The organism is Alkalihalobacillus trypoxylicola (assembly GCF_001590785.1).
Taxonomy (GTDB): domain Bacteria; phylum Bacillota; class Bacilli; order Bacillales; family Bacillaceae_D; genus Alkalihalobacillus; species Alkalihalobacillus trypoxylicola.
Genome location: NZ_LTAO01000023.1, coordinates 115343 through 173013 on the forward strand (window position 1 = coordinate 115343; position 57671 = coordinate 173013).

A 57671-nucleotide genomic window follows, 5' to 3' on the forward strand; every position below is an offset into this window, starting at 1 on the left:
AAATGCTTTATCTTTTCCGACGACTTCACCATCTACTCCAATTAAATGAATACTTGCCGTTAATTGATGACAATCTATTTTGATTTCAATCAAATCTCCGTCTCTAAGCTTTCCAATAGGACCACCTGCTAAAGCTTCGGGACCAATATGACCGATGCAAGCCCCTGTTGAAACACCTGAAAATCGTCCGTCTGTAATTAGGGTGACATATTTCCCATAAGATAAATGCTTTAATGCAGAAGTAATTTGGTAGGTTTCCTCCATGCCTGTACCTGAAGGCCCACAGCCAATTAATGCGATAATATCGTACTTTTTTATTTGTTGGCTCTTAATTGCCTCAATGGCCTTTTTCTCACTAGAGAAAACTCTCACTGAACCGGTATGCTCAAACACACCATCAGCATTAAGTCTTGAACGATCAATAGAAGTCGACTTCACAACAGCCCCATCTGGAGCGATATTACCTGTTGGAAATGTAATGGTTGAAGTCATTCCCATTGATTGTGCTTTCTTCGGTGACATGATTACATCATCAGGATTAACACCATCTTGTCTTAAGCGCTCTCTCACTTTATGCCTTCTTTCAGAGCTTTCCCACCAATCTAAGTTCGTTCCTAAGCTTTGTCCTGTTATCGTTAGAGCATTCTCGTTTAATAAGTCCAATTTTCTTAAGTGGAGCATAACCTCTGGAACTCCACCTGCTAAAAAGACGGCGACAGTTGGATGGTCTATCGGGCCATTTGGTAATGCACTAACTAGCCTAGGTACATGTTGATTTACTTGCTTCCAGTCTTCAATAGTTGGAATGGAACAGCCCGCCGCATAGGCAATAGCTGGAATATGGAGTAGCAAATTGGTTGAACCACCGAATGCAGCATGAACCATCATCGCATTACGAATCGAATCATCTGTGATTACATCTCTAGTAAGGATCTTTTTTTCAACAGCTTGTATAGCTACTCTCGCTGACTGATTAGCCATTTCCTTCCAAATGGACTGACCAGAAGGAGCTAAAGCAGAGTGAGTAATGGCCATCCCTAATGCTTCAGCCACAACCTGAGCACTTGCAGCAGTCCCTAGAAACTGGCATCCACCTCCTGGAGTAGCACATGCCCGGCAGCCTAGCTCAGCTGCTTCCTTTAAGCTAATCTCACCATTTGTGTATCTAGCTCCAATACTTTGAATTTTCCCAGCATCCTCTCCATGTGTAGGTGGAAGGGTAACACCACCAGGAATGATAACCGTTGCTAAATCGTGCATAGCAGCTAAAGCCATCGTCATTGCTGGTAGTCCTTTATCACAAGTTGCTACTCCTATTACCGCACTTCTCCTTGGAAGAGAGCGAATTAATCTTCTCATGACCATTGAAGCATCATTTCTATAAGGCAAAGAATCAAACATACCCTTTGTCCCTTGAGCTCTTCCATCACAAGGATCACTAACAAAGCCCGCAAAAGGAATATTACCCAATCTCGATATTTCCTTTGCCGCTGTTTTCATGAGCACATCTACTTCCCAATGACCTGAATGATATCCTAAAGCAAGCGGAGAACCATCTTCATTTTTTATGCCACCCTGAGTTCCTAATATTAATACCTCATGTCCTTTTAAATTTTCTGGCTTCCAACCCATTCCTACATTTTGCGTTAAGCCAAATAAGTCTCCACTTGGCCAGCTTTTTAACATATGAGATGTGAGTGGTAACTCACCCTCTGGTCCATTGGCACTTGTTTTTAAATCTTCATAAACACTCTGAGAAATTTCCAGTAATTCATTTAAGTTACTCATTGAAACCTCCTCTTCCTAAATGGTCCATTCGTTTGTTTGATAATATCAAACTATGTTCTTATAATAATCTTTAAAAATAGTGTTTGTTTATAACCCAAACACTTCTTTAACTATTTGTATTAGTTAGAACATACTATATCATTCGCATTTTGTAAACGGTTTAATTAGAGATCATTACAGACTATAACCCAACTTTTTAGAAATAATAGCTGCTTCACTTTTTAGATAAAAAACGATTTCTTCCATTTTAGGTTTATTCAATCTAGCTGTCGGTCCAGAAATACTAATGGCTGCATTCACTTGGTTTTTATTGTTATAAATTGGAACTGCTATACACGTTAAACCTACTTCTAGCTCTTCATGATCGACCGCGTATCCGTTTTCTGCTGCTGTTTGAATAGCAGTTAGAAATTCTTTTTCATTTTTAATCGTACGCTCTGTATATATGTGATACGTTTGGGTCTTCGATAAAGACGTTAAATAGTTATCATCTTTTTGAGAAACTAATACTTTTCCAATAGCCGTGCAGTAGATAGGTGCTCTTTTACCAATTCTCGAATACATAACTATGGCCGACTGACCTTCTATTTTATCTATATAAACAGCTTCTCCTTCTTCTAATAGCGCTAAATGAGTGGTCTCCCCAAATTGATTAGCAATTTTTTCGATGTGTGGCCTAGCAATTCTTCGTACATCCAAATGATTGAGAACGTTCGTTCCTTTTTCCAAAAATCGAAGACCTAGCCTATATTTTTCTGATTCTTTATCCTGCTCAATATAACCATGATAAGCCAATGTTTTTAACAAGCCATGAACCGTGCTTTTATGAAGATTGAGAGCCTGGCTAATTTCTGTTAATTTTAGTTCCTGCGTACTCTCGGTAAATAAATCAACAATTCGCAGGGCTCTATCTACTGAGTTAATCAGTTTACTCATCTTACCTCTCCTTTTTTGTACTATCTTAACATCAATTTTTTAAGAAAGATAGAATTCCCATTATCACCCGTGATTAAGTAGCATAAAAAAAGCCTGCTAGCAAAGCCTTCGAAAAAGACTTTAGCCAACAGACTTAACATTATTATACTTGGTTATTAAAACTTAGATTGATAAGCTTCAACTTCCCAACCAGTTACAGTTGTGCGGAAGTCATCCCACTCGCCACGCTTTAAAGCGATATACTCAGAAAATGCATGCTCACCAAATGTCTTCAGGCCAATTTCTCCTGTTTCAAAACGGTCCACCGCTTGCTCTAAGTTCGTAGGTAGATTTTCGATTCCACGAGCTTCTATCTCATCTAAAGACATATGGAAGATATCTGCATCAACTGAAGGTGGTGCAGATAATTCACGCTCCACTCCATCTAAACCAGCAGAAGCCACTACAGCAAAAGCTAAATATGGATTTGCAGAAGGATCTGGACAACGAATTTCTACTCGAGTACCAGCTCCACGAGTAGCCGGGATACGAATTAAAGCCGAACGGTTAGAAGCAGACCATGCAATATAACAAGGCGCTTCATATCCAGGAACTAAACGTTTATAAGAATTTACTAACGGATTCGTTACAGCTACAAAGTCCTTTACATTCTCAATAAGACCGGCAATGAATTGGTAAGCTGATTCTGATAATCCTAATTTATCTGACTCATCATAAAAAGCATTTTCTTGCTTCTCATTATTGAATAAAGAAATATTTGTATGCATTCCACTTCCATTAGCACCTGCTAATGGTTTTGGCATAAAGGTTGCATGCAATCCGAATTGCTTTGCAACTGTCTTAACCACCCATTTATAAGTGGTAGCAGCATCTGCTGAAGCTAGTGCATCTGCATACTTAAAATTAATTTCGTGCTGACCAATCGCTACTTCATGGTGAGAAGCTTCAATAGTAAAGCCCATCATTTTCAGCGCTTTATAAATAGCTAAACGAACTTTTTCCCCTTCATCCTTTGGTGAAGGCTCAAAATATCCCCCCACATCTTGCGTGCGGATAGTCGGCTGACCATATTCATCTGTTTCAAATAAGAAGAATTCAAGCTCGGGACCTACACTAATTGAATAACCTTTGTCAGCAGCTCTCTTTACGGTCTTTTTTAACACATTACGAGGGTCGCCCTCGAAGTCGTTTCCGTCTGGAGTCGTGACACTACATAAAAATCTAGCTTCAGAATAGCCTTCCTCTTCAGTCCAAGGTAATACAGCAAATGTAGATAAATCAGGATTTAAGTATAAATCAGACTGATTAATAGGAGTAAAACCAGTAATAGATGAACCATCAAACATAACTTTTCCGTCTACAGCTTGCTGTAATTGCTCTGCTGTAATAGTTACATGCTTCAATGTCCCTTCAATATCAACAAACTGCATATGAAGTAATTCAACACTCTTTTTTTCGATGGTCTCCTTAATTTCTTGCAATAAGCTCTCTCTCGTTGGCGTTTTTACCGTCATCCCCACACACTTCCTTTTCATGTAAACTTTTATTACATCTTCTTGTTATATACTACTCTATGATTTTCAGACTATTTTCGCAATCGATATGTAAGATTATCTAACATAGAATTATTTGGCTCCTTTTCGTCTCTCGTCAATATTAATATTTTAATAAAATAAACACCTTTTTCGCCTAAATCCTTTAAAAACAGCTATAATTTTAATTCACAAAGGAACGTACTCCATCATTTGCGTACTAGTCGTACATTTTATTAGTTAGTGCATAGGTAGATTTATCGTTCATATTTCTATCCATATAAATAAAGAGCGCTATCATTGGTCAGAAAACTTTACCAATATGATATATACATTTTATGTATAGAGATTGAGTCCATATTGATTTATAAACAAAAAAGGTCTGAGAAACATTCTCTCAGACCTTTAGTATACTTATTTTCTTACGCTTGCTTTTTACGTCTTTGCTGTGTTTTTCCACCACGCTGTTGTTGTGATTGATTACTTCTGCCACCTCGACGATTACGTTCACGAGAATCGTTACGACGTCTGTCATCACCACTTCTTCTAGAACGGTAAGGCTTCCCACCATCTGCGCGACGTTTTTTTGTTCTTAAAGGAGCTTCTCCAGTTAATTTTACATCATCTGTATTCGGCTCTTTCGTTAACAATTTTAACGCTGCTGCTAATGCAGTAGTAGCGTCTGTTTCCTGTAATAAATCTTTTGCCATCATACGGTAATGCTGGATGGTCTCATCATCTAGTTTTGCTTTTAATTGTTCAAGAACTAATTTTTGTTGACCTTGCATAGCTTCTTCGAAAGTTGGCATAGAACGCTTCGTAATTTTTTTCTTAGAAAGCTTCTCAATGGCAAGTACATGCTCTTTTTCAGAAGGTGTTGCAAAAGTAACCGCAACTCCTGATTTTCCAGCACGCCCTGTACGACCAATACGGTGGACATAGCTTTCTGGATCCTGTGGAAGGTCAAAATTATATACATGCGTAACTCCGCTTATATCTAGACCTCTTGCTGCAACATCTGTCGCAACTAAAATATCAATTAAGCCATTTTTAAACTTTCGAAGTACACTATCACGCTTAGCTTGATTTAGGTCTCCATGAAGTCCTTCTGCACGATATCCTCTTTTAATGAGTGCTTCCGATAATTCATCCACACGTCTTTTTGTACGACCGAACACAATCGCTAACTCAGGAGTATGAATATCAATAAAGCGACATAAAGAATCGAATTTTTGTCTTTCATGTATTTCAATATAAAATTGTTCAATATTCTCCATCGTTACTTCTTTAGCTTTCACGGCAATTTTTTCTGGGTTATGCATAAATTGCTGAGCTAATTTTTCAATACGCTTTGGCATAGTTGCTGAAAACAACAAAGTTTGTCTTTCCTTAGGTGTTTCTTTTAAAATCGTTTCAATATCTTCAATGAAGCCCATATTTAACATTTCATCTGCTTCATCTAATACAACCATATCTACATTTGCAAGCTTAATCGTTTTTCTATTCATATGGTCCATTAAACGACCTGGTGTTGCCACAACAATATGAGGCTTGCGTTTTAGATCGCGGATTTGTTTTCTCATATCCTGCCCGCCATAAACGACAACCGTACGAACGCCTTTATATTTTCCAAATTTCACAAGTGATTCAGATACTTGGTTGGCGAGTTCTCGAGTCGGAGCTAAGATAAGCGCTTGAACAACATCGCTTTCTATATCAATTTTTTCAATTAAAGGTACACCAAAAGCTCCCGTTTTTCCAGTTCCTGTTTGAGCTTGACCAATAACATCTCTTCCTTCTAAAGTTGTAGGAATGGTCGCATTTTGAATAGGCGTTGCCTCTGCAAAGCCCATTTCCTCTAAAGCTCTAACGACATTGTGATTCAAATTAAATTCATAAAAAGTTGGCAAATTAAATTTCTCCTTTTTTTCTATTTTTTTTACGCCTTTATGCTGCTGCGACACATAAAGATAGGAGTTTTCTTTAGCCATAACTTGATGACACTACATCAAGCTTGTATCTTTTGATTAGCATCTACATTTATTTAACTATATTTAAGCTACGAAAGCCTGTATCTTTATAATTAAGAATACTCCACATTAAAAGGTTACCCTAAAAATGAGAATGACAACTGTTCATTTTTTAACATTTATTATTTCAACGAACTTTATTTACTCTAATAAGGATGTTTTGAGCAAAGAAAAACCATACCCCACAACGATCTTGGAATATGGTCGTCATTCTGATAATATGTGTCACCCAATCAAAAGGGTGCGCAAATTTATTTAACCGTTCTTTATCTTAACACGGAGCATGATAAAAATCAATGTACGGTTTAAATCAATAGTTCATTATTTAACTAATTTTATACACTCTTGCCTCAAACGGAGATAAAGTAGTTAAATGGTTGACCGTATCAACGTTGGATAAAAGCAATTTCGCATCTGCTCCAATAGGGAAGCTAAAGTTAGCTGCTCTTCCAAACATGTTGACTAAAATTAAGTAGCATTCACCCTTCCACTTTCTTGTATAACCGAATACTTGCTGATGATCATTTAAAATGAGGTTGTACTCTCCATAAATAAGACCTTCATTTTCTTTTCTTATCGCAATCATTTTTTTGTAATAGGACAAAATCGAATGAGGATCAGATAATTGCTGGTCAACATTAATTTCTTTATAATTTGGATTTACTTTCATCCAACTCTTACTTGCGTCTGTGAATCCTGCTAACGATTTCGAATTCCACTGCATCGGCGTTCTTGAGTTATCTCTTCCCTTTTGCCAAATAACCTCCATTACTTCCTGATGCGATTTCCCCTTAGCTATTTCTATTTCATAATAATTTAGCATTCCAACATCATTATAATCCTCAATATGAGGAAATTTAACATTAGTCATTCCTATTTCTTGACCTTGATAAATAAATGGTGTTCCCTGCATAAAGAAATACATAGTAGCTAGCGCTTTAGCACTCTCTTGCCAATACTCCTGGTCGTCTCCCCATGCAGATACACTTCTCGTTTGATCATGATTCTCTAAAAAAAGAGCATTCCATCCAAAACCCTGCAATCCATTTTGCCATTTCGATAATATTTTCTTTAGCTGTATAAGATTAAAGTCTTCACCTGTTTCTTTTTCCCATAAGCCCAAGTGCTCAAATTGGAAAATCATATTAAAAGCGCCTTTATCTTGGTCTACCCATAAATCGCTTTGTTCTACTGAAACACCGTTGGCTTCTCCAACCGTCATAATATCGTAATGATCGAAGGTTTCTTTTTTTAATTCTTGTAAAAAAAGATGGATTCCCTCTTGATTCATATGGCCTTCAAATGAAGGAACATAATCAAGTTGTTTTGGATTTGGCAAATCTGGAAAGCCCTTCACTTTTTTTATATGAGAAATGGCATCGACTCTAAAACCATCTATCCCTTTATCTAACCACCAATTCATCATTTTATATAGTGCACTTCTTACCTCAGAATTTTCCCAATTCAGATCAGGTTGTTTTTTTGAAAAAACATGCATGAAGTATTGTTTTGTATTCGGATCATACTGCCAAGCCGATCCATTAAAAATAGACTCCCAATTGTTAGGCTCAGAACCATCAGCAGCTGGGTCTGCCCAAATATACCAGTCTCTTTTCGGGTTATCTTTTGATGATTTTGATTCTACAAACCAAGAATGTTCATCTGAGGTATGATTAATGACTAAATCAATAATTAATTTCATCCCACGAGCATGGACTTCATTTAATAACTGATCAAAATCCGCCATCGTTCCAAAATCCTCCATAATTTCTTGATAATCACTAATATCATAGCCATTATCATCATTTGGAGAACGATACATCGGACAAATCCAAATCACCTCAACACCCAAATCTTGAATGTATTCTAATTTTTCAATAATTCCTTGTAAGTCGCCAATCCCATCACCATTAGAATCTTTAAAGCTTCTCGGGTAAATTTGATAGGCAACCGCTTCCTTCCACCAATTTTTCAACATTTCATTCTCACTCCCGTCCCATTCAACTAACAAACCATAAATTAGGCAAACGTTTGTCCTTGCATTCATTATAAAAGACAAATTCATTTTATACAAGTTGACATTCATAGAACGAAATTACTTGCATTTTTTTATATAACTCTTTAAAATAATTTGTGCAAACGATTGCTCATATCATTCTAAAAGGTGGTTTAATTTCTTATGAAACAACTATTTTCCTTTGATTTCTGGCAAAAGCTTGGGAAGGCACTACTTGTTGTGGTAGCCGTTATGCCAGCAGCCGGAATCATGATTTCTCTTGGAAAGCTCATCATGATGGCCGAGGTTAATTTAACCTTTATCACAACAACAGGAATCGTCATGGAGGATATCGGCTGGGCGATTATTGGCAATTTGCATATTCTTTTTGCAGTAGCCATCGGGGGCTCTTGGGCAAAAGAACGAGCTGGAGGGGCTTTCGCATCGTTACTTGCTTTTATACTAATTAACCGAATTACTGGGGCATTGTTCGGAATTACTGATGAAATGCTCCTTAACCCTGATTCCACCATTTCATTCTTTGGAAGAGACTTAATTGTAAGCGATTATTTTACTTCAATATTAGGCGCTCCTGCACTAAATATGGGTGTATTTATCGGTATTATTTCTGGTTTTCTCGGAGCTAGTATCTTTAATCGCTTTTACAACTTTAATAAGCTTCCTCAATCTCTTTCCTTTTTCAACGGAAAGCGCTTTGTCCCATTTGTCGTGATTGGGGGCTCTGTTTTAACAGCATTAGCACTATCTTCTTTTTGGCCATTTATCCAAACTTGGCTAAATGATTTCGGGCGTTGGATTGCGACTTCTAGAGATACGGCACCTATTATTGCCCCTTTTATCTTCGGTACTCTAGAAAGGTTGTTACTTCCGTTTGGATTGCATCATATGTTGACTGTTCCTATCAATTATACAGAGCTTGGAGGAACCTACACAATATTAACTGGACCTAACGCCGGAAGTGTTGTAGCAGGACAAGATCCTTTATGGCTAGCTTGGATTACTGACTTAAACAATATGTTAGCGTCAGGTAATACCTTAGGTTATACACAATTATTAAATGATGTTACACCGGCCCGTTTTAAAGTTGGACAAATGATTCTATCTTCAGCTGCATTAATTGGTGCTGCTTTAGCCATGTATAAAAATGTTGATATAGACAAAAGAAAAAAATATAAACCTATGTATTTATCTGCTGGTTTAGCTGTATTTTTAACAGGTGTAACAGAACCGATTGAATTTTTATTTATGTTTGCTGCTCCTGTTCTATTTATTGTCTATGCTATTTTGACCGGCTTAGCTTTTGCTATTGTTGATATTATCGATATAAGAGTTCATTCATTTGGAATCATTGAATTTTTGACTCGTACACCGATGACCCTTTATGCTGGTTTATGGGCTGATATTGTCAATTTTGTATTGGCTTGTCTTATTTTCTTTGGATTAAACTTCTTCACCTTCCATTTCTTAATTAAAAAATTAAATTTACCTACTCCAGGTCGACGTGGAAATTATATCGAGAACGAAGAAGGAAAAGAACCTGTTGATACTAAAAATGGTACTAATACAGAATCGTCTACCGAGAAAACAAACCAAGCAACAGCTATTATTGCTCTTCTAGGTGGAAGAGAAAATATTGTAGAGGTCGATGCTTGCATGACTAGACTTCGTGTTACGGTAAAAGATTCTAAAAAAGTATCCGATGAAAAAGCTTGGAAGGAAAACGGTGCTTTAGGGTTGATTTTAAAAAACGAAGGAGTACAAGCGATTTACGGACCAAAAGCTGATATTTTAAAATCTGATATTCACGATCAATTAGGTGAAGACTAATGAAGCTACTCACACTAAACACACATTCTTGGCAGGAGGAGCATCAGGACGATAAAATCGATATCCTTGCCCGCCAAATAGCCGAGGAGAAGTTTGATGTAATTGCTTTGCAAGAAGTAAATCAGTCGATACATTCTCCTATTAAAAAAGGAAATGTAAAAGAAAATCTTTTTGTAGAAGTTTTATTGGAAAGATTAAAACAATATTCTCCAAAAGATTATCAATATATATGGGACATCTCTCATTATAGTTATGGCGAATATGAAGAAGGTGTAGCTTTATTAACTCACCACCCTATTATTTCCTCCCGCTCTTTTTTCGTTTCAAAAAGCGAAGAACTGACGAACTGGAAAACTAGAAAAATCATATGTGCTACCATTAAAATAGGGAAAGAAAAATTAGACTTTTATAGTTGTCATCTCGGATGGTGGTCAGATTCGGACGAGCCAGCTCTTCACCAAATGGAGCGCTTGTTACATTCTTTATCCAAGAAACGAACGAGCTACCTGTTAGGAGATTTCAACAGTCCTTCTAACGTTCGTAATCAAAGCTATGATTACTTGATTAACCATGGATTATTTGATACTTATTCTATGGCACTTGAAAAAGATTCAGGTATTACAGTAAAAGGAGACATTGCCGGCTGGAGTAAGAATACTAATGATTTAAGGATAGACTTTGTATTTACAACTGAAAAAAAACCTATCAGAAAATCTACTGTCATCTTTAACGGCACTAACGCTCCTATTGTATCTGATCATTTTGGAGTTATGGTAGACATCTAACAAAAGATAATGAAAAAAATCTATTATCAAATCATTTCATATAGCGAAACTTGAAATGGTGTAATGGATGCATACACAAATAGCGAACAGAACCCTCCTTCATGTTAAAAGAAGGAGGGTTCTGATTGCCATTACGAAACCGCAGAGTGAGCAAGCCGCTAAGATTTCAAGAGACATTTTTTCCAGCCTCGTTTTTTTGTTAATAATTCATCACTAATACTTCTTCGATTTTGCCACGCTTACTACCAATAGAATTTATATTTCTAGAAGCACCTACGATTTTCATTTTGTATCCATCATAAGAAGATTTAATAAAATCTGTTGCAGAGTTACTTAATAGAATAAAACATCCTCTTTTATCTAACTCGTGAAAAAGATCTCTTAATCTTAGCTGTTCTTTTTTACCAAATCCCTCGAGGCTATAATTCGTAAATGAAGCCGTCATACTAACCGGATCATAGGGTGGGTCAAGATAAATAAAATCACCTTTTTTTGCCCCCTCTATAACCTGAGCAAAATCTTCATTTTTAATCGTAACATTTGCTTCTTTTAAATAATCATGTACTTGACGTATAACCTGTTCATTCACAATATTAGGACTCTTGTATTTGCCGTAAGGAACATTATATTGTCCTTTTTTATTAACACGGTATAATCCATTGAAGCACGTTTTATTTAAATAAATTAACCTCGATGCTTTTTGAACCGGTGTAAGCTGTGCATAACTCTCTCGATTACGATCCCATTCTCTAATACTATAATAGTAATCCGCAGTATTTTCATGTCGCTTTAAATCTTCTATTAATTCTTCCATTTGATAACGAATGACATGATATGTATTAACTAGCTCACTATTGATATCATTAATAATTGCTTTAGCAGGTTTCAATTGAAACAAAACGGCCCCAGCTCCAATAAAAGGCTCGTAATAGGTTCCATAATCTTCTGGTATGTATTTCATTATTTCCGGTATAAGCTGCCTTTTACCTCCAGCCCACTTTAAAAAGGGTTGTGCTTGTTTATTCAAAGCCTACATCTTCCTTTCCTATTGCCACATTATTATGCTATCGCGAAAGACTCCGAATATCAATGATTATAATGAAGGAATTTATTCACACTCATTCAATAGTAAATCAGATTATTATTACTCTCGAGTTTGTTGTATTTCATCTCAAAATCTAACTTCCACTACTTCTAATTTACAAAACTTTAAAATAAGCTTTATATAGAGAAAAAAGGATATTTCCCTTTTTATTCGAATTACTATTTATACATTTGAATCCATTTCATCATTCCTATCTTATAATGAAAAACGAACGATTAGGTTTTTGATTTTCACTATAGGTAGATGCTTTCCCAAGGGCTTGTCTTCAGCTAACTCTGACTACGCAGAGCTCCGTCAGAGTGGATCTTCACACGGCGCTGATCCTTTGGGAGTCACTACCTACCGTTTCAATCAAAGAGTTAATTCGAAAATATTCGTCTTTTAATGAAAACCGACGATTAGGCTTTTGATTTCCACTTTAGGTAGATGCTTTCCCAAGGGCTTGTCTTCAGCTAACTCCGACTACGCCAAGCTTCGTCAGAGTGGATCTTCACACGGCGCTCATCCTTTGGGAGTCACTACCTACCGTTTCAATCAAAGAGTGAATTCTCAAACATTCAATAACATATTTTATAAGAAACGTTCGGTTTCATTCACTTATAGAGCAATTATGAAATTCATTCATTTAATTAAACAATTAATTAAAGAGAAAAGTACGGTTATAGGGGGAAAAAAATGGCACAATCATTTCGTTGGAAGAAAATATTTTTTATTGGTAGTGGTTTTTTTTCATTATCTTTGATCTGGACCTTTTATAATGCCTTTATGCCAATAATCTTAGGAGAGCATATTGAGAAAACAAGCATTATCGGCTTCATCATGGGGCTCGATAATTTATTAGCTATTTTGCTTATCCCTATTATTGGAGCTTGGTCTGACCGAATAGATACCAAATTTGGGAAAAGACTACCTTTTTTAATAGTCGGAATGCCATTAGCGGCGCTGTTTTTTATTTTACTTCCTTTTGCTAAGGATACACTCTGGCTCCTCATTAGTATTGATATTATTTTTTTATTGGCCATGACTATTTACCGAGCACCTGTTATCTCATTGATGCCTGACCACACACCTCCAAATAAACGATCTTTTGCAAATGGGATTATCAATCTTCTAGGTGGGATTGGGGCTATTATCGCTTTATTCGGACTCTCTAAGCTTTTTGAATTTAATCCTATTTATCCCTTTACAATAGCAAGTATAGCTCTGATGATTTCCTTCTTTTTGCTACTATTTAGTGTAGATCGTAAACCAGCTTACTCTGCTGATACCACATCAGATCAAGAAGAATCACAAGCCATTCAATCATTAAAAAAGAAATTTGCACTCTTAATAAAACCTGAGCATCGCTCTTCTTTATTTATTCTGTTAGCTATTTTCATCTATTTTATTGGCTATGCTTCCGTTGAAGCTCTTTTCACTTTATATGCAACACGCACTTTAGGATTTACAGAAAGCATCGCAGGAACAACACTTGGTTTTTTTAGTTTGTCCTTTGTTTTATTCGCGTTACCTGCGGGTTGGATTGGACAAAAGCTCGGTAAAATAAAAACGATGATGATCGGTCTCTCTATAATGCCTCTTCTCTTTTTTATTTTACCTTCTTTTCAAAATCCACTTCACCTTCAAATACTACTATTTATAGCGGGGTGTGGATGGGCTTTAGTAAATGTTCAAGCCTACCCTCTTGTAGCTGATTTAGGTGGACTAAAAAGTATTGGTCTATTTACTGGATTTTATTATTTATTTTCAATGGCCTCTAATATTGTCGGTCCTTTTCTATTAGGGACGATTGTAGATAATTTTGGAGGTGCTTCTCTTTTTTATGCTAGTTCTGTCACATTCGTTGTTTCAATGTATGTTCTGCATTTAGGGAAAAAGCGATTGTATCAACAAAAAAAGGCTATCGCTTAATAAGGTTTTAACAAAAGCTACTCTGGGCATAAACCTCGGGTAGCTTTTTTGAATATAAGCTGACCATTCTAAAGAAATGATTGACTTTAGAAGTACCTTATCTGATAAAACCTCAATCGCAAAAATAAAACTAGGTTTTATTGTATACATCCCAAACTCCTCTATCTAATTAAGCTATTTGTCATTCACACATTCTTTAATACCGTTCTTAATCAATAGTAGATCGATTGATTAAAAATTGTAGAAACAGGACATTCTAGGACTATATATTAGTTCGGGAGGTTAGATTATGTCTTATCAATCAAAAAACAGTATCACACCAGAGCCTTTCTGGAGAGAATCAACAAAACTCGCAAGCTTTTCGAGTCTTGACCATGATATCCATGTAGATGTCGCCATCGTCGGAGGTGGTATTACAGGTATTTCAACTGCTTACCTACTAGCAAAAAATGGGGTTAAAGTGGCGTTAATTGAAGCTAACCAGCTAGCAAACGGAACAACTGGTCATACTACAGCAAAAATTACAGCCCAACATGACTTAATCTACAATGAATATATTCAGCATTTCGGAGAAGAAAAAGCTAAACTATATTACGATTCTCACACTGAAGCTAAAAACTTTATGACACAATTAATAAATGAGCACAATATTAACTGTGATTATTCCGCTCAAGATGCATTTTTATATACAACCAATAATCGAGGGATTGGAAAAATCGAGAAAGAGTTTGAAGCCTATCAAAAGCTTGGCATAGATGGTCAATATTTAAAGGACCTCCCTCTAAAATTAAGGACTAAAGCTGCTTTATCTATGAAGGATCAAGCACAGTTTCATCCTCTTGAATATGTATCGTTTCTTATTAAGGAAATTATTGCTCATGAAGGGATTATTTTTGAAGACACTGTAGCAATGGATATAGAGAAAGAAAATAATCCGACTGTCCTTACTAAAAATAATAGGAAGATTTCAGCAAAGCATGTTGTTATCACTTCCCACTTTCCTTTTTATGATAGTCGTTTATATTTCTCAAGAATGTATGCTGACCGCTCATATGTTATTGCAGGCTATTCGAACCAACCCTTTCCAAAAGGAATGTATTTGAGCATCGACCAATCACCTAGATCTCTTCGTTCAGCCTCTTATAATGATAGACAGCTGATTATTATTGGTGGAGAAAAGCACAAAACAGGACAAGGTATGGATACTATGTATCATTATGAGGCATTAGAGGATTTTGCAATGGAGACTTTTGAAAGCTTTGATGTACAATACCGTTGGTCAGCACAAGATTTAACCACACTTGATAAGATGCCATACATTGGTCCACTAGAAAATAATAACCCCTCTATATTGTTTGCTACTGGTTTTAAAAAATGGGGCATGACGACAAGTACTGTCGCAGCTCATTTAATTAAAGATTACGTACTAGGAGAAACAAATACTTATTCAGAATTATACAGTCCATCTCGTTTTGTATCTGACCCTAGCATCAAGCAATTTATCTCGACAAATTCAGATGTGGCAAAGCATTTGATCGGTGGTAAATTAGAACAGCCTACAAAAAATGTAGATGAACTTGAGAGTGATGAAGGCAGTGTGGTGACATGGCATGGAAAAAGAGCAGGAGCATATAAGGATACTGATGGCCATATTCATGTGGTCGATACTACCTGTACTCACCTGGGTTGTGAAGTAAATTGGAATCATGGCGATCGTACATGGGATTGTCCGTGTCACGGTTCACGATTTGGTTATGATGGTCACGTGATAGAAGGACCTGCTAAAAAGCCATTAAAAACACTCCATTCAGAGAAAAATTAAAACAAGCCTTTTACTATAGATGATACTCAACCAGATGTAAGGTGCACCGACTACTGGTTACCCAAGATTTACACCTTCATTAAGGTGACGTCAAACTATTTGAATAGTGAATTTGGCTATGTAGCTTCATCTTAATGAAGTTACAACGAGAATCCTCAAATGTAACAGGACCATCTCTCTATTAATAAGAGGAATGGTCCTGTTCGATGTTCTTATGTTTTATAATGATTTGTCCCCAATTATGCACAACCCTGAGTTATTGCTCCTTTTCCTTCAAATAACTTTCTCTTTCAACATGAAACTCTATTAAGTTTCCGTCCGGATCCTTACAGAAAATTTGAGCAAATCCACTTGCGCTCATAGGGTTTTCTTCTACTTCTAGCTTTTTCTCTTTTAAATAAGCTAACGTATTGAAATAACTTTCCACTCTAATCGCAAAATGGTCGTGTTTAGAATTCAAATCATTACTTTTCTCAAGGTATGCATCACCCTCAACAATTAAATGTAATTGTTGAGAGCCTATTTCATACCATGCTCCAGGAAAGCCAAAGTTAGGCCTCTCCAGTTCTTTTAACCCTATTATATTTTGATAAAAGTTCTTTGATTGCTCTAGGTTTTTAACATTAAGACTGACATGATGCAATGAAATTTTACCTAACATCAAACTCACTCCTTACACAAGGGTTTTAAATTTATACACAGCTATGTTAATAACCTGTTAATAACTCCTATTTTATCCACAGATAAATGTGTATAATTTTCTTAGTTTTGCTGTGATTGGGCTTACTCTTGTTACAGTATTTCTATTTATCCACAAAATAATAAACAGCCTGTTTATTACTCTTTATCTAAATTCAATTTTTTTAACGCATCTGCGAGAGCTGAATTCTGAAAGTCTTGATCATTATTTTGCTTTTTCATATATTGATGGACTTCTTTTTTTAAAACCTTTTTATGCTGTGTTTCCTTTTTTCAAAAGCCGTTTTCTTTTCCCTTTTTTTATACCCACATTGACGGTCTTGGCAAACCTTCATTTTGCCTTTCTTTCCATTCACCTCTAATAAAAACTTTCCACACTCCGGACATTTACTCCCCCGTTACATGATTGCTTTAAATAAAGTTTCCCTCTTAACTAGAAGCACAACTATGTTTAAACTTCCCTATAGACATAATTCATCATGTACTTAAACCAATCGAATCAATTGACCAACCCCATTTACTTTTCTCTAGATGTGAATTATTCATTCCACCATAAATAGGGTAATCTTCAGTATTGAAATTTTCCAGTAATGATTCCTTTATCATTTTTCATGATTATCTTATAGAAAGAGTTTCCGCGATTTTGATGATTGATTTCTCGTTTAAAGTTTCATTTCACTTATGAACCATCTTTCATTATTAACATTTACTTGTCTAATTTTATCTGTATACCACTAATCTCATGTTTAGAACTATGTTATATTATCAGTACAAATATTAAAGGAGCATGAAGATATGGCAAAAAGCTTAGTGTTAGCAGAAAAACCATCAGTAGCTCGTGATATTGCGAATGTGCTGAAATGTAATAAAAAGGGCAATGGCTTTTTAGAGGGTGACAAATATATCGTGACGTGGGCGCTTGGACATCTAGTAACTCTAGCTGATCCAGAAGTGTATGATAAGAAGTATCAAAGTTGGAAATTAGAGGATTTACCGATGCTACCTGATCGATTAAAACTATCAGTCATTAAACAATCGGGCAAACAGTTCAATATAGTAAAAACACAGTTAGATCGTAATGACGTAAATGAAATCATTATCGCAACAGATGCTGGTCGTGAGGGTGAGCTAGTGGCTCGATGGATTATTGCTAAATCTAAAGTTAGTAAACCAATTAAACGTTTATGGATTTCCTCGGTAACAGATAAGGCTATTAGAAATGGGTTTACTAATTTAAAACCCGGCAAAGAATATGAAAACTTATATTATGCTGCTGTAGCTCGTTCTGAAGCAGATTGGTACATTGGACTAAATGCAACTAGATCCTTAACGACAAAATATAATTCACAGTTAAACTGTGGGCGTGTTCAGACTCCTACTGTAGCAATGATAGCTGCACGAGAAGATGAAATAAAGAATTTCAAAACTCAAGCTTATTATGGTATTGAAGCGCAAACGAATTCAATCAAATTAACCTGGCAAGATAACAATGGCAATAGTCGAAGCTTTAATAAAGAAAAGACTGATGCTATTGTAAAATCTCTAGGTACTCAAGATGCTACCGTTATAGCCATTGATCGTAAAGCAAAAAAGCTATTCTCTCCTTCACTTTATGATTTAACAGAATTACAACGTGATGCGAATAAATTTTATGGATACTCTGCAAAAGAAACATTAAAGGTTATGCAAGGTCTTTACGAGACACACAAGGTTTTAACCTATCCTCGTACAGACTCTCGTTATTTGTCTTCAGATATTGTTAGTACCCTTCCTGAGCGACTAAAAGCTTGTGGAATAGGTGGGTATCGTTCACTAGCTCATAAAGTACTAAAAAAACCTATAAAGACAACAAAGGCTTTTGTAGATGATCAAAAAGTCAGTGACCACCATGCTATTATCCCAACTGAAGGGTTTGTTAACTACTCTTCTTTTTCAGATAAGGAGCGTAAAATTTATGACCTAGTAATAAAACGTTTCTTATCTGTTCTGTTCCCAGCTTACGAATACGAGCAATTAACTTTACAAGCATCAATTGCTCAAGAGAAATTTTTTGCTAGAGGTAAAACCGTTATTAATGCAGGTTGGAAAGAAGTATACGATAATCATTATGAAGATGACGAATCTTCAGATGATGTAAAAGAACAATTACTACCATCTATAAAAAAAGGCGATATATTGAAAACAAAAGTAATTGTACAAACATCTGGTCAAACAAAGCCACCTGCTCGCTTCACAGAAGCTACGTTATTATCTGCTATGGAAAATCCGACTAAGTACATGCAAACAAGAAATAAAGAGCTTACAGACACCTTAAAAGCGACAGGTGGATTAGGGACAGTTGCCACACGTGCAGATATTATTGATAAGTTATTCAATTCATTCCTAATTGAAAAACGTGAGGGTAAAGAAATTTATATTACTCAAAAAGGGCGTCAACTGTTAGATTTAGTTCCGGCAGAATTACGTTCACCAGCTACAACAGCAGAGTGGGAACAAAAACTTGAACTTATTTCAAAAGGTAAGTTAAAAAAAGATATTTTTATCAATGAAATGAAAAAACATACAAAAGAAATGGTTAAGGAAATTAAAGCAAGTGATAAAAAATACAAGCACGAAAACATTTCTACAAAGCCTTGCCCAGATTGCGGCAAATTGATGCTTGAGGTAAATGGAAAAAAAGGAAAAATGCTTATCTGTCAAGACCGTGAATGTGGTCACCGAAAAAATGTATCTCGTGTAACTAATGCACGCTGTCCAAAATGTAAAAAGAAATTAGAACTACGAGGTGAAGGTGAAGGTCAAATTTTTGTATGTAAATGTGGCCATCGTGAAAAGCTATCCGCCTTTGAAGCACGACGTAAAAAAGAATCTCGTGGCAAAGTGGATAAGCGTACCGTTCAAAAGTATTTAAAAGAACAGAATAAAGAAGAACCAGTAAATAACGCGCTTGCAGAAGCGTTAAAAGGATTTAAATTCGACTAACAATAAAAGCTGAGCATGGATATCTCCATGGATCAGCTTTTTGTTTTTGATTTTCACTTTAGGTAGATGCTTTCCCAAGGGCTTGTCTTGAGCTTACTCCGACTACACTGAGCTTCGTCAGAGTGGATCTTCAAACGGCGCTCATTCTTTAGGAGTCACTACCTACCCTTTCAATCAAAAAGTTAATTCAGAAACATTCAGTACATTACTATAATAGAGCAATTATGAAATTGACTTCTATAAAATAAGAATTCTTGTCCAAGCCTCTATTCTATATTTTTTATTCATATGTTTTATATTAATTTCTGTAGTAGCTCTTTAATATTTGTTTCTGTTTTCTCTATTAAATCAAAAGGTACTGGTTTACTAAATAAATAACCTTGAAACTCATCACAATTACCATTCTTCAGCAAATAATATTGATCTTTCGTTTCTACACCTTCTACTGTTACTCTCAGCCCTAATGTTTTGGCTAACAACACAATGGATTCAACAATTTTCCATTCTTTATTGTCCGACTTTATATTGTCGATGAATAGCTTATCTATTTTTATTTTATCGACTGGCAACAGACGCAGATGATTTAAGGACGCATTACTAACACCAAAATCATCGATAACAATTGAAAAGCCACAACGCTTCAAACGCTCTAATTTGGCAATCGTCTCTGCAGTATTTCTCATAATAGAATGCTCGGTTATCTCTAGCTCAATAGAATTCGGATCGATTTGATAACGAGTAATTGAGGACATTAATTGTTCTTCTAAAAATACCGATTCTACTGTTTTTAAAGAAAGGTTGACCGAAACCTTTTTTGATTTATCTGAGAATCTAGCTAAGTATTTACAAACCTGGTCAAATACCCAGTAATCAATCTGTATGATTAAATCCGTTTGCTCCGCTGCATATATAAATCGTTCAGGAGATACGGTCCCTAAAGAAGGGCTATGCCATCTAATAAGGGCCTCATAATGAACTAGACTGCTATCACCTTGAATAATAGGTTGAAAATATAAAGTAAACTCATCTCTGTCAAAGGCCTTGCTCACTTCACTCTCTAACCTTGATTGTACAAGTTTTTCCGGTTGATTTTTTTGGTCTTCATAAAAACATATTTCATTTCTTCCTTTGCTTTTTGCTCGAACCATCGCATCATATGCTTCACGGATATACTTTTCTGGATTTTCGTCAAAACGGTTAATCTTCCTAATCCCGACACCTACTGTCACACTAATTTCATTTCCTTTTATTTCATACGGGATAGACAGTGCTGCTTGAATGTTTTTTACCACTCCATAAATATGCTTACACCTTGGGATATATAATAAAAATTCATCACCATTTAATCTTGAAATTTGATAACGATAAGTGGATAGAACCAAACTAATCCTCTTCGTCCATTCGACTAACAATTCATCTATATATGTATGTCCAATCCACTCCATAATACTTTTAAACTGGTCTACATTTAAATAAAGGATAGCCGATTCTTGCATTCTATCACTAGATTCGCCTATACTTGCTTCAAATTCATTTTTGACTTTATCACAAAATAACTGAAAGCTTAAAGTGCCTGTTAACGGCTCTATCATATGTAAAGAATTGACTGCCTCTGAATAGGTTATTAAATAAGTAACTTCTTCCTCTTTATCTAATATAGGAAAAACATATGTTTTTTTAACTACTTTTTCTGAATCAGCCATAGAATGGTCGGTAAAGACAATCGGTTTTTTCTTTTGGACAGCCTGAGTATAATAGGATATTAAATAATTAGCCACAAGTGTCGAATGTACATCTTCAATCCATTGATTCAAAGGATTAGATAAGGAAGGCTCATTCTTATTAAAAGGTGCAGAGAGATATTCGTATTTAAATCGGCCCGATTCATTTTTGAGGATACAAACAAAATCGTAAACTTCTTCTAGTGATGAGATAATTTGTTCGATTGTAAAGGCTTCTCCTGTATACATAACAAATCCCCTTCCTTGATAACCTTTTCTCTTTATTACATCGACCATTATCTGTTATAAGTTAAATTAAGGAATTCTATATAAATTTTATCATAGATAGCTTTTATATAAAGAAAATTCAAATTAATCTCTAAAATAAAAACAAAATCAATGATACACTTACTATAACGACGAGACAAAAGCTTTAAGTAAATAGTTAGGCAGGGTGATTATCATGAAAAAATGGGTTTCCAATGATCAAAAAAGAAATTTCTTAACATGGTTTCTACAGCAGCATCAGCTAAAAAATAAGGAAGTAAAAATCGTATTTGATCAATTTATTAGAAATCATCACCTATTAGAGAAACTTCATTTTACTGACCATATTGTAAAAAATAAAAAAACAATCGTGATCTCCTCTTACCATTCAGACGAACCTGGCTTTTTATATTATAGTAACAACCAAAAGTATGAACATATTTCTAAGGTTTTAGATGACTTAAATACAAATCCTTCTACCTCCTATTACTTACTATTAAACTTTAATGGGAAATCTATTAATCAACGATATCTATCATTAGTAGAGAGTGATACAAACGATCGATTTCAAGAATATAAAAGGTTTGTTCAATACGAAAAAGACACGAATCAAATGATTGATGAATTGCTCAAGCAACAAAACAAAGATGCCATTAGACAAAAAATAGACGAGGCATTGGATAACAGAGATAAGGTTTTATTTAATAAGCTGGTCAGTAAATTACATGAATTAAATGAGCAAAAAAACGATTTCTAAAAATAATACTTTAGTAATAGTCTTTTTATATGACTATAGTTCTTGATTATGAACGATTTTATTCCTCATTCTCATTTAAACCTAAAATTAGCCATTTTGTCCTCTATATCTCTATTTAAAAGAATTTATCATTATTTTCCTATTATTTTCTACTTTTTTCTACAATGTTTACCCCTTTCAAGAAAAGTGTTCGTTCTATATAATGAATAAGTGGATATATTATCCTTTTAATTATTCTCCCTAGATCTTTATACTTATGTATTAACATCAGATAGTAGGAAAAGAAACCATTAATTATTGTAATAGGAGGGATATTCTTTGGCTGATTCCTACCATAAAATAGATGATGAATGGTATACGTTATTACTTGAGGCAAAACAATTGGGTTTGTCAGTAGAGGAAATAAGAGACTTTATTCAAGCGAATAATGCTAAAGAATAAACAAAAACAGGTATATTTTCCCTCTTCTTACATATATTTTTTCAACTTAATGAATTTTTTATGACTTTTCTTATGACGTATGATACTAACTAAATTCATTAGATTAGACCATAATGAAATAGAAGCAATTAGTAAATGATGCTTACCCATTAACAATTTTAGAGCAAAAATGAACCTTATTCATTACTCGTAAAAACAAGGATCCTATAATACTAAGTAACTCTAAAACACGCAGATGCTCAGACAGTCATTTTTAAAAAATTCCCTGAAAGTGTTTGTTTCCAACTATAATGACTTATGTAAAATTTAATGGAGGGGTTAAGAGGGATGAGGACAGAAGAATTAGATTTAGAATGGATATCACTTTTAAAAGAAGCCAAAGAAATGGGATTATCACCAGACGAAATAAAGTTGTTTTTTTCAGATATCAAAAATGAAAATCAATCATTAGTTCTATTTACAGAACAGGATATAGCTTGCTATAATCAGAAAGAGCATATACACAAATTAGAAAGGTAGTCAATTCATGATTGGTGATCAAGTAAAAAATACCGGCTTGAGAAAGGCCTGTCTTTATCTGAATTGGCAGAAAAAGCAGGTGTAGCAAAGTCTTATCTAAGTTCTATAGAAAGAAATATACAATCTAATCCCTCTATACAGTTCCTAGAAAAGATATCTGCTATGTTGGATGTTACGGTCGAAACACTCTTGTATGACGATAGTAAACAGACACGCGAACAGGAAAAAGAACTAGATCCGAATTGGATTAAGCTCGTCGAAGAGGCAATGGAATCTGGTATATCAAAAGAACAATTCCGCGAGTATTTAGAATTCATAAAATGGAAAAATTCTCAATCAAATGACTAATTCTAAATAAGAAAAATGAGCTGATTGAGAATCAGTTCATTTTTTGATTTGTTCTTTTTTAAGAATGTTTTCTTCTTTTTCCTCACTTATTAATTCAATCAGCTCCACATATTCTATTCCTAGTGCTTTAGCTACTTTTATTAGTACTGAAATACTAGGGTTTTTTTGCAGACCACGTTCTATATAGCTTATATATGATTTAGAAACACCAGATAAGTTTGATAACTCATTAAGTGTCATCCCTCTCGTTTTTCGAATAATCCGAATTTTACTTGCACCCATTCAGCTAAGCTCCTTTTCAGCGATTTTCCTTACATATAAAGAATTTTCTTGATACTTTTTAATAACAGCTTCCTTAAGTTTCATGATTTTTAAATGATAGGGAAAGTGCTCACTTAAAGAAAAATAAGTGAAATGATATTGATATTCTCCATTGCCATTACACTCATTTTTTTCTTTGATTACCCCAAAAAGTTCAAGCTCCTTTTGAAATACGGTTACTTTTATTTTATAGACGACTTCTTCTGATATTGGTAACTGTACCTCGCTCACAAATGAAATAGACTTTCGATCCAATATATCAACCTTAATATTCGCGCATTTTTTATTCACACATTTTTTTTGGACTTCAAAAATATACAGCTCTGCGTCAATTTTAGTTTGAAAATGAATGCTATCATTCAAATTAGAGAATCCCCTTTCATTTTTGTTCTTTAATAAGAACATTATAACCCTTCTGTTCTATTTAGTAAACAGAATTATTATTTTTGTTCTTAATATTGAACATCTTTTATATACTTTCTCTTCAAAGTCAGACAGAGCTTAACATTCACTCATTTATTTTGATGCCTCACAGTCCCATTAGTTACAAACCATGATGAATTATGAATACTTGTTTTCTTACCCATCTCAAGCAACGAGCGAGGGAATTACTTTGAAAAGTATTCAACTGAGGACTTACAATAACTCTCTTAAACAAAAATATGGGTAGAATCATCCCGTCGATGAGCCTACCCATTAAAATAAGATCTATTAAACTAAAACATTCAATTCATCAAGTAGAATTCTAATTTCAACCTTTGTTCCATATTGACTAGAGGATTCTACGGTTAAAGTGCCATTTAAGTCGTCTACTCTTTCTTTCATTGTTTTCAAACCAAAGCCATAAATAAGCTGATCATTCCCTTGACCATTATCTATAACTTTAAGTACGAGCTCTTGATTTTCTTCTAGTAAATAAATAGAAATATTTTCGCACTCTCCATGTCTTATTCCATTTGTAATCGCTTCTTTAAGTGCATGTATCAACATTTTTTTAGCTTTATTTGAGATATTTGGATTATAGACATCGAATTTCACTTCTATGACTATATCAGAGTTTTTTTCTACTTCCTTTACAATATTCTCCATCTCCTGCTGAAAATCATCTATTTCTTCTGAGGCAAATTCATTTAATAATTTAACGGATCTTCTTATTTCATTCAAACCTTTTCGAACTAAATCTTGAGTTAGACCAACCTTTTCTAATGATTTTTGCGAGTCAACTGGGAATAATCTCTTTGCTGCCTCTGCTTGAACAATCGCTGTTGTTAATGTGTGACCCACATTATCATGAATATCTCTTGCGATTCGGTTGCGTTCTTCTAAAACAGACTTAGTGGCTAAAGTTTCAGCCATCTCTTGCTGTGTTTTCTCTAAGTAGTACGTTCTTTCCTGTACTTTTTCTTCAAGTGATTCATTTAGATTTTTCATTTCATTGTAAAGTCTAGCATTCTCTATAGATATGGCTGCTTGTGTGCTTAATAACTGGATCATCGTAATATGCTTTTCTGTAAAAGCGTAGCTTGCTAATTGATTTTCAAGATAGATAACACCAAACAATTCCTTCTTTCTAAATATAGGAATAACCATTATTGATTTTGGCTGATTCTTTTGGAGATAAGGGTCTTGATTAAAACGATTTTCGACTTCTACATGATTAAAAATCGCTCCTCGCTGCATAGAAATCGTATATTGAATCATACTCTCAGGAATATGCTCATAATTATCAAGAGAAATAGAGTTCATCATTTTTGTCATGATTTGTCCATCCTCCACTTCTCCCTTAACTTCTATAAACAATTGTTTTGTTGACTGAAGCATCAATGTCCCTTTGTTCGCTCCTGCATTCTCCAGTACAATCTTCATAAGCTGGTGAAGCACATTTTCAATGACGATTTCCTGAGATAATACTTGTGAAGCCCTTGCAATACTTACTGTATCAATGGATAGAGCATGTACAGGGTAAGAAGCTTCATAGCTAGGCGTAGCTTCTACATATGATTGCTTTTCTGCTAGTTCTAAATGATTGATTTCTACTAAGGAATAAGCTCCCCATATTTTAAAATAATCATTGGATTTTTTTCCTTCTTTAATACTTAGGGCTTGTCTTCCAGCCTCTAAATAAATTTGGCTCAATATTCGATAAATGAGCCCACAATGATGAACGGATTGAGAGGCTTTTGCTAAATTTGCAGCCGTATTTAATCGGTAAATTGCTTTTTCAAGTGAGCCCTTCATATAGAAGTAAATTCCTTCAACAAAATAATAACGATATCCAAAATTCTCCTTAGACTGGCGACTCCATTTCCTTAAGAATTTACGATATTTTAGAACAATAGATAACCGATTTTTTAATTCTTTTTTACTTTGAACCTCGGCAAAGCATAAAGTAAGGCTATAATATAAACAAAAATCTGCTTGGCCAGCTCCAATTACACTGTTTCTCCCTTCAAATAAATGAAGACTTTTTTCAATTTCAATTAGACATTGCTCATATCTTTCATTAAAAAGATCGTAGAAAATTTTTTGTAACACAAAAAAGGTTAAGGTCGTTTCACTTGATTTTAATTTTTTGATAATCGAAGAAACAAGTGCGTCTATTTCTTGAAATTTCTCTGGAGATTTGTAGGGCTGCATAAGATATAATAATATCTTTTTCTGATAAGAGAAAAAGTTAACAAATTCATCTAGTTTAATTTGTTTCACTTTCGCTAAACTTTCATTAGCACAGTTTAATAATGTTTGTAATGGAGAACCTATCATCATATGGGTTTGAAATAACATAATCAATGAACCACCCGCTACAATTAGGTTTCCCGCTTTTTTATTATATTCAAATGCTTTCATCAGAGTTGGGAGCTTATTTTGTAATGGCTCTCCCCAATGCTGAAGAAAACCTGCATAAATAAATAGTGATGCTCCATTAACATAGCCATCCTCTGAGTTCTTTTTTCTATTTAATGCCCACTTACTAATTTCATAAGCTTCAGAGTAATAACCCACTCCTTGGCTCAATATCATTGCATATTGTGCTAGCATGAGCTCTGAATTTTCATGGTTAAAGGATGGATATTGAATTTTCATCATTCTTAAAATATGTAGTGCATAAAGACCTCTGTTATAACCATATACAGCTATTCCCAATGGTTCTAGCATGGAAAAAACCATCTTATCAGACTCGGAATAGGACGGTAAATCCTCTGAATCAAACCCTTCTTTTTTTTCTAATTTATTTATTTTTCTTCTAACTGTTATGAAGTCGTATAGGATATGTGCCCAAATCATTCGTTTTGGAAAGGAATATTGTAATAACTCTAAGCCCTCTATGGCTGTTTTTAATACCTTTTCAGGTTCTAACAAATGATTGGTCATTTTTATTTCAAGCTGATATATATCTATTTTTTCTTTGGTTGATTTGGCTAAGGTCAGTAACTCTGACCCCATAGCATGAGCTTCTTCACTATTCGCTAAAGCATAATGGCAGCGAACCATCTTTAATTTTAGTTGGAACAGCCATTCATCAGAAACGTTCGTATGCTTTTCTGACCACCTTAACCCAGTCTGTAAGTAAGTTAAAGCTGAGCTATAAGCGGAGGATTGGATAGAACGTGTACCCACCTGTAGGTTATATTCCATCATTTTTAATATTTGCTCTTGGTTTAGCACTAATAAAAAAGCGTGATTTAAATGTTCAACAGCTTCATACGGAACACTATGCTCATTAGGCGATACGGCCAAAATCGTCTCCCCAATTTTTTTATGATAATGACTTCTCTCGTCGCTTTCCAAATTTTCATACAGAAGTTGCCAAACACTATCTTTAATAAATTGAATTTGCTCTATATTTTGCTCTTCATCCCATTTAGTCATTCTAATAATGCCTAGCTCTTCTAGCTTTTGTAAATCAAAGTCAATCAGCTCTTTCTTAATATCTAAACCATTGTATAAAATGAACGTATCAACTTGAAAACCTACACAAGAACAATAATCAATGATTATTTTAGCAGTGCTAGATAGTTGTTGTATTTTCGTAAGAGTTTGCTGAAAGTATCCTTCATTTACCATCGGCCATTGAATATTCTGTTCTACAAACATCCATTCACCTTGTAAATGATTAAAAGAAAATAAATTAGCATTATGTAAATACATGAGCGTTTGTTGAATGAGTGAGAAGTTTCCACCAGTAATATGATAGATTTCTTTTAATTTCTCCAAGCTCATTTTACTTTTTATATTAAAGGATTCTTGTAGCCAAGAAAGCGTCTGTCGTTCAGAGATTGGAGCTAGAACCATTTTTTTAGCAGCAAACTCTCCTTTTTCTAAATATGAAAGCATGTTAACTTCTTTTGATTCTAAATGAGCTTGATATGAGAATAAAAACCCAATATACGGATAGTTCGTTAAATTAGGGTCATCCATAAATAATTCATAGCTTGCTTTATCTACCCATTGAAAATTATCAATGAGAATAAAAGTAGGTTTCTTTTGATTGGAAAAACATTGAAGTAGAATAGATAGTAAATTACGAAAATTGGGTTGATTATTTGAGAATACCGTTGTTTGACGTTTTAATGGCGGGTCAACAATTAAATAAAGATCAGTAAAAATTTCGCCTATTAAAGGAAGTGCGTCTCCTAAGCCTTCCTCAAATATTTTTTTCCATTTATCTTTTTCTTGCTGACCTTTTGTCATAATCTGTGTTATAAAATCAGAGAAACCTTTAATAATAGCATGATATGGTTGGTGCTGTTGGCCTTTTAAATAACTTCCATAAAAAAATTGAACCTCATTATTTGTTCTATTCATAACCTCATCTAACAAGGCCGTTTTCCCAATTCCTTCTTCTCCTTCAAGTAAAACAACATCCGATTCACCTTTACTTAATTTAGAGAAAATTTGCTTTAAAGAATGAATTTGCTTTTCTCTACCTTTAATATTCGATGAGAATTGCATTTTAGATAATGCTTCATCCTTGCTTAATCGTAATTTAGTTTGTCCTAATTTAACTGCCTCTCGCATGACATGACAATCTTTCAAGATTCCAGACGAGCTTTGATAGCGATTATCTGGATTTTTTTCAAGCATTTTCATAATCATTTTCGATAAAAATGGAGGAAATAAAGGATGGAGGACGTGAGGTAATTCGGGTTTTTGACTAATATGGGCATGGATAAGCTCCATTTCTTCTTTTTCCCGAAAAGGCCTGACACCTACTGACCATTCATATAATAAAATTCCTAATGAATAAAAATCGCTTCGATGATCAACTAACCTTTCCACTCTTCCCGTTTGTTCTGGAGAGATATAGGAAGCCATTTCTTTCATTCTAATTAAAGGCATTAAATGTAGGTTTTTATCATTCATGCAGTAACGAAAATCTGATAAGAGAATGCTATTAGTAGAGGATTGAATAACAAGAGAAGTAGGATTAATTCCTTGATGAATATAGTCATGCTGATGCAGCTCTGCTAAACCTTTTACAAAATCACTCAATATTTTAATAAACTCTAAATCCAGCAAGCTTTTCGTCTTCATATAATCCTTTAATAAAACATAGCCTTCGTCAGGAGCTATTAAATAAGGTTTATGTCGCTGACTATTTTCATAATGAAGCTGAAAAGGCACTCCCCCACCAGACTTTTTTAATAAGAAGCAAATTTCTTCTGTTTGTTTCATTGTTTTCAACTGTAAATCGGTTGTTTGGTAAAGTAAGGATGTCTTTATTAACACAGGTTGATTGCTATCCTCTTGGACCGCTCGGTAAAATATTAAATCCTCTTCTTGAACCAGCTTTTCAATAAAATGAAAACCTTCAATCATTTTAACAGCCCCCTATACCCCGTTAGAGAAAGATGTACATTATTTTTTGAAATTGTTTAAATAGACAACCGCCTTTGCTCGACCATTGACACCGATTTTACTATATATTTCACTTATGTAATTTTTTACTGTTCCTTCACTAATAAATAAGCTTTCAGCAATTTTTTTATTACTAAAGCCCTGTGCTAGTAAATCGGCCACTTCCATTTCTCGATTTGAAAATTGTATTCCTTCTTGCTTTAAATATTGATGAAAGACTTGATGTTGATCACTGTCTTTAGCATTTGTACTAACTAATTTTTTGACAAGCTTTTGAGCAATTGTATGTGGAATCATTAACTGTCCCGATGCAGCATTTCGAATCGACTGAATGAGTTGATCATAGTTCATATCTTTCATTAAGAATCCATCCGCTCCATGTAAAAAGCTTGAAATGATATAATCATCATCAGCGAATGTTGTTAAGATTAATACTCGAACCTGCTCACTCTCTTTTTTAATTTCTATTAAACTTTCAATTCCGTTCATACTAGGCATCTGTATATCCATCAAAATTAAATCAGGTTGACTTTGTCTCGCCATTTTAATAGCTTCACTTCCATTGTTGGCAGTTGCCACAACCGTCATATCGTCTTCAAGGTCAATGATTGTTTTTAAACCTTCCCTCATTAACGTTTGGTCATCAACTATCAGAATTTTTAGCTTATTCATTTCATCATTAACCACCCTTATAAAAAAATAAAAAAGCTTATATGAATCAATTTCATCATTCATATTTTATAATGAAAACGGAACGATTAGGTTTTTGATTTTCACTTTAGGTAGATGCTTTCGGCTTGTCTTCAGCTAACTCTGACTACGCAGAGCTTCGTCAGAGTGGATCTTCAGACTGCGCTGATCCTTTGGGAGTCACTACCTACCGTTACAATCAATAAGTTAGTTCACAGATATTCAAAACATTTTTATAATAACCGTTTGGTTCAAATCACTTATAGAGCAATGATGAAATTCACTCATATATATACTATACTTATATTTGTAAATTTAATGTACTATAAGTTTCCATCTTGATCAATTTGTTATTTAAACATTACATAATCAGGGGATTCCGAGATTCACTTCTTTACTTCTATAAACGCCCACGATTACCATAAGTTTTTTACCATAATAAACGACTCGAAAGTATTCTTATTGTACACTCTCATTTAAACAGCTGTTTGCATCTAGTCTTAGTAGGAATAAAGCATAAAAAAACAACACCTAGACTTTTTTGTCTGAGATGTTGTTTCATTTATTAAAGCTCACCAATCAGTATTTATTTTTTTGCTGATATCTGATTTACATCCTCTAAAAAATGACAAATAGTCAATAGACCTTTATCAAAGTTTTCTAGGTGAAAATGCTCATTTGGTGCGTGAAAATTTTCAGTTGGTAAACCAAAACCCATTAAAATAATCGGCATTTTTAATATTCGATCAAAGGTTTCAACAACAGGTATAGACCCCCCCATACGTGTAAAAGCAACGGGAACGTTATAAACCTTTTCATAAGCGTTTGCTGCAATTTTAAAAGCTTCGTTCTCTACAGGAGCAGCAAATGGCTTACCTGAATCAAATCTGGTTGTCGTAATGGTTACACCAGCAGGCTTATTTTTTTCAATGTGATTTTCAATGAGTGTGGCTATCTGATCAGGATCTTGATCGGGTACAAGTCGGCAAGTTATTTTCGCATGTGCTTCTGAAGGGATAACCGTTTTTACACCCTCCCCTTGAAAGCCACCATAAATTCCATTGATTTCTAAAGTTGGTCTAACCCATGTTCTTTCTAGCATCGTGTAACCTTTTTCTCCAAAAAGCTCAACGACTTCTAATTCTTTTTTTACTATCTCTTCATCATAGTTTAACTCTTCTAGCTGCTTTCTTTCGTTAGGTAATAAATCCTGAACTTGATCATAGAATCCTTCAATTAAGATTTTTCCCTCTTCATCTCTCATTGAATTTAATAACTGAACAAGGGCGTGTACCGAATTTTGAACTCCTCCACCATAAAGCCCTGAATGAAGGTCTCCTTTCGCTCCTTTTACATCGATTTGTATGGAGCTTAGTCCTCTTAAACCCGTACAAATAGCAGGACGGCCCTTTTCAAGCATAGGTGTATCAGAAATCACTAATACATCTGCCTTTAACAACTCTTGATTTTCTTCAACAAAGCTATCTAAATGGATACTTCCTACTTCTTCTTCGCCTTCAATTAAAAACTTTACATTTACAGGTAGCTTACCTTTTGTCTTTAATAACGCTTCAATTGCCTTCATATGCATAAAGGTCTGGCCCTTATCATCACTAGCACCTCTTGCGAATATTTTCCCATCTCTAATATCAGGCTCAAAAGGTGGTGTTTCCCACAGCTCGATAGGGTCAACCGGCTGTACATCATAATGGCCATAAATAAGAATAGTTGGCTTGTCCTCTGCATGGAGCCATTCACCGTATACGACGGGATGACCTCCTGTTTCTAGTATGCAGACTTTATCTAAGCCAGTATCATTCAGTGATTGTTCAATCCATTTTGCAGCAGCTCTTACATCTTCTTTGTGCTCAGATAAGGCACTCACAGAAGGGATTTGTAAAAACTTAGTTAGCTCATTTAAATGCTGTGTTCGATTCTTTTTTAGGTATTCCTCTAAAGCTTTCATGCTATCATTCCTTTCGCTACTTATCACCTCTATAGTTTATCACAGAAATGTAATAGGACTTCATTGATGTGCCAATATGACTTCTTTATAATATACGAAAGGAGCTTTTCATATATACGATGAAACGACTATTACATAGAAAATGTTAAAATAGTATTCATACCAAAAAGTAAGCTACTCTTAACATCATTTTGTTACGAGTCGAACTGAATAAACTTAGGGAGGTAATCATATGACTGCATTTGAATTAAAAGAATTTGGAGAGAAGCACTTTAACGAAGCCCTCGATTTAGCAGAATACGCCTTTCAAAATAAATTCACTCCAGAGGAACGAAAGAAAAAGAACGAACTCGCTAAATATGGAACTCACTATGGAGTATTTTACGAGGAACAGCTTGCGGCCCGACTATTTTTATTAGAATTAAACATCCAACTGTTCGATCAACAAATAAAAATGGGTGGTATTTCTACCGTAGCCACCTACCCTGAATTCAGAAGAAATGGCTTAGTCAAAAAGCTCCTTCATCATAGCTTGGTCGAGATGAAAAAGAAGGGCATTTTCGTGTCATACCTTCACCCTTTTTCTATCCCATTTTATCGTAAGTTCGGGTGGGAATTATTTGCTAATTACATTCACTACACTTTAGGAAAATCACAATTTCCTTCTAGAGAAAGCTTAAAGGGATCGATAAGACGCTCTACTATAGAGGACCTAGATATTAGAAAAGTCTATCAAGAGTATGTGTCTAATCATCCTGGCAATTTAATACGTGATCATATTTGGTGGGCAAAAAGGTTGCAATCGAAATGGGAAAATCATGAGGTAGCTATTTCATACGATGAAAGCAAGAGACCAAGCGGATACCTCATATACAAAATTAAAGACAACGGTATGAAAGTGGAAGAATTGATTTATTTAAATGAAGACTCACGAATTGACTTATTTAGCTTTATGAGTCAGCATGATTCAATGCTTGAAGAAATTACGTTCAAACGACCTCATACGGATGAAATGGCTCCTCTCTTACCAGATCCAAGAGTTCAGCAAGAAATTCATCCATTTTTTATGGCACGAATTGTTGATGTCGTTGGATTTCTTGAGCTATACCCTTTCAAAGGGACCATTCCAAAGGAAAAAGCTCTCTACTTCCACATAGAGGATCCCTTTTGCGAATGGAATGATGGCTATTTTTCATTACATCATGAAAATGAAAAAGTTCATATAACAAAAATATCTCAAGAACAGGTTTCAAATAATGATGTTATCACTATTTCCATTAATGATTTAACCTTACTATTATTTGGCTGTCAAACACTTTCACAGTTACATAATCGAAGAAAACTAAGAGCATCAAAAGAACAACTCTCTATTCTACAAACCCTATTACCAGAATTAACAAAACCTGAATTTATTGACTTCTTCTAAACAAGATGAATTGGACTTAGACTCTATTAAAGGAATGAGTGACTTATCAGTTTTTTGGATGACTTCACTTTCCATAGAAGTGCACGAGTACAGGAATATAGGTACATCTCTTTCTTGTTGCATTCATCCATCTATTTGTTTGTACATTTCGGATTCAAATCACAACATAATGAATAGAGTATTACAACTAATAATCTATAAATAACGAGGCTTTCCTGAAAACTAGGTAAGCTTTTTTTTTTTATAAAAATACGATTAGCTTAATCCTTGTTAATGACTATACCTATCCATTCTTATACACTAAATATATAATCTCAAACATTCTTTGATACAAGTAAAACGATTTAAACACATTCCATATTGCCAAACAATTATACTAAATAGAGGCGGAGGTTTAAATGAACATTAAAATGGATCTTAACGACAAATATGAAGAAACGACCGTTGTAATTCAAGCTAGAGAATGGTCAGCCGAGTTGGAATCTTTGGTCAAGCAATTAAATAACACAACTACAAAACGTATTGTCGGTGTTAGTGAAAATCAATCTATTTTGCTTGATCCTACTGAAATTGACTATGTTTATGCTGAAAAAAGAAAAGTGTTTGCAGCGACTATATCAAAACAGAATATTGAAGTAAAAATGAAATTGTATGAAATGGAAGAGATTCTTAAGTATCAACGTTTTACACGTTTTTCAAAATCAGTCATTGGTAACATCGAACACATTAAGCGCTTTGAATTAGCGTTCAATGGAAATTTGAGAATTCACTTTAAGTCAGGAAATAAAGAGTATGTGAATAGAAAGTATGTAGCACCACTAAAGGAATATTTAACGATGGGAGGTAGTATAAATGTTCGGTGAAATTTTACACAGAAGTTTGATTGGATTGGGATTTTCAAGTCTAATTACGTTTATATCCTTGACTAGCTTCACAGTCCAGGATACAGATTTAGCTATTTTTCAACTTTGGCTATTTATGTTAGGGAATATGTTGCTTGGTATTTATTTTGGGGTTTCCACATTTATTTTCAATATTGAGAATTGGAGTCCGTTAAAACAATTCTTCGTACATTTCGCCCTTTCGCTCGTTGTTTGGTTTTTTATTTCTATTTTTATAATGGGATGGATACAGCTTACCGCCTTCTCATTGCTCTTTTCTTTCAGCATATTCATCGGAATCTATCTGCTTATCGCATTCATCTTTACTTTTTATTATAAAAAAATAGAGACTGAACTAAATGATTCAGTTAAGTAGATATTTGGAAAATTTTAGCAATAAAAATATATATAAGCCGGTGGTAATATGAGATATTTCAAAATAATTGTTTTTACAAGCTTGATGCTTTTAGTCACTTGGGGATTACATATAGTTGCGCGTAAGCCGATTTTTTCGCTTCATTTTTTTGACAGTGCTACTCTGAATTTTTTTTCTAAACTATCAACTTAGTGGACTGACTTTGGCTACTATAACACTACTATTGATTTACGTATTTGCTGATAAAATCAAATTAAGTTATTTAAATTTAAAACGAACAGGAAAAATGAGGCCTTCCCTTTTGTTAACAAACAAGAAGGAAGGGAAGTGGGAAACGGACGCTTGGGACATAGCCATCATAATGATTATCCTAATAGGAGTCTTCTCTTATTTTCAAACCTATTCGCTAGGCTTTAATTTTAGCTTGATCACTATACTTATGGTTTTTCCAATAGCAGCATCCAACGCTTTTATTGAGGAGATTATTTTTAGACTCTCTTATGTGACAATGGGCGACAATGAGGCATTATCTCCTTTGTATGGAATACTAATGGGATCGATCGTATTTGGATTCATCCATTATTCGGGAGCCGTCCCTAATGGTTTATTTGGTGTACTACTATCCGCATATTTAGGATACTTCTTATCAAAATCTATATACGAAACAAAAGGCTTCTATTGGGCTTTTTTTATACACTTTCTACTCGATGTAGTTATACTGATGTTTATCTTACATGTTAATATGTAAACAACATTGTAACGAGAAACCAAGTAACAAATGTATGGTAGATTCTAAGGATGTTTTAATAATCCCTGAAGAGAGCGGTGCTGTCTCATTTGTGACACTACTAAAGCAGCAATTTCACTTGCACCCATTTCAGTAAAATGAGTATTATCCTCTGTCCCGTTTGGATGTAGCTCATATTCACCTGGTTTTGACCACATAAATAGCTTTTTGGTTTCTTGTTTACCTAATCTTTCAAATAAATCTTTACTTTCAGCCGCTAAATCTAGACAAATTACCCCATTTTGCAAAGCAACCTGCTTCATTGCTTCAATATATTTTTGATGAGTGTTAATGATTTTTCCATTTTCATCAAATTGTCTTCGATGCATAGGTGTAATTAAAACAGGCATTGCACCTTTCTCTTTAGCACTATCAATATACTTTTTTAAGTAATCACGATAAGTTGAATCAGCTAAAGTACCACCTTCATTATCCTTCTCGTCATTGTGAGCAAATTGAATAAACAAAAAGTCGCCCTTTTTAATTTGATTTAATATACGCTCCAATCGCCTCTCTGTCATAAAGCTTTTCGTACTTCTTCCAGAGTGCGCATGATTGGAAACGGCAACATTTTGATTTAAAAATGAAGAAAGCGATTGCCCCCAGCCATAGTAAGGATACTGTCCTGCCGGTTGATCCGTAACCGTAGAGTCTCCCGCTAAATATATCGTGTAACCATTCGTTACTCTCTTTATTTCCAAACCTTCTACCACTGGATTCTCTCCATAAAAAAGAAAAGATAATTGCCCATGAACAGCTTCTACAGTGAATATATATTCTTTTCTTTCATTGTATTTCGTATGAATATTTTCTAGTATTATATGCCCTAATCCTGACTTTACCGAGGTAATCCCCTCAACTTTTGGACTTCCTATTTTAACTTTAATTTCATAAAACCCTTGTTCCACGGTTATAACAAATGAAGGTTTAACTGGAATATGATATTCTCCAGCTAATGAATTTCTTGCTTCCTCATCCCTAGAAACAGATTCTCTTTCCACAAATCCGAAATGATGTTCTCCCAAATCATGTAATGTCTCTGGCTGTTCTAGTGGAAAAGAAAACTGGAAACAGTCCTTTTGCGAAAATTGATTCATTGAACTTCCCCCTCCATATATAACTCAATATGTGATTGTATTTCCTCTAAAGTACTACCTGAAATAGGTGTATATTCTGTTTGAGTGAAAGGCACGACCTGATAATTATTTTCTGACCGTAGTACAAGTGTCGGTTCAATTAATGGGTTATCTAGTGTAATTTCTTCTTCTTCACCCACCTGACTTTTGATGATATCTATCGTAGCAACACCACCTAAATCAGTAAAATCAAATTCCTGTCCAGAATAGAAGTTTCCTAAAGAATAAAATACCACTGTTTTGTGATTTTCCTGCTCTATCATTTCAATCGGTTGAATAACATGAGGGTGATGACCGAAAATGACATCAACGCCTTGCTCTGATAGCATATTACTTAGTCTAATTTGTTCGTCGTTCGGCACTCTGGCATATTCATCTCCCCAATGCATGTGGACAACTAATACATCCACGGACGAACGAAGGCTTTCAATCTCTTTTTTCATTCGTTCTTCCTCAATGAGAGCTACTACATCAGGATTATTCTCTGGAAGTGGTATTCCGTTTGTTCCGTATGTATAAGCTAGAACACCTATCGTTATCCCTTCTACCTCTACAATTCTATCCTTATTCCGATCCTCTGTATCTCTATAAATGCCTACGTAATCAACACCCAGCTCATCATAATAATCTAGGGCCGATTCGACCGCCTTCATCCCTCGGTCTAAAGTATGGTTATTAGCTCCTATAAACATATCTACTCCATAGTAATGAAGGTCACGAACGATCTCTTGTGGGCTATTAAAGGAGGGATATGTGGATAATCCAATATCAACGCCGCCTGGGATAGATTCTTGATTCGCCATCATAAAATCGGGAGCCTTTATTAAATCTCCCACTTCATCTAGCATAGGAGTAAAATCATATCCATCTTCTGTCTCAGCTAATATATAAGCTCGTTCATGGAGTAAAATATCTCCTATTGAACCAATCGTTATCGTCGTTTCCATTACTTCCTCGGTTTCAGTAGCATCTTCTTCTAAAATTTCACTTTGCTCAGAATACACTGTGGTGACAGATTCTATTTGTTCATCCGAATCAAGCTTTCTTTCCTCTTGTACTTCTTCTGACTGACAAGCGGAGAATATAAAAACTAATGGAACTAAAGCGGAAAAAATGAATTTTAATGGATTCATTTATTAATCTCCTTTAATAGGTTCGTCTTCTTGTTCATATTATAGCAAAACCTTGTACAAAATGTTTATTCTTGACTGCTAATGTCGTTCACTTCTCATATATACCTTTCTAAAAGTCCATTTTCTAACAACAAAAAGACCCTCCTCTTTATTAAAAGTAGGAAGGTCCTTTTAAATTTGAAGATTCTCTATGAAATACGCAACCTAGCAATGATGAAGTGACCATGCCGGAACAACTTTGAGCTATTTCGTTTTGTCCCTCGCATCTTAAAAACTAGTTATACTAGCATCTTCTATAACATTACTTTTTCTCTAATTTTTTCAATATATTCCTTTGATGCTAGCATTCTTTCTGGTGATGCTTCTTCCATGATAATCTCGCAATGAGGCTTATACTGATGTAAAAGCTTTAAATACAATTCATAATTCATTTCTCCCAAACCCGCTGGAGTAACTGCCAGCTTACCATCTTGATCAAAGTAGCGATCCTTTGCATGGCAAGCAACAATCTTATCTCCTAAAAGTTCAAAAGCTTCTTCAATGACTTCATCCTGACGATGGAAATTTTCTTCTGTCATTAAATTACCCGGATCTAATACAACCCCAATATTACTTGCATCTATTTTATCTAACATCAGTTTCAATTCTCTTGCTGTTCCAATTAAGTGTCCATGAGCAGGTTCGATCGCAATTCCTGTTCCCCATTTTTTGGCTTCTTCTGCCAGTTCTTCTAAGGCTGATTTAAGACGGTCCCAATCATCTTGATGAAACTTTCCATCTTCACTTTTTCCAACTTCTGCTGCGACAACAGGATGCCCAAAATATCTTGCATAACGTATTAGCTCTTTAAAACGCTCTAAATTTTCCTTATGAAGATCTTTATCTTTCTCAAAAAAATGAAGATAACAAGCAAAAACAGATACAGATACATTATTCTTAGCAAATTGCTTCGCCATATCTTTAGCCAATCCAGGGTTTAACTTTCCTGGCTTTGTAAAATCATAATCTGCAACCGCTTTCCATAAGGCTAGCTGAATATGATTAAACCCTTTTGATGCTACATCTTCTGCTAATTCCTTGTAAGGCTTTTGACCAAACAAATGTGCTAAAACTCCAACAGACATACCAAATTCCTCCTTTTTCTCATTAAGCTGATCCTACCACATTAAATAAAATTCGTCAGCTAAGAATGCGTTTACCGTTATTCAGAAAGGTTTTTGTTCGTTCTCAATCATGACAATCACATTATTGAAAAAAGTAAAAAAAGTTTTCAAAAAAAATTCCCTACCTATACTAAATAGACTTTCGTTCTCCCACCTTTTAATGAAAACGGAATGAATAGGTTCTTGATTTTCACTTTAGGTAGATGCTTTCCCAAGGGCTTGTCTTCAGCTAACTCTGACTACGCAGTGCTTCGTCAGAGTGGATCTTCAAACGGCGCTCATCCTTCGGGAGTCACTACCTTCCGTTACAATCAACGAATCAATTCGCAAACATTCAAGACATTTTTATAATGAATGTTTGGTTTTATTCACTTATAGAGCAATGATGAAATTCACTCAATTTTAAAAATGAATGATTTTTAAAAATATATTGTGAATCTGATCTTGACAGTAATAATGATATTCATTATCATTTAACTTATATTGATAGTGATATTCATTATCATTTAATTCAACCATAAGGAGGTACCCCCTTGCGCTATATCTATTATTCTTGTTTTCTAATCACCGTGCTACTTTTGGGAGCCTGTCAATCAGATGCCCCTGCAAACATTCAACAAACCCATTCGGAATCGAGTGAAAATGTTTATACGATTACCGACTTTGCTGAGCAACAGCATTCATTTAATCAACCTCCAGAAAGAATCGCTGCACTTAGTAACGGTGAAATGGATATTATTTATGCATTAGGGGCTGAATTAATTGGAAAGCCTAGCTCTACATATTCACCTTCAGATTACGATGTTCATGATATAGAGCAAGTAGGATCAACACATGAAATCGATTTAGAAAAAATCACCTTAGTTCAACCAGAGGTAGTTTTAGGAAATTCACAAATGAATAGTAAAGATATACCTAATATTGAGAGCCTAGGTGCTAAGTTTGTATTGAGTGAAGCTCATTCGGTAGATGATATCAAAAGGCAAATTCAATTATTTGGTCAAATGCTTCAAAAAGAAACGAAAGCTGAAGAACTATTATTAGAAATAGACCAATATATCGAAGCTTTAAAGCAAAATACTGAACAAAATCACACTCGTGTCCTTCTCATTTATGGTGCACCAGGTACATATATGGCCGCTCTGCCTAATTCCTTAAGCGGCAACCTGATTGAATGGGCGGGTGGCGAGAATATCGCTAGTGATTTTAAACAATTAGAAGCTTATCCACAATACGCTCAAATTAATGCAGAACGCATTATTGAAGCGAATCCAGATTATGTACTTCTAATGAGTCATGGAAATCCTGAAGAAGTAAGAGAAGGATTCATCAAAGAAATGGAGCAAAATCCAGCTTGGAATCAACTGGAGGCGGTGAAGGAAGGTCGTATTGAAGTTTTACCATCCGACCTTTTTGGAACAAACCCTGGTACAAGAGTAACAGATGCCTTAGATCTTTTAGTTGAGTTATTTCAAACTGCACAAACTAAATGATGGATATTACATTAAGAAAAAAGAGAAGAAGATGGCTTATTTGCCTTTCGCCAGTATTGATTATACTCGTTTCCATTTTTGCTATTACTTATGGTTCTGTTTCTCTTGGGATAAGTGATATTTGGAATGTAATCAATGGAAAAGGCGAAATCATTCATGAAACGATCATTGTTGATTTAAGATTACCAAGAATTTTAATAGGTCTATTAGTAGGAGCCTGTTTAGCCGTAAGTGGCTCTTTACTGCAAGGTGTCATGAAAAACCCATTAGCTGATCCGGGCATTATTGGTGTAACAGCAGGTGGTGGCCTAATGGCGAGTATAACCATGCTTATGCTCCCTCATTTAAGCTACTTATTACCGATATCTGCTTTTATCGGAGCTTTTGTTACAGCCATTATTATATACGTTTTAGCTTGGGATAAAGGAGCTTCTCCTTTAAAAATCATTTTAGCTGGAGTCGCCATTAATGCCTTATTAGGCGCCATGCAAAACGGCATGATGATTCTTTATAGTGACCGAGTTCAATCAGTACTACCTTGGCTCTCCGGAGGATTAAATGGTCGTAGCTGGTTTCACCTCGAATTTATGGCCCCCTATGCATTAATAGGTCTTATACTATCACTTTTGGCTATAAGACCAGCAAACTTGCTTTTATTAGGAGATGATTCTGCCAAACTACTAGGAGAAAAAGTAGAATGGCAAAGATTTTTACTCATTACACTCGCTGCTTTTTTAGCCGGAGCAGCGGTTAGTGTCGCAGGTTTAATTGGGTTTGTTGGCCTTGTCGTACCACATGCAATCCGTTTAATGATTGGAGAGGATTACCGTTTTCTCCTCCCACTTTCAGCTCTTTACGGGGCATGCTTAGTTGTTTTTGCCGATACTATAGCACGGACTTGGTTTGACCCAGTTGAATTGCCAGTCGGAATATTATTAGCCGCTGTTGGGGCACCATTCTTTTTATACTTGCTAAAAAAACGGGGGATGCAATGATGAAACAAGCACTTTATACAAGTAATATTTCATTAGAAATTGGTCATTTCTCCTTAAACAAAATTAGTGCATCTATACCAGAGGGTAAAATCACTGGAATCGTTGGTCCAAACGGTTCTGGAAAATCTACATTGCTCAGAATTCTGTCTAACCTACAAAAGCCAGATGATGGTTCCATTGTCATTGATGAGAAATCTATTAAAGATTATAAAGGAAAGGAATTAGCCCAAACTTTAGCAATGATGCCACAAGCTAAGAGCTCACTGCCTAATATTACGGTTAAAGAGCTTGTTCAATTTGGGCGTTCTCCCTATAAAGGTTACTTCCGGTCCAATTCTTATCAACAGGATGAGCAAATTGTTGAATGGGCATTACGATTAACCAATACCGAACACTTTACCAATCGAATGTTTCATACTTTATCTGGAGGTGAGCAGCAAAAAGTCCGAATTGCCTTAGCGTTAGTTCAAAAAGCACCTATTTTGTTATTAGATGAACCTACTACTTTTCTTGATATTACTCATCAAATTGAAGTTATGGAGTTAGTGGAAACGATTAATAGAGAAGAGAAGATGACAATTGTGATGGTTTTACATGAGCTACAACAAGCTGCATCTTACTGTGATTATCTGGTCGTTATGAAAAACGGAGTCATCGCCCAAGCTGGTAAGCCCAAGGAGCTACTCACTTCTTCATTTTTAAAGGACATATACGATATAGAGGCAAAAGTGAAATATGAAGAGGGATATCCACTCATTATCCCTATTAAAGGAAAACAAAAAGTAAACATCTAAGCATTTGCTTATGTTTTATAAACATATTCCAAAAGGAGGAAATAAAATGGTCATTGTAACAAACAAATCGAAGCTAAAAAAAGGGTATGGAGAGAAGTTAGTAGAACGCTTTAACAAAGTAGGTAAGGTTGAATTTATGGATGGTTTTTTAGGATTAGAGGTCATGATGACGCAAAACAAAAGAGATTATGATGAAGTAAGTGTCGTAACTCGTTGGAATTCTAAAGATGATTTCAAAAATTGGACTCAAAGCGATGCTTTTAAAGACTCTCATAAAAAAAGAGAAATTCCAGATTATATACTTGAAAATGATATTTCCTTCTATGATGTAAAAGTAACTCGTAATCCTCTTACTCCACTTGATACAAATTTACAAGCACAATAAGGGGTTATCCTCTCACAATAGCTATTTTATTAGTTTATGTGAATCCATTTCATCATTACTATCTTATAATGAAAACAGAACGATTAGATTTTGATTTTCACTTTAGGTAGATGCTTTCCCAAGGGCTTGTCTTCAGCTAACTCTGACTACGCAGAGCTTCGTCAGAGTGGATCTTCACACTGCGCTCATCCTTTGGGAGTCACTACCTACCGTTTCAATCAACAAGTGAATTCATGAGCATTCAGGACATTTTTTTTTCATAATTGTTCGGTTTCATTCACTTATAGAGCAATGATGAAATTCACTCATGTAGTAAAACTTTTATAATAAAAACAGGAGCTTCCTTCTTATGATAAAAAGGAAGCTCCTGTTTAAATTTGTAGATTTCTATTTCCTTTCACTTTCTTTTAATTATCATTTATTTTCTAGTTGAAATTTTTATGAAGAAGGAACGATTTTCCCATGAACAACGAGTCTCCCTTGGTCTCGATTAAGTGCATAATCACAAGTAGAAAGTGTAATAATTTGCTCATTCTCTTCCACTGTAACCTCTGATTTTATCATCGATTTTGCTTGAATTTCTTCTATAAAATGCAAATAGTTACTCTGATCCTCAAAATTAGTCTCAATATAATAGAAATCGGTTGTGGTCGTATATGCAGAGAATATTTCAATTTCATAGCTATCATAGAGAGTATCAAAATAAAAATAGCGATTCTCTTCATAATAATCTTGCTGAAGGTATTTTTTTAAATCAGCAAACATCGTTCCATCCTTCATTCTATGCCCATATAAAATCGTATGTAGCCCCAATTCAGATATATCATTTCTAAAATCCATGAAAATAGAGCCTGCACGAGATTCCTCTAATAAGTAATTACGATTTAAATAGTAGTCATTATCATTTGACTGTAATATCGGATAATCGATTCTCGTGTTATCTATAGATATCCAACCAACAATATCTTTATTAATCGCTAATAGTGGGTCAAAGGATTTACGTAAATTTTCATTGTTATTAAAGTCTTTATCATGATCCCTCGGTTCATATACTTCCTGAATATCAGCTAACACTTGGCGATTCTGATAATAATCAAAAAAGATATCACTCAAATAATAGAAGGAAAAAACAAATACAAGGGCACATAAGACAGTCATACCTTTTTGGATTACCCATTTTATAGGATTATTATTTTTTTTACTCATTTTATAATCCCCCCTTTTAACCATTTAAATATTTGATGGTAAGGCGACTGGCAGAACATGCAGACCATATGTCTGATCAACGATTACCTGAGCCTCTACTCCATATACCTCTCGTATCATTTCCCTTGTAATAACCCCGCTAGGCGTTCCTTCCATGACCTTTTTCCCCTGTTTCATTACCATAATGTGATCACTATAACGAATCGCTTGGTTCATATCATGCAAAACCATAACGATGGTTATTCCATGTTTTTGGTTTAACTGCTTTACTAGTTCTAAAATTTCAAGCTGGTGGTACAAATCTAAATATGTAGTCGGTTCATCTAAAAACAATATCGGTGTTTTTTGTGCTAGCGACATGGCAATCCAAGCTCTTTGTCTTTCCCCTCCCGAAAGCTCTTCAAGAGTTGATTGTCTTTTCGTAGTTAAATTTGTACATTGTATGGCCCAATTAATCGCTTCCTGGTCTGCCTCTTCATTAGAAGAAAGAAGCTGTTTATATGGAGTTCTACCATAGCTAACTAGCTTTTCCACTGTCATATCATAGGGTGCTTCATTATGTTGATGGACCATTGCTAGCTTTTTAGCGAAATCCTTAGAAGAATAGGATTGAATTTGTTTTCCATTAAGAATGACTTCCCCGCTTTTACTTTTCAAGTTTCGAGATAATAGTTGCAATAAAGTCGACTTTCCAGAACCATTTGGTCCTATAATGGTCGTTACTTTTTTAGACTGAATACTAGAGGTGAATTGTTCAATAATGTTCAACCCTTTTTGATAAGAAAATGTCAGCTCTTTCATCTCCATTTACTTGTCCCCCCTTCTTAACAGAAAAATTAAAAATGGTCCACCAATAATAGACATGATAATAGAAGCAGGAATCTCATTTGGGGCAATGAGTGTTCTACCAAGCGTATCAGCCAATAACAATAATAAACCCCCCGCTAATGCAGTAAAAGGTAACAAGACTTTATGCTCGGTTCCTACTAATCTTCTAGCGATGTGTGGGACTAGTAATCCGATAAAAGCAATTAAACCAGCAATCGCTGTAGAGACGGCTGCAAGTAATACCGCAACAGCTGAAACAATGATTCTTAACTTTGTGACAGAAACTCCGAGGTTTCGTGTTGTTTTATCTTGTAAAACTAATAAATTACAGGATTTAGCCAATAAAAAGGCCAAAGCTAATCCAATTATACTAAAAATCAACATCATCTCTACATCCTGCCAGGATTTCATCGATAAAGTCGAGGTAGTGGTAGGACTGATACTTGTCACTGTATAAGAGCCCCGATAATTAAAAGTTTCACCTAATCCACTAAAAACAGCATTAATCGCCACTCCTACCAAAATGAGGCGGACTGGGCTTAATCCTGACTTCCAGGATAAACTATACACTAAAAAACAGGCTAGTGCTCCACCCATAAAGGCAAAAAGAGGCGACCAAAAATAGAGCGTTGGGAAAAAGCTAATTGCTAGGATAGAGGTAAATCCTGCTCCAGAAGATATCCCAATAATCCCTGCATCAGCAAGTGGATTCCTCATAACTGCTTGAAATAATGCTCCTGCTACGGCTAAAGCGGCTCCTGCAAAAATAGCGATAATAATCCGAGGAAACCGAAGGTCCTGAATAACTCTGACTTCCTCATTATTACCTGTAATTAATCCTTGTATCAAATCTAAGAAACCTAGTTGAATACTACCCGTCGTTGTTGAGATGATTAGAACCATGATTAACAGGAAGCAAACCGTTACATAGCTAATGACTTTTTTCTTCATGATTTTTCCCTTCCGTTTCAATCATTTCCTTTATAAAGCATGCTGACCAACTGCTCCATCGCTTCAACAACCGCTAAATTTCCTGTAGTAGGAAATAATTGCTCATCTAAGTCATATACACGCTCATTTTTTACAGCATCAAAGTGCTGCCAAATATCATCTGTAGCAAATTTTTCATCAAACATTTCCACTACCTCTTCAGGCATGCCGTGTGCCGCTCGGAGAATGACATTCGGATTTGACTGTTGGAGATATTCTGTATTTGAGGCTAAGTACTCTACACTCTCACCTTCTACAATATTCACTCCACCAGCTCTTTTAACTAAGTCACCAATATAGGAATGCTCTGTCGCCACTAAATAACTTCCAGGTACTCCCAACAAAATTAAAACAGACGGTGAGTCATAATGTTCTATTTCCTTTTCTATTTCTTCTAATTTATATTGAATAGAATCAACGATTTGATCAGCTTGATTTTTACGATCGTATTTATCCCCTATTTGAACGATTTCTGCTAACATGCTGTCTAAGCTTTGAAAATCTAAAAAGGTTGCTTCTAAATCAATACGTTCAAATGGTTCTTTTAAATCTGTTTCTAGTGTAGTGACAGAATAAACATCTGTAGGATTTAACACTTTCATAAGCTCCATATCGGGACTCATAGGATTTCCAACCTCTTCCACCCCCTGATATCGTTCGGGTAATTCCTTATAGCTTGTAGGAACCCCTATTAAATCGATCTCTAAAGCGGCAAAAATTTCTGTTGCTGCAACCGTTGTAGAGATAATTCGTTCATCTATCTCATGGACAGTCTCTGACTTTGAAGAGACTTCTGTATTATTTGGAATAGTGTCTTCTTCACTACAGCCTATCAACGACAAATGAATGATTAATAATGAGGTTAATAAAAGCATTCTCTTTAGTATGTACTTCAACCTTATCTCCTCCTTATTTATACTTTAAATAGAGGAAGTCTTGATACTCCTTTTTACGAGTACCAAGACTATATTCTATAACGTCCCTAGTTTGTACTTTCTAATTAAGAAATAACTGGAACCTATTAATGATAGGATAAGAGTCATAACCATTAACCAGTTTGTGACATCTGACGTTTTGGCATTTTCAACCTTGTTTTCCTGTGTGCTTCGCTGCTCTTTCGTTTTATCACCATTACGGTCATAGCTTAAACCGTCTCCAGAATCTTTATCATCATCGTTTGTATGGTTATCATTTGTAGTATCGTCATTGTCTGATTGACCATTACCATTTCCATTTCCGTTTCCAGGGTGATTAGGATTTCCCTCAATTCGCTCCAAGCTATTAGAATCGAACACAAATTGAACTTCATACTTTCCATCGTATAAAAATGGTTCTTCAAAATAGACCTCTGTATATCCATTAAGTGGCTCATCAAGGTCTTTTATTAGAAATTGCACTTCTCTAGTATCATTTTCTAAATCAACAGAGATTACTTCAGCATCTGCATATGAACCATCTTGTTCTGTTTGGAAGACTTTAATCCACTCACTATTCGTCAACGTCATAAAAACGTACATTTCTTCATCTTCTATGCTTAATTTTGCAGGCTTTCTCACATAATCATCCATAACAGATACATCAGTACTGTTGTTTTTATGAACAGTAAAATCGATCCAATACTCTCCATCTAGCGACTGGTCTTCTTCATCATCAATTCCTGGGGTAGGAGTAGGGCCAGGATTTGGGTTCGGGTTCGGACCAGGATTTGGATTTGGCTCTCCGTCGATTGGTGGTTCTACTTCATTACCTTCTTCATCTACTAATGTGCTTAAATCGAATTCTATCTGCACTTCATAAGAATGGTTATATTGAAGTTCCGGTATAACAACTTGTGTAAAAGCTTCAACCTTGTTATTCAAGTTTTCTAAGTCAAATTGAACGACACGAGTATTTTGTTCCTCATCATGCTCAATGACCTCTGCATCTTCTAAAATTCCATTCTGCTCTGTCTGAAAAAGGACAATCCAATCACTTTCTTTTAATGTTAAATTCACTTTATACTGATTCTCTCTCACTAAAAGATGTGCTGGTTTCTCCATATATTGATCCATCACTGAAGCTTCATCTGAATTATTTTTTAAAACGGTAAAATCAAGTGAATATAACCCATCTTCTAGAGTAATAGGCAATTCGAGCTCAGGGTCAGTTGGATTTTCCGGTGTTTCCGGTGTTTCCGGTGTTTCCGGTGTTTCTGGTGTTTCTGGTGTTTCTGGTGTTTCACCCTCATATTCTAATACACTATCAAAATCAAAAACGAGTCGGAATTGTTGTGTATTTCGATAATTCATAGCTGGAACAAACATATCTACTTCTGCATTTAACTCTGTAGGTAGAGTATTAAGCGTATATTTCACGGTTCTTTCTAATTCAGCTTCATTCTCATTCAATACTAGACCACTTTGAAGCCCTCGGTCTGTCTCTAAGCGAATATCTGTAATATGACTTCCCGGTTGTTCTTTTATGGTAAGAAATAAATCCATGCCTTCATCATTTACTTCCAGGATCATCGGGCTCTCTAAATACCTTTGCATAGAAGAATCACTATCTGCTGTAGCATGCTTTGCATGGAATGCGATCGTATAAAGGCCATTCTCTAATGATAAACCTTCTTCAGTCCCACTCTCTATCACTCTTTCTTCCATTGTATCCAGGTCAAAGGCTAATCTAAAACGTTGAGTATTTTCATAAATGGAACCATTTGGCATAACCACTCTCATATCAACCTCTGCTAAAGTGGCTTCATTTAAACTTCCGATTTCATATTGAAGATAAAGCTCTTCCTCTATTTCTTTCTGTTCCCCCGTTATCAAATCATCATTTAATTGCAAACGAATGTCTGTTATATGATTCTCTTCATCGATGACATGTAATAGAAGATAATTTTTACCGTCCTCAACTATTAATGTTGCTGGGTTTGTTAAATATCTACTCATTGAAGAAGGTCTATCCTCTAATGCATGAAGAGCTGAAAATTCAATCCAATAAGTACCATTCTCAATTGACGACTCTTCTTCTGAATTACCTGGCCCCTCGGTTCCGTCATTTTCTTCTGGAGCTTCTGTTTCCTCGCCTCCGTCATTTTCTTCCGGTGCTTCTGTTTCCTCGCCTCCGTCATTTTCTTCCGGAGCTTCTGTTTCCTCGCCTCCGTTATTTTCTTCTGGAGACTCTGTTTCCTCGCCTCCGTCATTTTCTTCTGGAGACTCTATTTCCTCGCCTCCATCATTTTCTTCCGGAGCTTCTTCCTCATCTACCACATTTACTGGTGTTAAGCTCTCTGGGTGAAAATCTATTTGAACTTGGTAATAGTTGTCATAATTAATCATCGGAACTACTACGTGTGTATAGGCATTAACCGTGTCATTTGTACCATTTATTGGAAACCGAACGACTCGAGTATCGTTCTCTGTGTCCTCTGACACCACTTCTGTATCTACTAAGCTACCGTTTTGGTCAGTCTGAAAAAGCTTAATCCAATCACTATTATTCAGTGTCACATCAACTAATAATGAATCCCCATCTACCGTCAAAGTAGCTGGACTTTTTGTGAATTGATCCATATAAGATGTTTCGTTTGTATTATTCTTTAAAACAGTAAATCCAATCGTATATTCACCATCTAGCAAAGTATCCTCTGATTCATTTGCCAATGTAATAGTTGGTAGAGCATTTGTTATGACTAATAGAATAATAGAAAGTATTGCGATTAATTTTTGCCATTTCTTTTTCAAAATAACATCCTCCCTCTCTTTTATGCTTCTCTTGATTTCCATTGTTTAACTAAATAAAAAGCCGACAAAATAAATAAGGTAATAAATACTATTGGCATCGTTGAATCATTCGTTTGTGGATTTTCAACTTGATTATTATTACTAGAGTTTGTAGTTGTTCCTGCACTCTGTGAGTTATTGGAGGAAGATTGTTCCTGCTCTCCACCTTCTGCTAACTGAATAGTTTTCAAACTACTCTCATCAAAAGAAAAACGAACAGTATATCCATGGTCATAGTCAATGTCTTCAACAATAACGTGTATTTGCGCACTTAATGTTGAAAAACTATCAATAGGAAATTGGACGACCCTTTTATCATTAGCTTGGTCGGTACTTAACACTTGAACATCTTGATTATGTACTTTAAATTCTGTAATCCAAGAGCTATTATTTAACGTCATTTGAGCTACCATATTTCCGTTATTAACGACAATTTTGGCTGGTTTTACCCAATAATCATTAGCAATTGAAGCAGAATCATTATCAGAATGTAAGACCGTATACCCAATCGAGTACTCACCGTCTTCAAGATTGGTGTTTGCTACCGCATACATTGGGAGCATGAGCAAGAGGGTCACCATGAATAAAAGTAGCACCCCTGGTTTTGTAATATTTATCTTTTTCATTTCTAACATTGCACTCCTTTTTAATTAATATTGATTATTATTCTCAATTAAAGAAAAAATAAAAACAATCATTCTTATACGATTGTGATTATCATTCTCAATTGGTGCGCTAATAAAACTCGTCTTTTTTATGACGAGTAACAAATAAAGCCTATAAATTAATAAAATCAATGTTCATTTCCACTTATATAAATCGCCCTCTTCCCTTTTTACATAGAAATGAAAATGTTCAATAACACTATAACTTAGAATGAGAATCATTGTCAATTATAAATTAAGTTATTTTTCAATCTTTTATAGAAATCTTTAACATTTATAGAAGAAAGAAAAAACAACCATTTAAATGTATAGTCTTAAGCTTCTAGCTTAATATGTACAGGCAAATATAAGGAACTGGGACTAAAAGCAATTGAGTTGCATAGAAACTCTCATCTGTATAAATCCGCTTCCTTTTGGAAAGTTTCATTTTATCTACCCACTTTGTCCCAGTCTTGCTAATCAGATAACTATTTTAACGATCCACTAATATCAAATTCTTGCCCATCAGAAGTAATCTTAATATGGCCATCACGCTCTGTAATATAGGTTTTTACTCCTTCTGACTGATACATTTGATTCACCTTTTTCCATTTAGAGCGATTAGAGCTAATCACAGCATATTTTGGTGAAACTTGTTTGATAAACGTTTTTGATGAAGATGTTTGATGACCATGGTGTGGAATATGCAAAAAATCTACCTTTAATTGATCTCCATATTCTTCTATTAACTGTTTTTCTGTAGCTTTATATATATCACTCGCTAATAAAAAGCTATGATTACGATAGCTTACCTTTAATACGAGCGCAGATTCATTTATTTCCTTTGTTGACCACTTTCCTTTTGATTCCAGTGGTCCAGGATGTAACACCTCTATAAATACTTCTTCTCCGAGCTTAAATTGATCGTTCTTTTTGATATACTCGATATGTAGTTGGTGCTCTGCTAATAATTGTTGAAGCTTCTTATTAGCTTCTGTTAATGCTGGTATATCAGGTAGTAAAAATTGCCTAATAGGTATGTTCCCTATTAGTTTCTGATAACCACCAATATGATCGTGATGGGGATGCGAAGCTACACTATAATCTAGTGAATGGACTTGAAGCTGAGCTAAATATTCACTTAATTGGTCTCCTACTGCAAACGTTCCAGAATCAATTAACATCGTATCTCCTTCTGGACCTTTAATTAAAATAGCATCACCTGATTTGTGGCTATCTTCTAAATTAAAATAACGAATCGTTAATTTTCCAGCATCTGAGTCTGTCTGAAAAAAGGAATGCTCTTGTGACTGTTCTGCATAAACAGTAAATAAGTTATTTTCATTATTCAATAAAGTCATAATTAGCATCAATACTAAGAGGACGAAAGAAATTCTGTTTACTTTCATGTCTAGAACCACCTTTATCGAAATATCTCCACTTAGTTTTTTCTGGAAATCTAATATTTATTCAACATACAAAAAAGCAGGGTTAAAAAGTTTCCACTTTCTAGCCTGCTTAGTTATTGCAGTAAGGTAATTAGAAGAATCCGTTATTTGGGCCTGGTTAAAGTAAATACTTCTCCTATCCGTGCATAATCGTGTCCCGCTAGTCTAGAGACAGCTTCCCATTTATCTTGAATAATTTTCCCATCATCATATAGCTGATTTTCAATATGATAACAAATCACCCTACCAATGATTAAATCTGCATTCATAAAGCCTTGCTCATCTTCTAATGGTATATGTTGATCTAATAGACATTCAAAACGAATTTTAGATTGTGTTACAGCTGGAACATCAACAAGATGACTTTTAATAGTCGACATACCTATTTCCTCTATTTCGCTCTCATTATGGGGTAAGCTCTTGGCGCTTAAATTAATTTCATTAACATTCGCTTCATCAACTGTATGAACGACAAACTCCTTTTTATACAAAATATTAGCTGTCGTATCCTTCATCTCTCCTTCCCTTCTAGCTATAGATAATAATATTCTAGGAGGGGCAGAGGAAATAATCGTAAAATAACTAAAGGGTGCTCCATTTAACACCCCTTGTTTAGAAAGGGATGTGACAAAGGCAATCGGTCTAGGAATAACACTTCCGATTAATAATTTATAATTCTCTCTTTCCGTTAAGTTTTTAGACTCAATCGTAATCATCAACCTTCATCTCCTTATTACAGTTTGTCTTCTCTAACTTGAAAAGGAAGTAAAACCCTTTCTATCTTTGCACGATGTGGCTCGTACTGTGGAGGGAGCATTAATTGAGATCCCAGATCTTGTAATTCCTCATCATGTGTAAACCCAGGTGGGTCTGTAGCTATTTCAAATAATAATTCTCCATGCTCTCTAAAATAAATAGCATTGAAGTAGTTTCTGTCTTGAACAGGTGTCACAGCATACCCCTGGTCCTTCAGTAATTTTTGCCAATCTAATTGGTCTTGGTCGTCAGTAGCACGCCAAGCAATATGGTGAACAGTCCCTACCCCTAATTGTCCTTTTCGAACGACGTGTGTATTAACATCAATTATATTTCCGATAGGTCCTTGCGCTTTTAACCTTATCCAACCATTATCCTCTCCTATTACTTGTAATCCCATCATTTCTGATAGCAATTGAACGGTTTGTTCCGGCTCAGCTGATAATAATGTGGCTCCACCAAAACCTTTAATAGCGAAATCTGGTGTAACTCCATTAAAGCTCCAGGAGCTTTTTTCACCCTCTTCTCTTTCGACAAGCTCTAGCTTTAATCCATGAGGGTCTGAAAATTGCAGATATTCTTCATTAAATCTTTTCTTTTCGGTGAAATCAACTTCATATGTTTTTAAACGTGTTTTCCAAAAGCCGAAAGAATTTTTAGGTACAACAAATTGTGTGACACCAACTTGTCCCGAGCCTATCTCTCCTTGATAAGCTCCAACCCAATTAAAAAAAGTCATAATCGTTCCTGGTTTCCCTTGTTCATCTCCGAAATATAAATGATATGTTCCTGGATCATCGAAATTAACCGTCTTTTTTATTAAACGAAGACCTAGAACTCCAGCATAAAAATCAACATTTTCTTGTGGTTCTCCTACTATAGCCGTAATATGATGAATACCTTTTGTTATTTTCAATTTAATCTCCTTCTTTCTTAATCATTAATATGCTCTGAATTTATAGCATTATCATGAGTGTATAATGTCTTGAATTCAAGATAATTATCTAAAAAAAAGATTATAAAATCTTTTTTTATTTCTGTTGTAATTGGTCTGCTCGATACCCTATTATTTTTAATGTATCAATCATCATTTTCTTTTGTTCATCACTCAATGGACTTAATAGTTGATGAATGGTTTCACGGTTCTTTGGAAATATTTCAGCCATAAAATGTTTTCCCTTTTCCGTTATAACAGCATAGGTAACTCTTCGATCCTTTTCAGACAAACGCCTAACGATTAGTTCCTTTTTTTCTAACTTATCTACTACATAAGTAATAGACCCACTAGATAGAAGAACTTTTTTTCCAATTTGTTGAATAGGCTGTTCTCCCTTATGATATAATAATTCCAAAACAGCAAATTCCGTCTTATTTAAATGATAATTTTTAATATCTTCTTCAATATAGTCTGCGACAGATCGACTAGAACGAAGTAACACAATAAAAAGTTTTAACGATAAATCATAATCTTCATCGTGAAAATTTTTAGTCATCTTACTCAAAACCTTTCCATTGGAAAATTATCTTGAATCCGAGATAATTATATGATTTGTTTGGTGACATGTCAACTAATTCTATTTTATCGAGAGAAGGGAAACTAAATGAACACTTTATTTAGTTCATTAGTATTAATCTATCATCTTCTTTTTATATCTCACTTACCTTTAGAGCATCATGATTCAACCAGTGTACATCTTCATAATCTCATTGAATCAAACCAATACATTGAACAAAACTTAGCTTTAACTCAGCTTGAACCGCTATCCGCTATAAAATTATTTTTTAGTTATGCATTATTCTTATGTGCTCTCATACTAAACATAAACACTCTTTACCTGAATTCTTTCATCCCTATTATTTTTCATCATTATTTAATGCTTGTTTTGAAATTCCAGAGTACACAATTTATCTCTTTCTTCTTTCATTTGAGAACATTTAATCGAAAGGAGACTGAAGGAAGAGATGACCAAGGTAAAAAGAGATCGTTCGATACAAGAGGCGATAAAGGGATTATTTATTGGTGTCGTTTTAATGATTATCGTCATTTTATTTGCTCACCATATTCTAGGACTTGAGTATTTTCCAGCTTAATATGTTTAAAAAGTTATTTTACAGATATTAGCTGTAAGATAGCTTTTTTCGTTTTTTTCCTTTGTGATAATGAAAAAAGTCAAGAAATTTATATATAAAAACATTAGATTTTCATAACAATATTTTCTTCACATACGTTAACATCTATTTATGTTATGTTTTCTAACAAATTTTAGAAGTTTACCTTATTTCTGTTCGAATCGTTTTAGCGAAAATTAGGTTGTATGATAAAACTATTGCACTAGGAGCTTTCAAATATGTTTAATTATTTAGTCTACAAACATGATTTTATTCAACATTTAGATAAAATCATTATTAAACGCTTTATGAAACATAAGCGTTTGAATCAAATTCTTTCTGAGAAGTTATTTCAAGCAAACATTACACCGCGATTAGCACAAGAAGTATTATTCTCAATTCCATTACATCTTTTAAACGGCAACTATAAAACCGAACAAATTATTACCGACATAATGAATCACATGAGAAAAAATACACCTTTATACTACGCTAGAATAAGCAACTCTAGAAATAGTAATTTACTGAATATTCAGATCAAAGAAGAACGAAACTAAGGTTCCTTCTCTTAAATAGTTAGAGACATAACCAACTAAGTGGAGGATTACCCTCCACTTAGTTTATTCATATAAATGTTCAATCACTCATCTTCAGTTAATTCATTTTGTGCAGCCTCTGGAATAACCTCCCACATCACTTCATCATAGGATGTGACTTCATTTTGATTCTTTACATATAACATTAAATAGGCATTTTCCCGAAGTTCTTTTGCTGCAGAGAATTCAACTTCTACCCTTTCACCACTCTCATCATATGCAAATGTTTCGTACCAAAAGCGTTGCATAACTTCTCCTGATTCTAATACTGTTTCCTCTACATTAGTTGGTTCTGTTACTTGAACATATACGTTGTCTTTACCTAATCGATTAAAATCGACCGTAGCTAAAACGACAACACCTCCAATAAACAAAAACACAACGACCATTAATAAAATAGCGAATTTCTTCATTTTAAATCCTCCTTTAAATTATAAAACCATTTTCTTATAGCTTCTCATGGTGGCAAAATAATAAATGACATAGATAAACGTGTAAGCAAGCATCCATATAAGAACAGGTACGACGAGGTTCATTTGCAAGAGATTGGAAAAAGCGATTAGCGCAATTGCACCATGCATTAACCCTAGAAATAAAGGAGCGAAAAATATCATCCCAACTTGATGACGAATACTGTTGCTCTGTTCTTTTTTTGTAACACCGATTTTATAAAGAATTTGATATTTCGCTTTGTCCTCTTCTGCCTCCGTCATCACTTTAAAATAAATCACACTCCCCGTTGCTACTAAAAATACAAGCCCTAAAAAACTACCAACAAAAAGCAACGATCCATTGGCTTCCATTGAATCTTTATAGTTTTGGACAGCACTCGAAAAATTCTCTGTACTAGCCTCTAATAGATTAGATTGGTCTAAATGATTTTTATAATCGTCAACCGTTACTAATTGAAATACACTTTCCTCAGCTGCTATCTCTTCATATTGTTGGTCACTTAATACGATGACTCTTCCTCCACCCACCGTTTCCATATTTACTATATAATCTGTGTATACATCATTAGCACTAAAAACAGTTCCATCTAACATGACAGAATCAATGATTAGAGATGTATCCTCATTATAAAAAGGATCAATTAATAGAAATTGGTTTTGGGGCAGCTCTTCAACATGACTCCAACTTAATTGCTCCGCCAACTTTTCAAAAGTACTATAATCTAAAAGATGGAACATCATTTCTTGCTCTTGAACATTTACTCGTACAGCTTTACTTTCAATAGAATCTTGAAATACAATGTCAGAGGAATCGATGACCTCTTCCTCTCCTTCCCACATAAATGTGAATGGTGTGTATGTTTGCACGTTTTTTTCCACATTGTAATAAAGTCCAAAAACAGCCCCACCAGCCGTAATAGTTGTAGCACTTAAAGCCGCAATAATAGTCAAAGTTCTAGCGTTACCACTTATACGATGAAGTAATTGAGCAGTTGTCCAAGTATTAAGACCTTTCCATGCCCACGTTTTTCGCTTTCTTAAGACATGCAGAATATATACAAGTACGCTATTAAAAATCAGATAGGAGCCTAATATCGTTAACCCTATAATGACAAGAGGGGTTGATATTCCAAAGAACCTCCAAGCTTCCGAGCTCGTAATGTCTTCTATGGCTATCCAATAGCCAGAAGAAATCGTTATGATTCCTAGAATAGCTGAAATGAATCGCGCTTTAGGTGGAGCTTCTCCCTTTTTATCTGCATTAAATAATTCAATAAGCTGGAACCGATAAATAATAAGATAGCCTTGTAATGATGTAAGTAGGAATATTACGAGAAACACCATCATTGTATGAACAACAGCACTTATAGAAAAAGCAAATACTATAGAAAACTCCAAGCCCATTAAAACAAATAGTAGTGCTAATAAAAGTTGTGACGCAAAAAACCCAACGGCTACCCCAACTACTAGAGACAATAAGCCAATAACAATATTTTCCCAAAAAAGTAGCCAGCCAATGACACGCTTTCGCACTCCCATCAAAGAATATAAAGCCATTTCTTTCTTTCTCTTCTTTAAAAAGAAAGAATTAGAATAAATAATAAAAATAGAGACAAAGAAAAGTAATACAAAGGATGAAGCATTCATCATGCTACTTATTTGTCTTGAAGACTCTGATAATGCACTAATGTCCTCACTATATTTTAAGGTAACAAAAGTAAAGTAAATGCTAATGGAGAAAATAGTGGATCCTATATAAAGCCCATAGCTTTTTAAATTACGACGAATGTTCTTTATGGCTAAGCTAAACAGTGTCATGGTTATCACCACCACCCATTTGGGCTAATTCTTCTAAAATACTTTGATAAAATTGTTCTCTTGATTGACTTCCCCTAAAAATTTCTTTAAAAATCTCTCCATCCTTCAAAAACAGGATTCTACGGCAAAAGCTTGCTGCAAAGGCATCATGCGTCACCATCATAA

General features: G+C 34.8%; 48 protein-coding genes and 1 pseudogene (2 of these 49 running past the window's edge). 19 read left to right on the forward strand and 30 right to left on the reverse strand.

The window, feature by feature from the left end:
* The 5 genes from AZF04_RS13185 to AZF04_RS13205 all read right to left on the reverse strand — a co-directional run.
* A protein-coding gene (locus tag AZF04_RS13185) for a YjhG/YagF family D-xylonate dehydratase (RefSeq protein ID WP_061949116.1) crosses the window boundary here: on the reverse strand, positions 1-1788 show its 5' portion. Its footprint begins 207 nt before the window's first position; 1788 of the gene's 1995 nt are visible here — the first part of the coding sequence; it begins with the start codon at positions 1786-1788; its stop codon lies off the left edge, out of view.
* A gap of 174 nt (positions 1789-1962) precedes the next feature.
* Complete coding sequence (locus AZF04_RS13190) at positions 1963-2724, reverse strand: IclR family transcriptional regulator (RefSeq protein ID WP_061949117.1); 762 nt, start codon at positions 2722-2724, stop codon at positions 1963-1965.
* A gap of 155 nt (positions 2725-2879) precedes the next feature.
* A complete protein-coding gene (gene glnA, locus AZF04_RS13195; protein WP_045481363.1) occupies positions 2880-4238 on the reverse strand; it encodes a type I glutamate--ammonia ligase in 1359 nt (452 codons plus the stop codon).
* A 440-nt stretch (positions 4239-4678) separates the two neighbouring features.
* On the reverse strand, positions 4679-6166 hold the full coding sequence (locus tag AZF04_RS13200; RefSeq protein WP_061949118.1) for a DEAD/DEAH box helicase: 1488 nt from the start codon (positions 6164-6166) through the stop codon (positions 4679-4681).
* Between the two features lie 445 nt (positions 6167-6611).
* Positions 6612-8264, reverse strand: coding sequence for an alpha-glucosidase (locus AZF04_RS13205; RefSeq protein ID WP_061949119.1), 1653 nt, complete (start codon positions 8262-8264; stop codon positions 6612-6614).
* Positions 8265-8465: 201 nt separating this feature from the next.
* Here AZF04_RS13205 and AZF04_RS13210 point away from each other — a divergent pair, with 201 nt between their 5' ends.
* Together AZF04_RS13210 and AZF04_RS13215 are read left to right on the forward strand one after the other, a co-directional pair.
* Positions 8466-10130, forward strand: a complete 1665-nt coding sequence (locus tag AZF04_RS13210) for a PTS transporter subunit IIBC (protein ID WP_061949120.1) — start codon at positions 8466-8468, stop codon at positions 10128-10130.
* The gene (locus AZF04_RS13215; protein WP_061949121.1) at positions 10130-10915 is read left to right on the forward strand and encodes an endonuclease/exonuclease/phosphatase family protein; all 786 of its coding nucleotides are present in this window, start codon (positions 10130-10132) and stop codon (positions 10913-10915) included. The genes AZF04_RS13210 and AZF04_RS13215 overlap by 1 nt, the downstream gene beginning before the upstream one ends.
* Positions 10916-11114: 199 nt before the next feature.
* On the opposite strand, the gene AZF04_RS13220 is transcribed toward AZF04_RS13215, so the two are convergent.
* On the reverse strand, positions 11115-11942 hold the full coding sequence (locus AZF04_RS13220; protein WP_061949122.1) for a DNA adenine methylase: 828 nt from the start codon (positions 11940-11942) through the stop codon (positions 11115-11117).
* Between the two features lie 753 nt (positions 11943-12695).
* On the opposite strand from AZF04_RS13220, the gene AZF04_RS13225 reads away from it, so the two are divergent.
* Positions 12696-13931 (forward strand): MFS transporter, encoded by a 1236-nt coding sequence (locus AZF04_RS13225; protein WP_061949123.1) that lies wholly within the window; start codon positions 12696-12698, stop codon positions 13929-13931.
* A gap of 289 nt (positions 13932-14220) precedes the next feature.
* The gene (locus AZF04_RS13230; RefSeq protein WP_061949124.1) at positions 14221-15753 is read left to right on the forward strand and encodes an FAD-dependent oxidoreductase; all 1533 of its coding nucleotides are present in this window, start codon (positions 14221-14223) and stop codon (positions 15751-15753) included.
* Positions 15754-16009: 256 nt separating this feature from the next.
* Here the strand turns inward: AZF04_RS13230 and AZF04_RS13235 are convergent, their stop codons facing one another.
* Together AZF04_RS13235 and AZF04_RS22075 are read right to left on the reverse strand one after the other, a co-directional pair.
* Positions 16010-16414 (reverse strand): VOC family protein, encoded by a 405-nt coding sequence (locus AZF04_RS13235; RefSeq protein ID WP_061949125.1) that lies wholly within the window; start codon positions 16412-16414, stop codon positions 16010-16012.
* Positions 16415-16590: 176 nt separating this feature from the next.
* Positions 16591-16847: pseudogene (locus AZF04_RS22075) on the reverse strand (DNA topoisomerase III); the annotation flags it as partial.
* A gap of 400 nt (positions 16848-17247) precedes the next feature.
* Between AZF04_RS22075 and AZF04_RS13240 the strand changes: the two are divergent.
* A complete protein-coding gene (locus AZF04_RS13240) occupies positions 17248-19434 on the forward strand; it encodes a DNA topoisomerase III (RefSeq protein WP_061949126.1) in 2187 nt (728 codons plus the stop codon).
* Between the two features lie 293 nt (positions 19435-19727).
* On the opposite strand, the gene AZF04_RS13245 is transcribed toward AZF04_RS13240, so the two are convergent.
* Complete coding sequence (locus AZF04_RS13245; RefSeq protein ID WP_061949127.1) at positions 19728-21404, reverse strand: putative bifunctional diguanylate cyclase/phosphodiesterase; 1677 nt, start codon at positions 21402-21404, stop codon at positions 19728-19730.
* A gap of 214 nt (positions 21405-21618) precedes the next feature.
* On the opposite strand from AZF04_RS13245, the gene AZF04_RS13250 reads away from it, so the two are divergent.
* The 4 genes from AZF04_RS13250 (at position 21619) to AZF04_RS13260 (ending at position 23487) form a co-directional block, all read left to right on the forward strand.
* Positions 21619-22179, forward strand: a complete 561-nt coding sequence (locus tag AZF04_RS13250) for a YpiB family protein (RefSeq protein ID WP_061949128.1) — start codon at positions 21619-21621, stop codon at positions 22177-22179.
* Positions 22180-22497: 318 nt separating this feature from the next.
* A complete protein-coding gene (locus tag AZF04_RS20735) occupies positions 22498-22620 on the forward strand; it encodes an anti-repressor SinI family protein (protein ID WP_081766586.1) in 123 nt (40 codons plus the stop codon).
* 327 nt (positions 22621-22947) lie between these two features.
* Entirely contained in the window at positions 22948-23139 is a 192-nt protein-coding gene (locus AZF04_RS13255; protein WP_061949129.1) for an anti-repressor SinI family protein, read from the forward strand.
* A 48-nt stretch (positions 23140-23187) separates the two neighbouring features.
* Positions 23188-23487 carry a helix-turn-helix domain-containing protein gene (locus AZF04_RS13260; RefSeq protein ID WP_082795389.1) on the forward strand — a complete coding sequence of 100 codons (300 nt, stop codon included), beginning with the start codon at positions 23188-23190 and terminating at the stop codon, positions 23485-23487.
* Positions 23488-23523: 36 nt separating this feature from the next.
* Here AZF04_RS13260 and AZF04_RS13265 read toward each other — a convergent pair whose 3' ends face one another.
* The 5 genes from AZF04_RS13265 to AZF04_RS13285 all read right to left on the reverse strand — a co-directional run bounded on the left by AZF04_RS13265 (position 23524) and on the right by AZF04_RS13285 (position 32323).
* Positions 23524-23769 (reverse strand): helix-turn-helix domain-containing protein, encoded by a 246-nt coding sequence (locus AZF04_RS13265; RefSeq protein ID WP_045481412.1) that lies wholly within the window; start codon positions 23767-23769, stop codon positions 23524-23526.
* Entirely contained in the window at positions 23770-24171 is a 402-nt protein-coding gene (locus AZF04_RS13270; protein ID WP_153017263.1) for a hypothetical protein, read from the reverse strand. It lies immediately after the preceding gene.
* 348 nt (positions 24172-24519) lie between these two features.
* Entirely contained in the window at positions 24520-29628 is a 5109-nt protein-coding gene (locus tag AZF04_RS13275) for an AAA family ATPase (protein ID WP_061949131.1), read from the reverse strand.
* A gap of 39 nt (positions 29629-29667) precedes the next feature.
* Positions 29668-30339, reverse strand: a complete 672-nt coding sequence (locus AZF04_RS13280) for a response regulator (RefSeq protein ID WP_061949132.1) — start codon at positions 30337-30339, stop codon at positions 29668-29670.
* Between the two features lie 604 nt (positions 30340-30943).
* Positions 30944-32323: a dipeptidase gene (locus AZF04_RS13285; RefSeq protein WP_061949133.1), complete on the reverse strand. Its 1380-nt coding sequence runs from the start codon at positions 32321-32323 to the stop codon at positions 30944-30946.
* A 232-nt stretch (positions 32324-32555) separates the two neighbouring features.
* Between AZF04_RS13285 and AZF04_RS13290 the strand changes: the two genes are divergently transcribed.
* The 4 genes from AZF04_RS13290 to AZF04_RS13305 all read left to right on the forward strand — a co-directional run bounded on the left by AZF04_RS13290 (position 32556) and on the right by AZF04_RS13305 (position 35754).
* Positions 32556-33749 carry a GNAT family N-acetyltransferase gene (locus AZF04_RS13290; protein ID WP_061949134.1) on the forward strand — a complete coding sequence of 398 codons (1194 nt, stop codon included), beginning with the start codon at positions 32556-32558 and terminating at the stop codon, positions 33747-33749.
* 398 nt (positions 33750-34147) lie between these two features.
* Positions 34148-34612: a LytTR family DNA-binding domain-containing protein gene (locus AZF04_RS13295; RefSeq protein ID WP_061949135.1), complete on the forward strand. Its 465-nt coding sequence runs from the start codon at positions 34148-34150 to the stop codon at positions 34610-34612.
* Positions 34602-35006: a DUF3021 domain-containing protein gene (locus AZF04_RS13300; protein WP_061949136.1), complete on the forward strand. Its 405-nt coding sequence runs from the start codon at positions 34602-34604 to the stop codon at positions 35004-35006. The genes AZF04_RS13295 and AZF04_RS13300 overlap by 11 nt, the downstream gene beginning before the upstream one ends.
* A 301-nt stretch (positions 35007-35307) precedes the next feature.
* Positions 35308-35754, forward strand: a complete 447-nt coding sequence (locus tag AZF04_RS13305; protein WP_161485267.1) for a CPBP family intramembrane glutamic endopeptidase — start codon at positions 35308-35310, stop codon at positions 35752-35754.
* Between the two features lie 44 nt (positions 35755-35798).
* Here AZF04_RS13305 and AZF04_RS13310 read toward each other — a convergent pair whose 3' ends face one another.
* From AZF04_RS13310 to AZF04_RS13320, 3 genes are all read right to left on the reverse strand, one after another.
* The gene (locus AZF04_RS13310) at positions 35799-36890 is read right to left on the reverse strand and encodes a rhamnogalacturonan acetylesterase (RefSeq protein WP_061949138.1); all 1092 of its coding nucleotides are present in this window, start codon (positions 36888-36890) and stop codon (positions 35799-35801) included.
* On the reverse strand, positions 36887-38062 hold the full coding sequence (locus AZF04_RS13315) for a CapA family protein (protein ID WP_061949139.1): 1176 nt from the start codon (positions 38060-38062) through the stop codon (positions 36887-36889). The genes AZF04_RS13310 and AZF04_RS13315 overlap by 4 nt, the downstream gene beginning before the upstream one ends.
* 293 nt (positions 38063-38355) lie before the next feature.
* Positions 38356-39186, reverse strand: coding sequence for a sugar phosphate isomerase/epimerase family protein (locus AZF04_RS13320; RefSeq protein ID WP_061949140.1), 831 nt, complete (start codon positions 39184-39186; stop codon positions 38356-38358).
* A 572-nt stretch (positions 39187-39758) separates the two neighbouring features.
* On the opposite strand from AZF04_RS13320, the gene AZF04_RS13325 reads away from it, so the two are divergent.
* Genes AZF04_RS13325 through isdG form a run of 4 tightly spaced genes read left to right on the forward strand, consistent with a single transcriptional unit; the run spans position 39759 to position 42892 of the window.
* Positions 39759-40718, forward strand: a complete 960-nt coding sequence (locus tag AZF04_RS13325) for an ABC transporter substrate-binding protein (RefSeq protein WP_061949141.1) — start codon at positions 39759-39761, stop codon at positions 40716-40718.
* A complete protein-coding gene (locus AZF04_RS13330; RefSeq protein ID WP_153017273.1) occupies positions 40718-41713 on the forward strand; it encodes a FecCD family ABC transporter permease in 996 nt (331 codons plus the stop codon). Before AZF04_RS13325 ends, AZF04_RS13330 begins: the two co-directional genes overlap by 1 nt.
* Positions 41710-42507 carry an ABC transporter ATP-binding protein gene (locus AZF04_RS13335; protein WP_412459208.1) on the forward strand — a complete coding sequence of 266 codons (798 nt, stop codon included), beginning with the start codon at positions 41710-41712 and terminating at the stop codon, positions 42505-42507. The genes AZF04_RS13330 and AZF04_RS13335 overlap by 4 nt, the downstream gene beginning before the upstream one ends.
* Before the next feature lie 46 nt (positions 42508-42553).
* Positions 42554-42892: a heme oxygenase gene (gene isdG, locus AZF04_RS13340; protein ID WP_045481446.1), complete on the forward strand. Its 339-nt coding sequence runs from the start codon at positions 42554-42556 to the stop codon at positions 42890-42892.
* Positions 42893-43330: 438 nt separating this feature from the next.
* Here isdG and srtB read toward each other — a convergent pair whose 3' ends face one another.
* The 10 genes from srtB to AZF04_RS13390 all read right to left on the reverse strand — a co-directional run bounded on the left by srtB (position 43331) and on the right by AZF04_RS13390 (position 54024).
* The gene (gene srtB / locus AZF04_RS13345; protein ID WP_061949144.1) at positions 43331-44098 is read right to left on the reverse strand and encodes a class B sortase; all 768 of its coding nucleotides are present in this window, start codon (positions 44096-44098) and stop codon (positions 43331-43333) included.
* Between the two features lie 24 nt (positions 44099-44122).
* Positions 44123-44905 carry an ABC transporter ATP-binding protein gene (locus tag AZF04_RS13350; RefSeq protein ID WP_061949145.1) on the reverse strand — a complete coding sequence of 261 codons (783 nt, stop codon included), beginning with the start codon at positions 44903-44905 and terminating at the stop codon, positions 44123-44125.
* Positions 44906-45877, reverse strand: coding sequence for a FecCD family ABC transporter permease (locus AZF04_RS13355; protein WP_061949146.1), 972 nt, complete (start codon positions 45875-45877; stop codon positions 44906-44908).
* A 17-nt stretch (positions 45878-45894) separates the two neighbouring features.
* Positions 45895-46791 carry a heme ABC transporter substrate-binding protein IsdE gene (isdE, locus tag AZF04_RS13360; protein ID WP_061949460.1) on the reverse strand — a complete coding sequence of 299 codons (897 nt, stop codon included), beginning with the start codon at positions 46789-46791 and terminating at the stop codon, positions 45895-45897.
* Positions 46792-46887: 96 nt separating this feature from the next.
* A complete protein-coding gene (locus tag AZF04_RS13365) occupies positions 46888-49644 on the reverse strand; it encodes an NEAT domain-containing protein (RefSeq protein WP_061949147.1) in 2757 nt (918 codons plus the stop codon).
* 20 nt (positions 49645-49664) lie between these two features.
* Positions 49665-50309: a heme uptake protein IsdC gene (gene isdC / locus AZF04_RS13370; protein ID WP_064504162.1), complete on the reverse strand. Its 645-nt coding sequence runs from the start codon at positions 50307-50309 to the stop codon at positions 49665-49667.
* 506 nt (positions 50310-50815) lie between these two features.
* The gene (locus AZF04_RS13375; protein ID WP_061949149.1) at positions 50816-51736 is read right to left on the reverse strand and encodes a ComEC/Rec2 family competence protein; all 921 of its coding nucleotides are present in this window, start codon (positions 51734-51736) and stop codon (positions 50816-50818) included.
* Positions 51737-51879: 143 nt separating this feature from the next.
* Positions 51880-52491, reverse strand: coding sequence for a flavin reductase family protein (locus AZF04_RS13380; protein WP_061949150.1), 612 nt, complete (start codon positions 52489-52491; stop codon positions 51880-51882).
* Between the two features lie 17 nt (positions 52492-52508).
* A complete protein-coding gene (locus AZF04_RS13385) occupies positions 52509-53447 on the reverse strand; it encodes a ring-cleaving dioxygenase (RefSeq protein WP_061949151.1) in 939 nt (312 codons plus the stop codon).
* Between the two features lie 115 nt (positions 53448-53562).
* A complete protein-coding gene (locus AZF04_RS13390) occupies positions 53563-54024 on the reverse strand; it encodes a MarR family winged helix-turn-helix transcriptional regulator (protein ID WP_061949152.1) in 462 nt (153 codons plus the stop codon).
* A gap of 469 nt (positions 54025-54493) precedes the next feature.
* Here AZF04_RS13390 and AZF04_RS21805 point away from each other — a divergent pair, with 469 nt between their 5' ends.
* Complete coding sequence (locus tag AZF04_RS21805) at positions 54494-54622, forward strand: hypothetical protein (protein ID WP_268753424.1); 129 nt, start codon at positions 54494-54496, stop codon at positions 54620-54622.
* 257 nt (positions 54623-54879) lie between these two features.
* Entirely contained in the window at positions 54880-55197 is a 318-nt protein-coding gene (locus AZF04_RS13395; RefSeq protein ID WP_061949153.1) for a hypothetical protein, read from the forward strand.
* Positions 55198-55280: 83 nt separating this feature from the next.
* Here AZF04_RS13395 and AZF04_RS13400 read toward each other — a convergent pair whose 3' ends face one another.
* The 3 genes in view from AZF04_RS13400 to AZF04_RS13410 are tightly spaced (at most 18 nt apart) and all read right to left on the reverse strand, a layout consistent with a single transcriptional unit that may run on beyond the window.
* Positions 55281-55649 (reverse strand): YxeA family protein, encoded by a 369-nt coding sequence (locus AZF04_RS13400; RefSeq protein ID WP_061949154.1) that lies wholly within the window; start codon positions 55647-55649, stop codon positions 55281-55283.
* 18 nt (positions 55650-55667) lie between these two features.
* The gene (locus AZF04_RS13405; protein WP_061949155.1) at positions 55668-57506 is read right to left on the reverse strand and encodes an FtsX-like permease family protein; all 1839 of its coding nucleotides are present in this window, start codon (positions 57504-57506) and stop codon (positions 55668-55670) included.
* Positions 57493-57671, reverse strand: the 3' end of a protein-coding gene (locus AZF04_RS13410; protein WP_061949156.1) for an ABC transporter ATP-binding protein. Its footprint extends 592 nt past the window's final position; 179 of the gene's 771 nt are visible here — the last part of the coding sequence; the start codon falls outside the window, past its right edge; its stop codon occupies positions 57493-57495. Before AZF04_RS13410 ends, AZF04_RS13405 begins: the two co-directional genes overlap by 14 nt.

Bases quoted from the DNA above. Each gene is read 5' to 3' on its own strand.
- isdG (WP_045481446.1), top strand. From the start codon at position 42,554: ATGGTCATTGTAACAAACAAATCGAAGCTAAAAAAAGGGTATGGAGAG.
- AZF04_RS13210 (WP_061949120.1), top strand. From the start codon at position 8,466: ATGAAACAACTATTTTCCTTTGATTTCTGGCAAAAGCTTGGGAAGGCA.
- AZF04_RS13390 (WP_061949152.1), bottom strand. From the start codon at position 54,024: ATGACTAAAAATTTTCACGATGAAGATTATGATTTATCGTTAAAACTT.
- AZF04_RS13290 (WP_061949134.1), top strand. From the start codon at position 32,556: ATGACTGCATTTGAATTAAAAGAATTTGGAGAGAAGCACTTTAACGAA.
- AZF04_RS13295 (WP_061949135.1), top strand. From the start codon at position 34,148: ATGAACATTAAAATGGATCTTAACGACAAATATGAAGAAACGACCGTT.
- isdE (WP_061949460.1), bottom strand. From the start codon at position 46,791: ATGCTTTTATTAACCTCATTATTAATCATTCATTTGTCGTTGATAGGC.
- AZF04_RS13250 (WP_061949128.1), top strand. From the start codon at position 21,619: ATGAAAAAATGGGTTTCCAATGATCAAAAAAGAAATTTCTTAACATGG.
- AZF04_RS13335 (WP_412459208.1), top strand. From the start codon at position 41,710: ATGATGAAACAAGCACTTTATACAAGTAATATTTCATTAGAAATTGGT.
- srtB (WP_061949144.1), bottom strand. From the start codon at position 44,098: ATGAGTAAAAAAAATAATAATCCTATAAAATGGGTAATCCAAAAAGGT.
- isdC (WP_064504162.1), bottom strand. From the start codon at position 50,309: ATGAAAAAGATAAATATTACAAAACCAGGGGTGCTACTTTTATTCATG.
- AZF04_RS13235 (WP_061949125.1), bottom strand. From the start codon at position 16,414: ATGTTAGGTAAAATTTCATTGCATCATGTCAGTCTTAATGTTAAAAAC.
- AZF04_RS13205 (WP_061949119.1), bottom strand. From the start codon at position 8,264: ATGTTGAAAAATTGGTGGAAGGAAGCGGTTGCCTATCAAATTTACCCG.
- AZF04_RS13265 (WP_045481412.1), bottom strand. From the start codon at position 23,769: ATGGGTGCAAGTAAAATTCGGATTATTCGAAAAACGAGAGGGATGACA.
- AZF04_RS13255 (WP_061949129.1), top strand. From the start codon at position 22,948: ATGAGGACAGAAGAATTAGATTTAGAATGGATATCACTTTTAAAAGAA.
- AZF04_RS13245 (WP_061949127.1), bottom strand. From the start codon at position 21,404: ATGTATACAGGAGAAGCCTTTACAATCGAACAAATTATCTCATCACTA.
- AZF04_RS13310 (WP_061949138.1), bottom strand. From the start codon at position 36,890: ATGAATCAATTTTCGCAAAAGGACTGTTTCCAGTTTTCTTTTCCACTA.
- AZF04_RS13350 (WP_061949145.1), bottom strand. From the start codon at position 44,905: ATGGAGATGAAAGAGCTGACATTTTCTTATCAAAAAGGGTTGAACATT.
- AZF04_RS21805 (WP_268753424.1), top strand. From the start codon at position 54,494: ATGACCAAGGTAAAAAGAGATCGTTCGATACAAGAGGCGATAAAGGGA.
- AZF04_RS13380 (WP_061949150.1), bottom strand. From the start codon at position 52,491: ATGATTACGATTGAGTCTAAAAACTTAACGGAAAGAGAGAATTATAAA.
- AZF04_RS13285 (WP_061949133.1), bottom strand. From the start codon at position 32,323: ATGAAAGCTTTAGAGGAATACCTAAAAAAGAATCGAACACAGCATTTA.
- AZF04_RS13275 (WP_061949131.1), bottom strand. From the start codon at position 29,628: ATGATTGAAGGTTTTCATTTTATTGAAAAGCTGGTTCAAGAAGAGGAT.
- AZF04_RS13355 (WP_061949146.1), bottom strand. From the start codon at position 45,877: ATGAAGAAAAAAGTCATTAGCTATGTAACGGTTTGCTTCCTGTTAATC.
- AZF04_RS13230 (WP_061949124.1), top strand. From the start codon at position 14,221: ATGTCTTATCAATCAAAAAACAGTATCACACCAGAGCCTTTCTGGAGA.
- AZF04_RS13330 (WP_153017273.1), top strand. From the start codon at position 40,718: ATGGATATTACATTAAGAAAAAAGAGAAGAAGATGGCTTATTTGCCTT.
- AZF04_RS13405 (WP_061949155.1), bottom strand. From the start codon at position 57,506: ATGACACTGTTTAGCTTAGCCATAAAGAACATTCGTCGTAATTTAAAA.
- AZF04_RS13400 (WP_061949154.1), bottom strand. From the start codon at position 55,649: ATGAAGAAATTCGCTATTTTATTAATGGTCGTTGTGTTTTTGTTTATT.
- AZF04_RS13280 (WP_061949132.1), bottom strand. From the start codon at position 30,339: ATGAATAAGCTAAAAATTCTGATAGTTGATGACCAAACGTTAATGAGG.
- AZF04_RS13215 (WP_061949121.1), top strand. From the start codon at position 10,130: ATGAAGCTACTCACACTAAACACACATTCTTGGCAGGAGGAGCATCAG.
- AZF04_RS13315 (WP_061949139.1), bottom strand. From the start codon at position 38,062: ATGAATCCATTAAAATTCATTTTTTCCGCTTTAGTTCCATTAGTTTTT.
- AZF04_RS13395 (WP_061949153.1), top strand. From the start codon at position 54,880: ATGTTTAATTATTTAGTCTACAAACATGATTTTATTCAACATTTAGAT.
- AZF04_RS13300 (WP_061949136.1), top strand. From the start codon at position 34,602: ATGTTCGGTGAAATTTTACACAGAAGTTTGATTGGATTGGGATTTTCA.
- AZF04_RS13375 (WP_061949149.1), bottom strand. From the start codon at position 51,736: ATGAAAGTAAACAGAATTTCTTTCGTCCTCTTAGTATTGATGCTAATT.
- AZF04_RS13240 (WP_061949126.1), top strand. From the start codon at position 17,248: ATGGCAAAAAGCTTAGTGTTAGCAGAAAAACCATCAGTAGCTCGTGAT.
- AZF04_RS13225 (WP_061949123.1), top strand. From the start codon at position 12,696: ATGGCACAATCATTTCGTTGGAAGAAAATATTTTTTATTGGTAGTGGT.
- AZF04_RS13320 (WP_061949140.1), bottom strand. From the start codon at position 39,186: ATGTCTGTTGGAGTTTTAGCACATTTGTTTGGTCAAAAGCCTTACAAG.
- AZF04_RS13190 (WP_061949117.1), bottom strand. From the start codon at position 2,724: ATGAGTAAACTGATTAACTCAGTAGATAGAGCCCTGCGAATTGTTGAT.
- glnA (WP_045481363.1), bottom strand. From the start codon at position 4,238: ATGACGGTAAAAACGCCAACGAGAGAGAGCTTATTGCAAGAAATTAAG.